Source organism: Rhizobium sp. 0TCS1.26 (assembly GCF_050455525.1).
In the GTDB taxonomy this organism is placed as follows: Bacteria; Pseudomonadota; Alphaproteobacteria; order Rhizobiales; family Rhizobiaceae; genus Neorhizobium.
Genome location: NZ_JBCIYV010000001.1, coordinates 222,161 through 277,826, shown reverse-complemented (window position 1 = coordinate 277,826; position 55,666 = coordinate 222,161). Strand labels below are relative to the sequence as shown.

At 64.4% G+C, this 55,666-nt stretch carries 50 protein-coding genes and 1 tRNA gene (2 of these 51 cut by a window edge); 31 read left to right on the top strand and 20 right to left on the bottom strand.

Annotated features, from left to right (window positions below; translation table 11 throughout):
- The 3 genes in view from AAIH46_RS01385 to AAIH46_RS01375 are tightly spaced (at most 14 nt apart) and all read right to left on the bottom strand, a layout consistent with a single transcriptional unit that may run on beyond the window.
- Positions 1–1,036 carry the 5' portion of an ABC transporter permease gene (locus AAIH46_RS01385; protein ID WP_430303718.1) on the bottom strand. It extends 167 nt beyond the left edge of the window, so the window shows 1,036 of its 1,203 coding nt (coding positions 1–1,036); its start codon is at positions 1,034–1,036; its stop codon lies off the left edge, out of view.
- Positions 1,026–1,742: an ABC transporter ATP-binding protein gene (locus tag AAIH46_RS01380; RefSeq protein ID WP_430303717.1), complete on the bottom strand. Its 717-nt coding sequence runs from the start codon at positions 1,740–1,742 to the stop codon at positions 1,026–1,028. Before AAIH46_RS01380 ends, AAIH46_RS01385 begins: the two co-directional genes overlap by 11 nt.
- Before the next feature lie 14 nt (positions 1,743–1,756).
- The gene (locus AAIH46_RS01375) at positions 1,757–3,070 is read right to left on the bottom strand and encodes an efflux RND transporter periplasmic adaptor subunit (RefSeq protein WP_430303716.1); all 1,314 of its coding nucleotides are present in this window, start codon (positions 3,068–3,070) and stop codon (positions 1,757–1,759) included.
- Between the two features lie 233 nt (positions 3,071–3,303).
- Here AAIH46_RS01375 and AAIH46_RS01370 point away from each other — a divergent pair, with 233 nt between their 5' ends.
- The 8 genes from AAIH46_RS01370 to AAIH46_RS01335 all read left to right on the top strand — a co-directional run bounded on the left by AAIH46_RS01370 (position 3,304) and on the right by AAIH46_RS01335 (position 8,580).
- Entirely contained in the window at positions 3,304–3,564 is a 261-nt protein-coding gene (locus tag AAIH46_RS01370; RefSeq protein ID WP_430303715.1) for a DUF2171 domain-containing protein, read from the top strand.
- A gap of 171 nt (positions 3,565–3,735) precedes the next feature.
- A tRNA-Lys gene (locus AAIH46_RS01365) sits at positions 3,736–3,811 on the top strand.
- A gap of 505 nt (positions 3,812–4,316) precedes the next feature.
- Entirely contained in the window at positions 4,317–4,745 is a 429-nt protein-coding gene (locus AAIH46_RS01360) for a WYL domain-containing protein (protein ID WP_430303714.1), read from the top strand.
- 195 nt (positions 4,746–4,940) lie between these two features.
- Entirely contained in the window at positions 4,941–5,663 is a 723-nt protein-coding gene (locus AAIH46_RS01355; protein WP_430303713.1) for a hypothetical protein, read from the top strand.
- Between the two features lie 327 nt (positions 5,664–5,990).
- On the top strand, positions 5,991–6,143 hold the full coding sequence (locus AAIH46_RS01350; protein ID WP_430303712.1) for a hypothetical protein: 153 nt from the start codon (positions 5,991–5,993) through the stop codon (positions 6,141–6,143).
- A 123-nt stretch (positions 6,144–6,266) separates the two neighbouring features.
- Positions 6,267–6,536, top strand: coding sequence for a hypothetical protein (locus AAIH46_RS01345; protein ID WP_430303711.1), 270 nt, complete (start codon positions 6,267–6,269; stop codon positions 6,534–6,536).
- Between the two features lie 252 nt (positions 6,537–6,788).
- Positions 6,789–7,547, top strand: coding sequence for a cytochrome c biogenesis CcdA family protein (locus AAIH46_RS01340; protein WP_430303710.1), 759 nt, complete (start codon positions 6,789–6,791; stop codon positions 7,545–7,547).
- A 70-nt stretch (positions 7,548–7,617) separates the two neighbouring features.
- Positions 7,618–8,580, top strand: coding sequence for an AEC family transporter (locus tag AAIH46_RS01335; protein WP_430303709.1), 963 nt, complete (start codon positions 7,618–7,620; stop codon positions 8,578–8,580).
- Here the strand turns inward: AAIH46_RS01335 and AAIH46_RS01330 are convergent.
- On the bottom strand, positions 8,545–9,759 hold the full coding sequence (locus AAIH46_RS01330) for a UbiH/UbiF family hydroxylase (protein WP_430303708.1): 1,215 nt from the start codon (positions 9,757–9,759) through the stop codon (positions 8,545–8,547). The genes AAIH46_RS01335 and AAIH46_RS01330 overlap by 36 nt on opposite strands.
- 153 nt (positions 9,760–9,912) lie before the next feature.
- On the opposite strand from AAIH46_RS01330, the gene pcsA reads away from it, so the two are divergent.
- The 9 genes from pcsA (at position 9,913) to AAIH46_RS01285 (ending at position 21,363) form a co-directional block, all read left to right on the top strand.
- Positions 9,913–10,647, top strand: a complete 735-nt coding sequence (pcsA, locus tag AAIH46_RS01325; protein ID WP_430303707.1) for a phosphatidylcholine synthase — start codon at positions 9,913–9,915, stop codon at positions 10,645–10,647.
- A gap of 150 nt (positions 10,648–10,797) precedes the next feature.
- A complete protein-coding gene (locus tag AAIH46_RS01320) occupies positions 10,798–12,372 on the top strand; it encodes an ABC transporter ATP-binding protein (protein ID WP_430303706.1) in 1,575 nt (524 codons plus the stop codon).
- The gene (locus AAIH46_RS01315) at positions 12,362–13,453 is read left to right on the top strand and encodes an ABC transporter permease (protein WP_430303705.1); all 1,092 of its coding nucleotides are present in this window, start codon (positions 12,362–12,364) and stop codon (positions 13,451–13,453) included. Before AAIH46_RS01320 ends, AAIH46_RS01315 begins: the two co-directional genes overlap by 11 nt.
- Positions 13,450–14,370: an ABC transporter permease gene (locus tag AAIH46_RS01310; protein WP_430304955.1), complete on the top strand. Its 921-nt coding sequence runs from the start codon at positions 13,450–13,452 to the stop codon at positions 14,368–14,370. The genes AAIH46_RS01315 and AAIH46_RS01310 overlap by 4 nt, the downstream gene beginning before the upstream one ends.
- A 46-nt stretch (positions 14,371–14,416) precedes the next feature.
- The gene (locus AAIH46_RS01305; protein WP_430303704.1) at positions 14,417–15,490 is read left to right on the top strand and encodes a BMP family ABC transporter substrate-binding protein; all 1,074 of its coding nucleotides are present in this window, start codon (positions 14,417–14,419) and stop codon (positions 15,488–15,490) included.
- A gap of 150 nt (positions 15,491–15,640) precedes the next feature.
- Positions 15,641–17,002, top strand: a complete 1,362-nt coding sequence (gene glmU, locus AAIH46_RS01300) for a bifunctional UDP-N-acetylglucosamine diphosphorylase/glucosamine-1-phosphate N-acetyltransferase GlmU (protein ID WP_430303703.1) — start codon at positions 15,641–15,643, stop codon at positions 17,000–17,002.
- Between the two features lie 106 nt (positions 17,003–17,108).
- A complete protein-coding gene (gene glmS, locus AAIH46_RS01295; protein WP_430303702.1) occupies positions 17,109–18,935 on the top strand; it encodes a glutamine--fructose-6-phosphate transaminase (isomerizing) in 1,827 nt (608 codons plus the stop codon).
- Between the two features lie 143 nt (positions 18,936–19,078).
- Complete coding sequence (locus AAIH46_RS01290) at positions 19,079–19,741, top strand: DUF502 domain-containing protein (RefSeq protein ID WP_430303701.1); 663 nt, start codon at positions 19,079–19,081, stop codon at positions 19,739–19,741.
- A 143-nt stretch (positions 19,742–19,884) separates the two neighbouring features.
- Positions 19,885–21,363 (top strand): esterase-like activity of phytase family protein, encoded by a 1,479-nt coding sequence (locus AAIH46_RS01285; RefSeq protein WP_430303700.1) that lies wholly within the window; start codon positions 19,885–19,887, stop codon positions 21,361–21,363.
- Between the two features lie 71 nt (positions 21,364–21,434).
- On the opposite strand, the gene AAIH46_RS01280 is transcribed toward AAIH46_RS01285, so the two are convergent.
- Together AAIH46_RS01280 and recG are read right to left on the bottom strand one after the other, a co-directional pair.
- Entirely contained in the window at positions 21,435–23,732 is a 2,298-nt protein-coding gene (locus tag AAIH46_RS01280; RefSeq protein ID WP_430303699.1) for an FdhF/YdeP family oxidoreductase, read from the bottom strand.
- A 144-nt stretch (positions 23,733–23,876) separates the two neighbouring features.
- Positions 23,877–25,982 carry an ATP-dependent DNA helicase RecG gene (gene recG / locus AAIH46_RS01275; protein ID WP_430303697.1) on the bottom strand — a complete coding sequence of 702 codons (2,106 nt, stop codon included), beginning with the start codon at positions 25,980–25,982 and terminating at the stop codon, positions 23,877–23,879.
- A gap of 92 nt (positions 25,983–26,074) precedes the next feature.
- Between recG and AAIH46_RS01270 the strand changes: the two genes are divergently transcribed.
- Together AAIH46_RS01270 and mfd are read left to right on the top strand one after the other, a co-directional pair.
- Positions 26,075–26,404: a succinate dehydrogenase assembly factor 2 gene (locus tag AAIH46_RS01270; RefSeq protein ID WP_430303696.1), complete on the top strand. Its 330-nt coding sequence runs from the start codon at positions 26,075–26,077 to the stop codon at positions 26,402–26,404.
- Entirely contained in the window at positions 26,401–29,916 is a 3,516-nt protein-coding gene (gene mfd / locus AAIH46_RS01265) for a transcription-repair coupling factor (RefSeq protein WP_430303695.1), read from the top strand. The genes AAIH46_RS01270 and mfd overlap by 4 nt, the downstream gene beginning before the upstream one ends.
- Positions 29,917–29,919: 3 nt before the next feature.
- On the opposite strand, the gene AAIH46_RS01260 is transcribed toward mfd, so the two are convergent.
- From AAIH46_RS01260 to AAIH46_RS01250, 3 genes are all read right to left on the bottom strand, one after another.
- Positions 29,920–30,855 carry a DMT family transporter gene (locus AAIH46_RS01260; protein ID WP_430303694.1) on the bottom strand — a complete coding sequence of 312 codons (936 nt, stop codon included), beginning with the start codon at positions 30,853–30,855 and terminating at the stop codon, positions 29,920–29,922.
- A 93-nt stretch (positions 30,856–30,948) separates the two neighbouring features.
- Positions 30,949–31,620, bottom strand: a complete 672-nt coding sequence (locus AAIH46_RS01255; protein ID WP_430303693.1) for a DsbA family oxidoreductase — start codon at positions 31,618–31,620, stop codon at positions 30,949–30,951.
- 31 nt (positions 31,621–31,651) lie between these two features.
- On the bottom strand, positions 31,652–33,460 hold the full coding sequence (locus tag AAIH46_RS01250; RefSeq protein ID WP_430303692.1) for an extracellular solute-binding protein: 1,809 nt from the start codon (positions 33,458–33,460) through the stop codon (positions 31,652–31,654).
- Positions 33,461–33,726: 266 nt separating this feature from the next.
- On the opposite strand from AAIH46_RS01250, the gene AAIH46_RS01245 reads away from it, so the two are divergent.
- Entirely contained in the window at positions 33,727–34,383 is a 657-nt protein-coding gene (locus tag AAIH46_RS01245; RefSeq protein ID WP_430303691.1) for an invasion associated locus B family protein, read from the top strand.
- Positions 34,384–34,486: 103 nt separating this feature from the next.
- Here AAIH46_RS01245 and hspQ read toward each other — a convergent pair whose 3' ends face one another.
- From hspQ to AAIH46_RS01225, 4 genes are all read right to left on the bottom strand, one after another.
- On the bottom strand, positions 34,487–34,816 hold the full coding sequence (hspQ, locus tag AAIH46_RS01240; protein ID WP_430303690.1) for a heat shock protein HspQ: 330 nt from the start codon (positions 34,814–34,816) through the stop codon (positions 34,487–34,489).
- Between the two features lie 97 nt (positions 34,817–34,913).
- Positions 34,914–35,837 carry a DMT family transporter gene (locus AAIH46_RS01235; RefSeq protein ID WP_430303689.1) on the bottom strand — a complete coding sequence of 308 codons (924 nt, stop codon included), beginning with the start codon at positions 35,835–35,837 and terminating at the stop codon, positions 34,914–34,916.
- 146 nt (positions 35,838–35,983) lie between these two features.
- Positions 35,984–37,393 (bottom strand): type I glutamate--ammonia ligase, encoded by a 1,410-nt coding sequence (glnA, locus tag AAIH46_RS01230; protein ID WP_430303688.1) that lies wholly within the window; start codon positions 37,391–37,393, stop codon positions 35,984–35,986.
- A 64-nt stretch (positions 37,394–37,457) separates the two neighbouring features.
- On the bottom strand, positions 37,458–37,796 hold the full coding sequence (locus tag AAIH46_RS01225) for a P-II family nitrogen regulator (protein ID WP_430303687.1): 339 nt from the start codon (positions 37,794–37,796) through the stop codon (positions 37,458–37,460).
- A 327-nt stretch (positions 37,797–38,123) separates the two neighbouring features.
- Here AAIH46_RS01225 and AAIH46_RS01220 point away from each other — a divergent pair, with 327 nt between their 5' ends.
- Positions 38,124–39,602 (top strand): NAD(P)H-hydrate dehydratase, encoded by a 1,479-nt coding sequence (locus AAIH46_RS01220; RefSeq protein WP_430304954.1) that lies wholly within the window; start codon positions 38,124–38,126, stop codon positions 39,600–39,602.
- On the opposite strand, the gene AAIH46_RS01215 is transcribed toward AAIH46_RS01220, so the two are convergent.
- Positions 39,599–40,405 (bottom strand): DUF72 domain-containing protein, encoded by an 807-nt coding sequence (locus AAIH46_RS01215; RefSeq protein WP_430303686.1) that lies wholly within the window; start codon positions 40,403–40,405, stop codon positions 39,599–39,601. The genes AAIH46_RS01220 and AAIH46_RS01215 overlap by 4 nt on opposite strands.
- Before the next feature lie 66 nt (positions 40,406–40,471).
- Between AAIH46_RS01215 and AAIH46_RS01210 the strand changes: the two genes are divergently transcribed.
- Positions 40,472–40,753: a type II toxin-antitoxin system Phd/YefM family antitoxin gene (locus AAIH46_RS01210; protein WP_430303685.1), complete on the top strand. Its 282-nt coding sequence runs from the start codon at positions 40,472–40,474 to the stop codon at positions 40,751–40,753.
- The gene (locus AAIH46_RS01205) at positions 40,750–41,136 is read left to right on the top strand and encodes a type II toxin-antitoxin system VapC family toxin (protein WP_430303684.1); all 387 of its coding nucleotides are present in this window, start codon (positions 40,750–40,752) and stop codon (positions 41,134–41,136) included. The genes AAIH46_RS01210 and AAIH46_RS01205 overlap by 4 nt, the downstream gene beginning before the upstream one ends.
- A gap of 7 nt (positions 41,137–41,143) precedes the next feature.
- Here the strand turns inward: AAIH46_RS01205 and uvrA are convergent, their stop codons facing one another.
- Positions 41,144–44,065, bottom strand: coding sequence for an excinuclease ABC subunit UvrA (gene uvrA, locus AAIH46_RS01200; RefSeq protein WP_430303683.1), 2,922 nt, complete (start codon positions 44,063–44,065; stop codon positions 41,144–41,146).
- Between the two features lie 266 nt (positions 44,066–44,331).
- Between uvrA and AAIH46_RS01195 the strand changes: the two genes are divergently transcribed.
- Positions 44,332–44,883 (top strand): single-stranded DNA-binding protein, encoded by a 552-nt coding sequence (locus AAIH46_RS01195; RefSeq protein WP_430303682.1) that lies wholly within the window; start codon positions 44,332–44,334, stop codon positions 44,881–44,883.
- A 112-nt stretch (positions 44,884–44,995) separates the two neighbouring features.
- Here the strand turns inward: AAIH46_RS01195 and AAIH46_RS01190 are convergent, their stop codons facing one another.
- Both AAIH46_RS01190 and AAIH46_RS01185 read right to left on the bottom strand, forming a co-directional pair.
- A complete protein-coding gene (locus AAIH46_RS01190; protein ID WP_430303681.1) occupies positions 44,996–46,222 on the bottom strand; it encodes an HPP family protein in 1,227 nt (408 codons plus the stop codon).
- Between the two features lie 50 nt (positions 46,223–46,272).
- Positions 46,273–46,902 carry a MarC family protein gene (locus tag AAIH46_RS01185; RefSeq protein ID WP_430303680.1) on the bottom strand — a complete coding sequence of 210 codons (630 nt, stop codon included), beginning with the start codon at positions 46,900–46,902 and terminating at the stop codon, positions 46,273–46,275.
- A gap of 213 nt (positions 46,903–47,115) precedes the next feature.
- Between AAIH46_RS01185 and gyrA the strand changes: the two genes are divergently transcribed.
- Complete coding sequence (gene gyrA / locus AAIH46_RS01180) at positions 47,116–49,998, top strand: DNA gyrase subunit A (protein WP_430303679.1); 2,883 nt, start codon at positions 47,116–47,118, stop codon at positions 49,996–49,998.
- A 108-nt stretch (positions 49,999–50,106) separates the two neighbouring features.
- Here gyrA and AAIH46_RS01175 read toward each other — a convergent pair whose 3' ends face one another.
- Both AAIH46_RS01175 and AAIH46_RS01170 read right to left on the bottom strand, forming a co-directional pair.
- On the bottom strand, positions 50,107–50,241 hold the full coding sequence (locus AAIH46_RS01175; RefSeq protein WP_430303678.1) for a hypothetical protein: 135 nt from the start codon (positions 50,239–50,241) through the stop codon (positions 50,107–50,109).
- A 34-nt stretch (positions 50,242–50,275) separates the two neighbouring features.
- On the bottom strand, positions 50,276–50,431 hold the full coding sequence (locus AAIH46_RS01170; RefSeq protein WP_430303676.1) for a hypothetical protein: 156 nt from the start codon (positions 50,429–50,431) through the stop codon (positions 50,276–50,278).
- A gap of 448 nt (positions 50,432–50,879) precedes the next feature.
- On the opposite strand from AAIH46_RS01170, the gene coaD reads away from it, so the two are divergent.
- From coaD to tgt, 5 genes are all read left to right on the top strand, one after another.
- Positions 50,880–51,386, top strand: a complete 507-nt coding sequence (gene coaD / locus AAIH46_RS01165; RefSeq protein ID WP_430303675.1) for a pantetheine-phosphate adenylyltransferase — start codon at positions 50,880–50,882, stop codon at positions 51,384–51,386.
- Positions 51,387–51,412: 26 nt separating this feature from the next.
- Positions 51,413–51,979, top strand: a complete 567-nt coding sequence (locus AAIH46_RS01160) for a peptidylprolyl isomerase (protein ID WP_430303674.1) — start codon at positions 51,413–51,415, stop codon at positions 51,977–51,979.
- Positions 51,980–52,062: 83 nt separating this feature from the next.
- On the top strand, positions 52,063–52,569 hold the full coding sequence (locus tag AAIH46_RS01155) for a peptidylprolyl isomerase (protein ID WP_430303673.1): 507 nt from the start codon (positions 52,063–52,065) through the stop codon (positions 52,567–52,569).
- A 131-nt stretch (positions 52,570–52,700) separates the two neighbouring features.
- On the top strand, positions 52,701–53,789 hold the full coding sequence (gene queA / locus AAIH46_RS01150) for a tRNA preQ1(34) S-adenosylmethionine ribosyltransferase-isomerase QueA (RefSeq protein ID WP_430303672.1): 1,089 nt from the start codon (positions 52,701–52,703) through the stop codon (positions 53,787–53,789).
- Positions 53,786–54,907 (top strand): tRNA guanosine(34) transglycosylase Tgt, encoded by a 1,122-nt coding sequence (gene tgt, locus AAIH46_RS01145; RefSeq protein ID WP_430303671.1) that lies wholly within the window; start codon positions 53,786–53,788, stop codon positions 54,905–54,907. Before queA ends, tgt begins: the two co-directional genes overlap by 4 nt.
- A 30-nt stretch (positions 54,908–54,937) precedes the next feature.
- Here tgt and AAIH46_RS01140 read toward each other — a convergent pair whose 3' ends face one another.
- Positions 54,938–55,399, bottom strand: coding sequence for a DUF4864 domain-containing protein (locus AAIH46_RS01140; protein WP_430303670.1), 462 nt, complete (start codon positions 55,397–55,399; stop codon positions 54,938–54,940).
- 216 nt (positions 55,400–55,615) lie between these two features.
- Here AAIH46_RS01140 and AAIH46_RS01135 point away from each other — a divergent pair, with 216 nt between their 5' ends.
- Positions 55,616–55,666: the 5' end (the start) of an MFS transporter gene (locus AAIH46_RS01135; RefSeq protein WP_430303668.1), read on the top strand. It continues 1,203 nt past the right edge of the window; 51 of the gene's 1,254 nt are visible here — the first part of the coding sequence; it begins with the start codon at positions 55,616–55,618; its stop codon lies beyond the right edge, outside the window.

Here is a 55,666-nt window from a genome sequence, read left to right as displayed (position 1 = left end):
CGAGCCCGGCAAGAATGCCGGTCACGCCACCGAACACCGACAGCAGCACCGCCTCGACCAGGAACTGCGTCAGCACCTGGCCTTCGAGCGCGCCGATCGCCAGCCGGATGCCGATCTCGCGGGTGCGCTCCGTTACCGACACCAGCATGATGTTCATGATGCCGATGCCGCCGACGAGCAGGCTGACGGCGGCGACGGCACCGAGGAGGCCGGTGAGCAGCGTCGTCGTACCCGTCAGCGCCGAGGCGATCTGCGTCATGTCGTTGACGGAAAAGTCGTCGTCCTTGCCGATGGCGATGCGGCGGCGCTCGCGCAGCAGGCTTTCGACATCCGCCTGGACCTTGGCGGTCGATGCGCCTTCCTCGGCCGACAGGAGGATGCTGGAGATCGTCGTGGTGCCGCCGATGCGGCGCTGGTGCAGCTTGAGCGGCATGATGACGGTGTCGTCCTGATCGTCGCCCATGCCGGACTGCCCCTTGGCCTGCAGCACGCCGACGACCGGGCAGGCGATGTTGCTGACGCGCAGCGTCAACCCGACCGGATCGGCATCGCCGAACAGTTCGCGACGCACGGTCTGGCCGATGATGCAGGCGGCGGTGCCGCGTTCTTCCGAGGGCAGAAATTCGCGGCCGAGAGACAGATCCCAGTCCTGCGCCACCAGATAGTCGTTGGTGGTGCCGATGACGCTCGTCGAGCGGTTCTGGCCGCCGGAGATGACGGTCGCCGTCCCGCGGTTGATCGGGGCGACGGCGCGCAGCCCGCCGACCTGATCGCGGATCGCGGTCACGTCGGCATCGGCAAAACGTTTGGCTTCGGTGCTGGCGCGGCCGGGTCCCCACTGGCCGGGACGGACGAACAGCGTGTTGGTGCCGAGCCGCGACAGTTCCTGGCGGACCTGCGCGGTCGTGCCATTGCCGACGGTGACCATGGCGATGACGGCGGCGACGCCGATGACCACGCCGAGCACGGTGAGGAACGAGCGCAGGAGGTTGCGGCTGATGGCGCGCCAGGCAAGCCGGATCGTCTCAAACAGCATGATGCATGTCCTCCGTCGCCAGACTGTCCGCGGCAAGCCGGCCGTCGACAAAGCGCAGCTGGCGGCTGGCATAGGCGGCGATGTCTTCTTCATGGGTGACCATGATGACGGTGATGCCGCGCTCCCGGTTGAGCCCGGTGATCAGCTGCATGATCTCGACGCTGGTCTTCGTATCCAGATTGCCGGTCGGTTCATCGGCAAGCAGGACGGCGGGGCTGGTGACGATGGCGCGGGCGATGGCGACGCGCTGCTGCTGGCCGCCGGAGAGTTCCTGGGTGGTGTGGTGTTCGCGGCCCTTGAGGCCCACCTGCTCGAGCGCCAGCAGTGCCAGCTTGCGCCGTTCGCGCGGTTCCATGCCGCGGTAGACGAGCGGCAGCTCGACATTCTCTACCGCCGAGGTTCGGGCGAGCAGGTTGAAGCCCTGGAAGACGAAGCCCAGCATGTGGCGGCGCAGAAGCGTCAATTGCTGGCGGTCGAAGCCGGCGGTCGGGATGCCCTGAAACAGGTATTCGCCGGAGGAGGGCACGTCGAGGCAGCCGAGGATGTTCATCGCCGTCGACTTGCCCGATCCCGACGGACCCATGATCGACACGAACTGGCCGGCCTCGATCGTCAGGTCGACGCCGTCGAGCGCCCGGATCGTTGCTTCGCCGCGTCCATAGGTTTTTCCGACGGAACGGAATTCAATGAGGGGGCGGTCGGTCATCGGCGCTTGCCTCGTCAGTTGCGGCGCGGCGCGGCGGCGGTGACCAGCGGATCGTCGGCGTTGAGCGCGTCGGAGGTGACGATGGTGAACTGTCCGTCGGTGGCACCGGTCTCGACGAGCACGCGCTGGGGCGCGCCGTTGCGCAGGACGTAGACCGGCCGGCGGGAGCGGTCCGCCTGGGTTTCCGGCGCGTTGTTGCGGCCACGTCCGGCGCCCGGCGGCCGCGGCGTACGGAACAGCCGGCCCAGAATGCTTCCGCCGCGCGCCGAGGCTTCGGCCGGCGGCGAGAAGCGCAGTGCGGCGTTCGGCACCAGCAGCGCATCCTTCACCGACTGCACGGTAACGTCGGCGGTCGCCGTCATGCCGGGGCGCAGCAGCAGATCCTTGTTGTCGACGGAGAGGATCGCCTTGTAGGTGACGACGTTGGAGACGGTTTCCGAGGCGAAGCGGACGGTCTCGATGCGGGCCGGGAAACTGCGGTCCGGATAGGCGTCGACGGAGAAGGTGGCGCTCTGCCCCTGCTGCACCTGGCCGACATCCGCCTCGTCGACGGACACCTGCAGCTCCATGCGCTTCAAGTCGCCGGCAATGGTGAACAGGATCGGTGCCGACAGCGACGAGGCAACCGTCTGGCCCGGATCGACGTCGCGGGTGAGCACGACGCCCTCGATCGGCGAGACGATCTTGGCCTTGGCAAGGTTGACCTCCGCCAGCCGCAGGTCCGCCTCGGAGGAGAGCACCGTGCTCTGGTTGATCTCGCGGGTGGCGGCCGCCGAATCATAGGCATATTGCGCCGTATCCAGCTCCTGCTGGCTGGAGATGCGGTTGGTGACCAGCGATTTCAGCCGGTCGAGTTGGCTGCGGGCGGAGCCCAGTTCGGCTTCTGCCTTCACCACATTGGCGCGTGCCGAGGCAAGCTTGGCGCGGGCGCTCTGGACATCGGCCTGCAGCTTGTTGGTATCGAGTTCCGCCAGCACCTCGCCGGCCTTCACCGGGCTGTTGTAGCTGACATTGACCTTGCGGACCGTGCCGGACAGCTCGCTCGAAATATCCACCTGGTCGGTCGGCTGCACGGAGCCGGTGGCGGTGACGATCACCGACAGATCACCGCGCTTGGCCGGCTGGGTCGTATAGGTGTAGGCCGGGCCTTCCTGGCTGGAATAGAGATAGGCGCCGCCGCCGATTGCGACCGCCAGCAGCAGCACGACCGGCCAGAAGACCCACCGCGACCGGCGACGTTTTCCGCGTGAGCCGGCGAGAATGGCGGCGAGATCCGGCGCCGGGCCGGCGCCGTCTTTGCGGGTGTCATCGGGGGATCGGTCGGCCATGGTCTTGCGGTCTTCTCGGATCTGCGTTCGGTGTCTTCGGCCCGGTGGCGCCTAACATCAGCGTGCCTGCCGGATCCTGCACATGCCATGGTTGGCCCGGCCAACCTAATGAAAAAACCGTAACCTCGCGCCGGGCTCGGACGGCGCGCGAGGCCGACGATATCGCACGCTGCGCATGCATCCTTTTGCGGCCGCTGGCGTTTCCCTGTCGCAACAAAGCCAAGGAGACAATCATGGTCGATGCAGCAAGCATTCAGGAACATGCCGAAGTCATCGGTGCGGATGGCGTCCACGTCGGCACGGTCGATCGCGTCGAGGGCAGCCGCATCAAGCTGACCAAGAAGGACAGCGGCGAGGGCAGCCACGAAGGCCATCACCACTTCATCCCGCTGTCGCTGGTGGCGGACATCGAAGGCGGCAAGGTGCGCCTGTCGGCCAATGCCGATACGGCCGTGACCTTCGAGGAAGAAGAAGGCGGTCGCCAGACCCATTGACGGCCGCCCGCCACCGGTCGATGACCAGTTTCGGACGGTCATCGGTCGGGTTCGGCCCGTCTATGAACAAGTTTGGAAAGAGCCCAGATTTTCGCCTTTCGCGGGTTGACCGCGAAAGGCCATCTGCCTATGTTCCGCGCACTTTCGAAGGGCGCACCCAGCGCATCTCGGGAGAGCGTAGCTCAGCCGGTAGAGCAACTGACTTTTAATCAGTAGGTCCAGGGTTCGAACCCCTGCGCTCTCACCACTTTACAGACTTCCGACTTCCGACGTTTATGTCCTGACGAAAGTCGGAAAAGCTTGGAAGGCTTTTTACCCCACCTCCGTCGCCTGAGGCGACGGGGCAGGGACAAACCTATCGCCCTTGCAGGTCTCGCAGTCCTCGTAGCAGTCACCATCATAGATGACCTTGCCCTTTCCTGCGCACTCTCGGCAGAGCGAGAGTTTCCCTACTACATTTCGCCTCGGGCGGTGGGGCATCAAGATAACGAGGGCGCAGTTATTCGACGCTTTTGCAAAGATGTAAATTCCACTTTAAGGCTATGCGTTCGGCTGCTTCCTGCACTTCGTCGTAGCGGAGCTTGTAGGAGTGTGGCGTGGTGGCCAGCCCAATATCCTGTTGAGAAGGCGGATGGATCGGAGGCCGTCATAGGTCGCCCGCTGGCTCGTGGTGCCATGATCGGCGGGACTGGACTCTCGGCCCGACTCGTTCTCTTCTGCGGTGCAGGAAGGGGAGGAGTTGAATGTGGTGGTTGAGCTGGCTGATCATTGCGCTGTTGGTGTGGCTGTCCTTTCGGAGTCTGTGGAGGCGGAACGACAGGCCTCCCCCAAACCTCCATCAACCTTGGCTTGCCAAACCCAAGCCCCTTTACGATGACGAAGAGAGCCGGCCCGACAATGTACGCTTCCCGACTTGGGACGAGGCTTTCAATCGGCAAGTTACCGACGAAATCCGTTTCCGCATTGAGTATGCCGATAACGATGGTGTGGTTTCCGAGCGGGAGATCACGCCTCTCAGCATTCACCTCAGGAGGGGTCAACCAGACGTCTACATCACGGCCTATTGCTATATGCGCGCTGAGGAGCGGACGTTTCGAAGCGACAGGATCCAGTTCACGATGAACCTGAAGACCAAGCGCGTGATCAATGACCTGGGCCAATACCTGAGGGCACGTTACTAAGGCCGATAAAGCCCGGACGGGTCGTGCCGGTAGTGGATGTCGTCAGGCGGTGGGTTGCGCGTCGGCGCCGTGCTGGTGGACCTCCGCGCCGGCTAGAAGAGAGAATAAGCGGTGAAGGCATCCTGCAGATCCATAGTATACAGGCTAAAGGGCTATAAATCCGCCACTCAATGCCAGCACTGAGGCTACAAACTGATGCCGAAGACGACAGTTAATCGCGAAGTTCGATGGTCGAGATTTCTTGACGCAGGGATCTTAAAACGGATTGAAGAGTTGCTGAGCCCAATAAACCCGGAAAAATTCCGCATCCATGTGACCTTCTCGAACAAGTACAAAGTCGAGTGTGCGAGTATTGACGAGGTGATGCGGCTGCCCGCATCAGGCGGGCATTCGATTAAGCGCCTCTGGTTTCGGGTAGTAGAAGCTAGCGCTTCAGTGGAAGACAAGTCCCATCCAACTATTGCTATGGTCACTGTGCAGACCGATTTTACGTGGACGCGCTTCGAGTGGGATATCGACGGAGAATATGATCGATGCACCAGTTTAGATAAGCAGATGTCGGAGATTGCAACATCCAGCTGGCGGCCGCTCCGATCATTCGCTTATGCCCCCTACTTCATTACAGACATCGTAGTTGTCGGCGTTCTTCCTCCGCTCCTCGAGCCTCATATTCTAAGTCAATTTCAAGTGGGGATCTCCAAGGAAGCGTTCTTCCTATACCAGATCACTATCGCCCTGATCTACATCGGGCTGAAGGCGGTGCTATTCCCGCGAGTGGAAATCGGGATCGGCTACAATGGAAAGTTTGATAACGTGCGCCGGAGGTTTGTTGGCTGGATATTCAGCATTCTGGTGGTCGCTGGGATCTCGGCCATCGTAGGAGAATACTGGATCCAAAGCTACTTCGGTCCACGGTGAGTGAGGCGCGCCCGCGCCCGGCGCGGGCGCAGCAGGCTCGTCACTGCCCGCGAGCCGACAGCCTTGAGCAACTCGATGGATGCTTCCTTCAGGGTTTCGCGTGATGTCTCGATGTCGCTTCGTGGCCGTCGTACCGGGCGATCATCTTGACTATTCACTGTCGGCCATGACCTGGTTGAGGGCGAAGTGATGTTTGGGAATGGCGTTTGCTCGCTGGCTGTGACTGTCGGCCGACCGGCCATGCCAAGCTCACCGGAAAGCTCGCCTGGAACTCCCGGAGCCTTGCAACGGTTCGGCGGGTTCGTTCGGCACAGGATTGGAGACGCCATGGAAAACCGGAGCACCACCCGCAACAGCGAGCGACGCACGCGAAAGTTCGGCGCCGGCACCATGATCCTCATCGGCGGCTGCGTGGCCGTTGCGATCCTCGGCATCTTCGTCGGGGTGATCGTGATCTACGGCGGGATCCAGGCGCAGTAGGCGTCTCGACTTCGCGTCCTCCCGGTCGGCAGCGCGATCATCGACCCTTACCGCCCGGCAGTTTTTCGGCGCCCGGCGCAACCATCCGATCGGCATGACGTTGCCCCCGATCGGAGAAAAACCATGATCCAAGCTTATACAGACAGGGAACGTGCCGATCTTCTCGAACGAGTAGCAGCGGTCGCCATCGCCAACCAGGCCATCCTCAAGTGCACCATCGCCGGCAGGCCGCTGACGATCGACAATGTCGTGACGTTCGTCGGCGAGTTTGCCGATGATCCGACGCACCCCGCCTTCCAGGGAGTGGCAGACCGGATCCTGATTGCCATCGAGGAGGTGCTGGCGTCCGGCCCGCCGATGGACGTGAACCGCGCGAGTGGGAGCCGTCACTGAGCGGCAGCGTCTGATCGCTGCGGCAAGCGGCGGCCTCGGTTCCCTCAGGGCGTGCGGATAGACTTGTCGGCTGGCAGAAGCGCTTGAGCAGACCGTCGTGGTTCGCGCCGGTTGTCACGGCACTTGGGCGGCGCCGGCCACGTGTCCGTTTTAATGGATGTCGACCCGGTTCGACCGACGCACATGAAAAGGTGATTGGCAGAGGGTGCCCCGTGCGCCTATGGAGAACTGTCTGCCAGCGGAGCATGCCCCTTGTCGATTGCCGAAATCTCGCTGTTCAGTGCGCTGCTCGCCGGAGCGCTGTCCTTCCTGTCGCCCTGCGTGTTGCCGCTCGTGCCGCCCTATCTCTGCTACATGGCAGGCATTTCGGTCGATCAGTTCCGTGAGGAACGGTCGGCGGCCGGACTGTCGGAGAATCGCGCGGCGCGGCGGGCGGTGCTGCTGTCGGCGCTGTTCTTCACGCTCGGCTTCTCGACCGTCTTCATCGCGCTCGGTGCCGGGGCAACGACCATCGGCGTCGTGCTTCGCCAGCACATCGACCTCCTGTCGAAGATCGGCGGCGTGATCATCATCATCATGGGGCTGAACTTCCTCGGCCTGTTCCGCATCGGGCTTCTGTCGCGCGAGGCGCGCTTCCAGTCGGGCGGCAAGCCGGCGACCGTGACCGGCGCGTATGTCATGGGGCTTGCCTTCGCCTTCGGCTGGACGCCGTGCATCGGGCCGGTTCTCGGCGCCATCCTCGGGGTTGCCGCATCGCGCCAGACGGTCGGCGATGGAGCGCTGCTGCTGGCCATCTATTCGCTGGGACTTGCCGTGCCGTTCTGGATCGCCGCCGGGTTTTCCGGCGCCTTCATGCGGTTCCTGACGCGGTTCCGCCGCCATCTGGGGCTGGTGGAAAAGATTATGGGGGCGCTGCTGGTGGGAACCGGGCTCGCCTTCATCTTCGGTTTCGTCAGCGATATGGCAATCTGGTTCCAGCAGAGCTTTCCAATCCTGATGCAAATCGGCTAGAGCCAAGGGCAGACCAGATCCGTCAGAGGCGCCGAACCCGCTCGGGCCCGCCAGGAGCGAAGCAAGGTTCATGGCTGCCATCCTCGCACTGCTGCTTCCGTTCTTCGGCCTCATCCTGATCGGCGTCGTCGCGGCAAAGGCCAGCCGGCAGGGCGCCGAGGCGCTTGGCTGGATGAATACCTTCATCGTCTATGCGGCGCTGCCGGCGCTGTTCTTCAAGCTCGTCTCGCGCACCCCGATCAAGGATCTGACGCGGATCGATTTCATCCTCACCCAGCTCGCGGCGGTCTATCTCGTCTTCGGGCTGCTGTTTGCCGGCGCCTTCTTCCTGCGGCGTGCGAACCTTGCAGACAGCACGATTCAGGCCTTCGGCGGGGCTTACGGCAATATCGGCTACATGGGGCCGGGACTGGCGATACTGGTGCTCGGCGACGCCGCCGCGGTTCCGGTGGCGCTCATCGTCTGCTTCGAGAATGCCGCGCATTTCGTCGTTGCGCCGGCGATGATGGCGCTGGCGGGCGGCGACCGCCGGCCGGCCGGCGAGGTGGCGATCGAGGTGCTGCGCCGCGTCGCACTCCACCCGTTCATCCTGTCCACGGCGGCCGGGTTCGCGGTGGCGACCTCCGGCTGGCAGCCGCCGGTCGCAGCCATGCGGCTCGTCGACTACCTGGCGCAGGCCGCTGCCCCATGTGCGCTGTTTGCCATGGGCGTGACGCTGGCGCTCAGACCCCTCAGACGGGTGCCGGTGGAGATTGGCGCGATCGCGGCGGTCAAGCTTCTGGTTCTGCCGGCGGTCGTCTACGGGGCGCTACGCCTCGTCGGCGGCATGGACCAGACATGGGTGCATGCGGCCGTGCTGCTGGCGGCGCTGCCGACGGCTACCAACGTCTTCGTCATCAGCCAGCACTACGGTGCCTGGCAGGAGAGGGCATCGGCAACCGTGCTGATCACCACCGTCCTGTCGATCGCCACGCTGCCGCTGGTGCTCTACCTGATATCAGCCGGTCTTCTGCCGGTCGAAGGGATGCCGTAGCACGCCGATGAGGTCGCGCAGGCTGCGGCCGGGTTCGATGCCTTCGCGCATCAGGATGTTGCGCAGCGGGCCGACCGAGGTCAGCAGATGCAGGCCTGCCGCGCGGGCGACCTGAACCGGCAGGAAATCCGACAGCAGCGAGCGGTTGAGGAGATCGACGCCGGCGGTTCGGGTCATGATGTCCGGACGCCGCTTGCGGTTGAAGCGGTCTCCTGCATCAGCGGCGATCGGCTGGCCGCCGCTGGTCTGCAACAGGTCAGCGAGCTCCATCACGTCGCGCAGGGAGAGGTTCAGCCCTTGCGCGCCGATCGGCGGGAAGGCATGCGCGGCCTCGCCGACCAGAGCGACGCGACCCTTGCCGAAGCGTTCCGCCATCAGGCTCGACAGCGGCCAGCTTTCCGGCCCGTCCTCCACCGTCACCTTTCCGAGCATCGACTGCAGCCGCGTCTCGACGGCACGTGACAGGCCGGCCGTATCCAGCGACAGCAGCCGCGAGGCCTCTTCCGGAGACACGACCCAGACGAGGCTGGAGCGCATGCCGGGCAGCGGCACCTGCGTCGCCGGACCGGTCTCGGTGTGGAACTCGGTGGATACGTTGCCGTGCGGCTGGCTGTGGGAGAAATTGAGGACGACGGCCGTCTGCGGGTAGGACCAGCGGCGAAGGCCGATGCCGGCCTGCTCGCGGATGCGGGAATTGCGGCCATCGGCGCCGACGACGAAATCCGCCGTCAGGGTTTCTCCCGTGGCAAGAATGAGGTTCGGACGATCGCCGGAGAGATCAAGCCGCTCGACCGATCCTTCGATGCGGCTGATATTGGCTTCGCCCGAGATCGCCTCGGACAGCACGCTCAGCAGTGCCCTGTTGGGAATGTTGTAGCCGAAGGCGGTCAGGCCGACATCGGCGGCGCGGAACTGGGCCGGTGGGGCGCGGAAGAGCCGGCTCGTGCCATCGAGGATCTGCATGGTGGAGAGCGCGGCAGAAGCCGGCGCGATCTTGTCCCAGATCCCCAGGCTGTCGACGAAGCGGATGGACTGGTCCATCAATGCGGTCGTCCGCTCGTCCCGGCGCGGCTGGTTCGGAGCGACGAGCGCCACTTTTCGACCCGCCCGCGCCAGCGCCAGCGCGGCGATCGAACCGGCCAGACCTTCTCCCACAACCGCGATCTCGATGTCGTGCATGTGCGTCTTCTTCTTTCATCCGTCGTCCAGACTATGTAGGCAAACTTGCGACAGTTATCCATGGGCTTGCATGGCAGAGCGCCGAAGGCGTTGCAAAGCGCGCCGAATGGCCGCATATCCTGCCAGTTCAACGTAGGACATCCGGAGCAGGGCGTGATCAGGCGAATCTTCAACTACCGTAAAGTGCCCTATGCCGAGATCCGCGCATTCTCCGTGCACGTGCTGACGGCGTCCGGCTCTTTCCTCGCCTTCCTCGGCGTCGTGGCCGCCGCCGAGCATCGGTTTGTCGACATGTGGTGGTGGCTGGGGCTGGCGCTGCTGATCGACGGCATCGACGGGCCGATCGCCCGCAAGGTGCGCGTCAAGGAAGTCCTGCCGAACTGGTCGGGCGATACGCTCGACAACATCATCGACTACGTGACCTATGTTCTGCTGCCGGCCTTTGCGCTCTACCAGAGCGGCATGATCGGCGAGACCTGGTCGTTTGTCGCGGCCGGCATGATCGTCGTGTCGAGCGCCATCTACTATGCCGACATGGGCATGAAGACCGACGAGTACTTCTTCTCCGGCTTCCCGGTCGTCTGGAACATGCTGATCCTCACCTTCTTCGTCATCAAGCCGACCGAGACGACGGCGATGCTGCTGGTGGTGCTGGCGGTGTTCCTCACCTTCCTGCCGATCAACTTCCTGCATCCGGTGCGCGTCAGGCGGCTGCGGACGCTCAATCTGGGCATTTTCCTGCTCTGGTGCGCGCTCTGCGCCTACTCGCTGCTGCTGCACTTCGATTCGCCGGCATGGCTGGTGTGGAGCGTCGTCGTCACGGGACTGTACCTGTTTTGCATCGGCGGTGTGCTGCAGCTGTTTCCGAGCCTTGGGAAAAGCCGTTAAAGCGCGGCCACGGCTCGTCTTTTCTGTTGTGCGCAGCAGCAAAAGGAGTATCAATTCCTGGCCGTGCCGGCGTGTGCCGGCCAACACACGGCACATCGTCGCCAGACAAGCCTCGGAGAAGGCAGGCACGAGGTGAATGAGGGGATTTGAGTGACTGACGCGCAGCATCCGGAAGCCGCGCCGCTTCTTCAGGTTCGGGGCCTGACCAAGTATTTCGGCTCGTTCGCCGCCTGCAGCGGTATCGACCTGTCGATTGCCGGGGGCGAGATCCATGCGCTGCTCGGGGAAAACGGCGCCGGCAAATCGACGCTCGTCAAGATGCTGTTCGGGGTTCTGCAGCCGAGCGCCGGCGAGATCGTCTGGTCCGGCAATCCAGTTTCCATCGCTTCGCCGGGTGCGGCACGCGAGCTCGGCATCGGCATGGTGTTCCAGCATTTCTCGCTGTTCGAAGCGCTGACGGTGGCGGAAAACATCGCCCTGTCGCTCGACCCGAAGATCCCGCTGGCAAAGATCGCCGAACAGGCCGCCAGCCTGTCTGCCGCCTACGGCCTGCCGCTCGATCCTTACGCGCATGTCGCCGATCTGTCGGTCGGCGAGCGCCAGCGCATCGAGATCGTCCGGGCACTGCTGCAGAACCCGAAACTGATCATCCTCGACGAACCGACCTCGGTGCTGACGCCGCAGGAGGCCGACCGGCTGTTCGAGACGCTGTTCAAGCTGAAGGCCGAAGGTCGGTCGGTGCTCTACATCAGCCATCGGCTGGAAGAGGTGCAGCGGATCTGCGACCGGGCCACCGTGCTGCGCCACGGCAAGGTTACCGGCGCCTGCGATCCGAAGCGCGAGACGCCGGCATCGCTGGCGCGGATGATGGTCGGTTCCGACGTCGCCGGCGTGACGCGGGCGACGCTGCCAGAGGGCGGCGCGGCTCTGATCGAGGTCAGCGGCCTCACGGTTCCGGCCCGCACGCCCTTCGCCATCAACCTCCGCGACATTTCCATCAGCGTCCGGGCCGGCGAGATCCTCGCCATTGCGGGCGTCGCCGGCAACGGCCAGGGCGAACTCTTCGATGCCCTGTCCGGTGAATATCCGGTCGCCGAGGACGCAGCGATCCGCATCCGCGGGCAGGCCGTCGGCCGCGCCGGGATCAACGGCCGCCGGCTGCTGGGCGCCGGCTTCGTGCCGGAGGAACGGCATGGCCATGCGGCGGTGTCCGACATGCCGCTCTCCGACAACCTGCTCCTGTCGCGCTGTCGCTCCGATTCGCGAGCCTTCCTGTCGGGCGGCTTTGCCTCGGTGATCCGCCACGAGGCGATCCGCAGCGCCGCCCGGCGCATCTGCGCGGTCATGGATGTGCGCAAGAGCGGCGACGATCCTGCCGCCGGCTCGCTTTCCGGCGGCAATCTGCAGAAATTCATCATCGGCCGCGAGCTCGACCGCCAGCCGTCGGTGCTGGTCGTCAACCAGCCGACCTGGGGCGTCGATGCGGGCGCCGCCAGCCGCATCCGCCAGGCGCTCATCGATCTTGCCGCCGCCGGCTCGGCGGTCGTCGTCATCAGCCAGGATCTTGACGAGATCTTCGAGGTGGCAACGACGATCGCAGTCATCTCGGAGGGCCGCCTGTCGCAGCCTTATCCGGCCGGCAGCCTGTCGCTGGAACGGATCGGCCTGATGATGGGCGGTATCCACGATTCGACCGGCCAGGCGGAGGTCGCCCATGCGCATTGAGCTCGAGCGGCGCGCCAGCGCTTCCGGCCTTTTCTCGATCGTCTCGCCGCTTCTGGCGCTTTTCCTGACGCTCGCCTTCGGCGCGCTGATGTTCTGGATGCTCGGCAAGGATCCGCTGTCGGCCCTCTACAGCTTCTTCATCGATCCGCTGCTGGAAGTCTGGTCGCTGCACGAGCTGGCAATCAAGGCCGGGCCGCTGATCCTGATCGCCGTCGGGCTTTCCGTCTGCTACCGGTCCAACAACTGGAATATCGGCGCCGAGGGGCAGTTCACCATCGGTGCGATCACCGGCTCGATCCTGCCGGTGCTGATGCCGCAATGGCATTCGCCGCTGGTGCTGCCGCTGATGCTGGTGATGGGAGCGATCGGCGGGGCGCTGTTTGCCGCCATCCCGGCGCTGCTGAAGACGCGCTTCAACACCAACGAAATCCTCGTCAGCCTGATGCTCGTCTATATCGCTCAGTTCTTCCTCGACTGGCTGGTGCGTGGACCCTGGCGCGATCCGAAGGGCTTCAACTTCCCGCGCACGCTCAGCTTCTCGCCCGAGGCGGTACTGCCTGAACTGCTCGAATCGGGACGCGCCCACTGGTCGATCGTGTTCGCCATCGTCGCCGCCGTCGGCGTCTGGTTCATGATGCGCTTCATGCTGAAGGGCTTTGAAGTCTCGGTGCTCGGCCGCTCGGAACGGGCAGGGCGGTTTGCCGGCTTTTCCGCGCGCCGGATGGTGTGGTTCTCGCTGATGCTGTCGGGTGCGCTGGCCGGTCTCGCAGGCATCTCGGAAGTGTCCGGTTCGATCGGCCACCTGCAGCCGAGCATCTCGCCGGGCTACGGCTTCACGGCGATCATCGTCGCCTTTCTCGGACGGCTGAACCCGCTCGGCATCATCGCCTCCGGCTTCGTGCTGGCGCTCACCTATCTCGGCGGCGAGGCGGCACAGCTGTCGATCGGCATCTCGGAGAAGGTTACCCGCGTCTTCCAGGGGCTGCTGCTGTTCTTCGTGCTCTCCTGCGACACGCTGATCCTCTACCGCGTGCGCTTCATTTCCGGCCGCGGCCGCGTGCCGTCCGAGGCGAGGAGCTGACCATGCTGGAAGCCATCCTGCTGACGATCATCACCGCCGCCACGCCGCTTGTCATTGCCGCCATCGGCGAACTGGTGACGGAGCGCGCCGGCGTGCTCAACCTCGGCGTCGAGGGGATGATGATCATGGGCGCCGTCTGCGCCTTCGCCGGCTCCTACCTGACCGGCGTGCCGCTGATCGGCGTTGCCTGCGGCATTCTCGGCGGCGCGCTGTTTTCGCTGCTGTTCGGCTTCCTGACGCTGACGCTGGTGACCAACCAGGTGGCGACGGGGCTGGCGCTGACCATCCTCGGGCTTGGCCTTTCCGGCCAGCTGGGCGAAAGTTTTGTCGGCATTCCGGGCGTCAAGCTGCAGCCGATCGTCGTGCCGCTGCTCTCCGACATCCCGTTCGTCGGGCGCCTGCTGTTTCGCCAGGACATCACCTTCTACCTGTCGATCGCGCTGATCGTCGGCGTCAACTGGTTCCTGTTCAAGAGCCGCACCGGGCTGAAGATGCGAGCGATCGGCGACAATCACGCCTCCGCCCATGCGCTGGGCATCCATGTGGTGCGCACCCGCTATCTGGCGGTGATGTTCGGGGGTGCCTGTGCGGGACTGGCCGGAGCCCAGCTGTCGCTCGTCTACACGCCGCAATGGGTGGAGAACATGTCTGCCGGCCGCGGCTGGATCGCGCTGGCGCTGGTGGTGTTCGCCTCCTGGCGGCCGTGGCGGGTGCTGGCCGGCGGCTACATCTTCGGCGCCGTCGGCATCCTGCAACTGCATGCGCAGGCCTTCGGCATCGGCATCCCGTCGCAGTTCCTGTCGATGCTGCCTTACGCCGTTACTATTGTCGTTCTCATCATCATCTCGCATAATCGCCGCACGACGCTCATCAACACGCCGGCCGCGCTCGGGAAACCGTTCGTGCCCGACCGCTAATGCGGCATCCACCATCACCAAGCTTCATGCCAAACAGGGGTACACAATGAAGAAGCTGATCATCGCACTTGCCGCCACGGCTGCCGCCATCAGCGGCTTTTCGGGCAGCGCACAGGCTCAGGAAAAGACCAAGGTCTGCTTCGTCTATGTCGGGACACGCACCGACGGCGGCTGGACACAGGCGCACGAACTCGGTCGCCAGCAGGTCGACAAGACGTTTGGCGAAAAGGTGGAGACGCCGTTCCTCGAAAGCGTTCCGGAAGGTCCGGATGCCGAACGCGCCATCGAGCGCATGGCCCGCTCCGGCTGCGCGCTGATCTACACCACCTCGTTCGGCTTCATGGACGCGACGGTGAAGGTGGCGGAAAAGTTCCCGAAGGTGAAGTTCGAGCATGCGACCGGCTTCAAGGCGGCCGAAAACCTCTCCACCTACAATGCGCGCTTCTACGAAGGCCGCTACATCCAGGGCCAGATCGCCGCGAAGATGTCGAAGAAGGGCATTGCCGGCTACATCGCATCGTTCCCGATCCCGGAAGTGGTGATGGGCATCAACGCGTTCGAGCTCGGCGCGAAGTCCATCAACCCGGAATTCAAGCTGAAGGTCGTCTGGGCCAACACCTGGTTTGACCCGGGCAAGGAAGCTGATGCCGCCAAGGCGCTGATCGACCAGGGCGTCGACATCCTGACGCAGCACACCGACACGACCGCTCCGATGCAGGTTGCCGCCGAGCGCGGCATCCTCGCCTTCGGCCAGGCTTCCGACATGATCGCTGCCGGTCCGAAGACGCAGCTGACGGCGATCGTCGACACCTGGGGCGCGTATTACGTCAAGCGCACCAAGGCGCTGCTCGACGGCAACTGGAAGTCGGAGCAGATCTGGGACGGCCTGAAGGACGGCATCCTGACGATGGCGCCCTACACCAACATGCCGGACGACGTGAAGGCGATGGCCGAGGAAACCGAAGCCAAGATCAAGTCGGGCGAGCTGCATCCCTTCACCGGCCCGATCAACAAGCAGGACGGTTCCGCCTGGCTGAAGGCCGGCGAGAAGGCCGAGGACGGCACGCTGCTCGGCATGAACTTCTACGTCGAAGGCGTCGACGACAAGCTGCCGCAGTAAGCCGGCCGGTCTGTCCATCAAGCGAAGGGCGCCCGTGTGGCGCCCTTTTGCGTTCGGTGGCCGATGCGAATGGTGAAGACCGCTCACGGGCGCTTGGCGCAGGCCCGGGACTGCTGATAAGAAGCGGCCGAAGACTGGATGGAGAACCGCATGACCCGCACCTGCCTCGCCGTGATCCTCGCCGCCGGCGACAGCACCCGGATGAAGTCGTCGATGTCGAAAGTGCTGCACCCGATCGCCGGCCTGCCGATGATCGCTCATGTGATGCAGGCCGTGCGCGGCGCCGAGATGAGCGATGCGGTGCTGGTTGTCGGGCGCGACGCCGAGCGGGTGACGCAGGCGGGTTCGGTGGATGGCATGGCGGTTTCGTCCGTGCTGCAGACCGAGCGGCGCGGCACCGGCCATGCGGTGCTGATGGCGCGCGAGGCGATTGCCCGCGGCTACGACGACCTGCTGGTGACCTATGGCGACGTGCCGCTGGTGAGGCCGGAGACCTTCCTCGCCGCCCGGGCGAAGCTCGCCGAGGGCGCCGACATCGTCGTCATCGGCTTTCGCACCGCAAATCCGACCGGCTATGGACGGCTGCTGGTCGAGAACGGCGAGCTGGTGGCGATCCGCGAGGAAAAGGAAGCCAGCGACGAGGAGCGCAAGGTCACCTGGTGCAACAGCGGGCTGATGGCGATCAGCGGGGCGCGCGCCCTGGAATGGCTGGAGAAGATCGACAACAAGAACGCCAAGGGCGAGTACTACCTGACCGATCTCGTCGAGATCGCCCGCGCGGCGGGCGGCAGGGTGGTTGCCGTCGATGCGCCGGAGGCGGAACTGGCCGGCTGCAACACGCGCGCCGAACTGGCGCTGCTGGAGGCAAGCTGGCAGCAGCGGCAGCGGCATGAGCTGATGCTCGCAGGCGTTTCGATGATCGCGCCGGAAACCGTGTTCCTCGCCCACGACACGGTGCTCGAACAGGACGTACTGGTTGAGTCGAATGTCGTCTTCGGACCGGGCGTCACGGTGGAAAGCGGCGCCGTCATCCATGCCTTTTCGCATCTGGAAGGCGCGCATGTGGCGGCGGGCGCCACCGTCGGGCCGTTTGCCCGCCTGCGGCCCGGCGCCAATCTCGGCGAGGGGTCCAAGGTCGGCAATTTCTGCGAGGTGAAGAAGGCCGAGATCGGCGCCGGCGCCAAGGTCAACCATCTCACCTATATCGGCGATGCGGTCATCGGTGCCGGTTCCAACATCGGTGCCGGGACGATCACCTGCAATTACGACGGGGTGAACAAGCACGAGACGCGGATCGGCGAAAACGCCTTCATCGGCTCGAATTCCTCGCTCGTGGCCCCGGTCTCGATCGGCGACGGCGCCTATGTGGCATCGGGCAGCGTCATCACCACCGACGTGCCGGAGAATGCCCTGGCGTTCGGTCGTGCGCGCCAGGAGGTGAAGCCCGGGCGCGCCACTGCGATCCGCGAGCGGGCGCTGGCGGTGAAGGCTGCGAAGAAAGCCGGTCATTAACCCATCCGCATTACGATGCGACATTCAAATTGACCGCCGCCGATGTTGCACGGCGCGCCCGCTGCGCTACGAGTGCGCGCAGTGAAATCGACAGAAAGAGGATCCTATGTGCGGTATCGTTGGCATCGTCGGCAAGGCGCCGGTGGCGGAACGTCTGGTCGATGCGCTGCGGCGGCTCGAATATCGCGGATATGATTCGGCCGGCGTTGCCACCATTCATGACGGGTTGATGGAGCGTCGCCGGGCAGAGGGCAAGCTGTTCAACCTCGAACGGGTGCTGGCCGCCGAGCCGCTGCCGGGAACGATCGGCATCGCTCACACCCGTTGGGCAACGCATGGCGTGCCGAACGAGACCAACGCGCATCCGCACTTCGTCGACGGCGTCGCCATTGTCCACAACGGCATCATCGAGAACTTTTCCGAGCTGCGCGACGAGATGTCCGCTGAAGGCGCGATATTCGTTAGCCAGACGGATACCGAGGTGGTCGCACATCTGCTGGCCAAGTATCTGCGCGACGGCATGGACAACCACCAGGCGATGCTTGCCACGCTGAACCGCGTGACCGGCGCCTATGCGCTGGTGGTGATGTTCAAGGACGATCCGGACACGCTGATGTGCGCGCGCTCAGGCCCGCCTTTGGCGATCGGTCACGGCCAGGGCGAGATGTTCCTGGGCTCGGACGCGATTGCGCTTGCACCCTTTACCAACCGGATCACCTATCTGGTGGACGGCGACTGCGCGGTGATGACATCGCGTGGCGTCGAGATCACCGACTTTTCCGGCAAGCCTGTCTCCCGTCAGATGCAGATTTCGCAGGCGGCGGCGCTGATGGTCGACAAGGGCAACCATCGCCATTTCATGGAGAAGGAGATCTACGAGCAGCCGGAGATCATCTCGCATGCGCTCAGCCACTACGTGGATTTTTCGACAGGCACGGTGAAGGTGCAGGGCGAGGCGATCGATTTTTCCAAGGTCACGAGCCTGGCGATCTCCGCCTGCGGCACGGCCTATCTCTCCGGCCTCGTCGGCAAATACTGGTTCGAGCGCTACGCGCGGCTGCCGGTCGAGATCGATGTGGCGTCGGAATTCCGCTACCGCGAAATGCCGCTCTCGAAGACCCAGGCGGCGCTGTTCATCTCGCAGTCCGGCGAGACGGCCGATACGCTTGCCTCGCTGCGCTACTGCAAGCAGGAAGGCCTGCCGATCGGCGCCGTCGTCAACGTGCGCGAATCGACGATTGCCCGCGAGGCCGACGCGGTGTTTCCGATCCTTGCCGGTCCGGAAATCGGCGTCGCCTCGACCAAGGCCTTCACCTGCCAGCTGGCGGTGCTGGCGGCACTCGCCATCCAGGCGGGCCGGGCGCGGGGGACGCTGAGTGCCGAGCAGGAAAAGGAGATGGTCTGCCACCTCATCGAGATGCCGCGCATCATGAGCAGCGTGCTCAACCTCGTCCAGCCGCAGGTGGAAAGCCTGTCTCGCGAGCTGTCACGGTTCAAGGACGTGCTTTATCTCGGCCGTGGCACCAGCTATCCGCTGGCCCTGGAAGGCGCGCTGAAGCTCAAGGAAATCTCCTATATCCATGCCGAAGGCTATGCGGCGGGCGAGCTGAAGCATGGGCCGATCGCGCTGATCGACGAGAACATGCCGGTGATCGTCATTGCCCCGCATGATCGGTTCTTCGAAAAGACGGTCTCCAACATGCAGGAAGTGGCGGCCCGCGGCGGCAGGATCATCTTCATCACCGACGAGAAGGGTGCGGCCGCCTCCAGGCTCGAGACCATGGCGACGATCGTCCTGCCAAATGTCGACGAGGTCATCTCGCCGATGATCTACGCGCTGCCGATCCAGTTGCTCGCCTACCATACGGCAGTGTTCATGGGCACCGACGTCGACCAGCCGCGCAATCTGGCGAAATCGGTGACGGTGGAATGATGGGGGCCAGCGGCACGCCGATCGTGCGCCGCTGGTCTGTCTCACTATTTCCCGTTGGCGCACTTGCGAGGCGGAAAGGCCTGCGGCATTGTCCGCATTCACCGGCCTTCGACGGCAATGCAGCATGAGAATGACGGACGGGCATGACGGATAAACCGGAACGAATAACGGTGGCCGGCCGGTTGCGGAACAATTTTCTGACCGGTCTGATCATCTGCGCACCGATCGCCATCACCGTATGGCTGACCTTCGCCTTCATCGACTGGGCCGACAGCTGGGTCACGCCCTATATTCCGCAGCGCTACAATCCCCAGTACTATTTCGACATCGCCATCCCCGGCACGGGGCTGGTGATCGCCGTCGTGTTCATCACGGCTATCGGCTTTCTCGGCAAGAACCTGATCGGCCGCTCGGTCGTCGGCTTCGGCGAATCGATCGTCCACCGCACGCCGCTGGTGCGGACGCTCTACAGGAGCATCAAGCAGATCTTCGAGACGGTGCTGAAGGACCAGTCGACCTCGTTCAAGAAGGTCGGCATGATCGAGTTTCCCGGTCCCGGCACGTGGGCGCTGGTGTTCATCGCGACCGAAGCGCAGGGCGAGCTTGCGGCCCGCTTCAACGAGCTTGGCCAGGAGATGATGGCCGTCTTCCTGCCGCCGACGCCGGTGCCGACTGCCGGCTTCCTGATCTTCGTGCCGAAGGACAAGATCATGATGCTCGACATGACCCCCGAGGAAGCGGCCAAGCTGCTGATCTCCGGCGGCCTGATCTCGCCCGACTGGAAGCCGAGACTGCCGGTCGCCTGAGCCCCGCGACGTTCATGTAGCCGTCATGTTGGGCGCCTAGAGACATCGCCAGGGACAATCACCGCCGGCCACGCCACGTCTGTTCGAAGACGTTGTGTCGGGCGCTGGCGGTGACCTTTCGGTTTGATCAAAGGACAACCATCATGACGCACCCGCGCCGCATATTTGCGCTTTCCGCAGCCCTGGCTGCTTCGGTCTTCCTGTCGCCGCTCGCAGCCATGGCTGATGCCACGGTATCGGCGGGCAGCGTCACCATCGCCAACAAGGGCCTCGTCGCCGTCGGCCGCATTCCCGCCAGCCAGCGCGACAAATTCGGCGAAACCTTCGGCTCCGGTTCGGGCATGGCAATCGATCCGACGAGCTGGAAGAAGGATGGCGACGCCTATGCCGGTTCGCTGTGGCTGCTGCCCGACCGCGGCTACAATGTCGAGGGTACCACCGACTACAACGATCGCCTGAACCGCATCGACCTGCGCCTGACGCCGGCGGCCGGCGACCTGTCCACCGAGGCGCAGCAAAAGGGTCTCGAGGCGAAGCTCGCCGAGACCATCCTGCTGACCGACGGTGAGGGCAAGAACATGACCGGGCTCGATCCGGAAGCCGGCACCCGTCCGGCATCGGGCAAGCTGCCCGTCCTGCCGCAGGCCCGCACCGGCAAGGTGGCGCTCGACCCGGAAGCGATCGTCCGTCTCGCCGACGGCTCGTTCCTGATCAGCGACGAGTACGGTCCCTACATCTACCGCTTTACGGCCAATGGCCGGCTTGTCTCGGCGACCCAGCCGCCGAAGGCACTGCTGCCGATGCGCAACGGCGAGACCAACTTCTCGTCCAACAACGTCGATGCCGAGGGCAAGAAGCCGGAGCCGAAGGATCCCGAAACCGGGCGCCAGAACAACCAGGGCCTCGAAGGCATGTCGATGACGCCGGACGGCAAGTTCGTCATCGCCGTCCTGCAATCGGCAGCGCGCCAGGATGGCGGCGATTCTGGTTCGACCCGGATGAACACCCGGGCGCTCGTCTACGATGCGACGAATATCGACGCGCTGAAGCTCGTTCACGAATATGTCGTGCCGCTGCCGACCTTCGACAACAAGGGCAAGGTGGCCGTTGCCGCGCAGAGCGAGATCCTGGTGCTGTCGGACACGGCGTTCCTGATGCTCGCCCGCGACAGCAACAACGGCCAGGGACTGAAGGGCGACACCTCCGTCTACCGGAAGATCGAACTCGTCGACCTGTCCGGCGCCACGGATATCGCCAGTGGCGACTTCGATGCGATGAAGCCGGTGGCGCCCAAGGGCGTCGTCGATGCAGCGGTGAAGCCTGCGACGCTGAAGAGCTTCATCGACCTCAACGACAGCAAGGAGCTCTCTCGCTTCGGCCTGCACAACGGCGCGCCGAACGACCGCAACAACCTGTCTGAAAAGTGGGAAGCGATGTCGATCGCCAGCGTTCTCGATCCGGCAGCCCCGAACGACTACTTCCTGTTTGTCGCCAATGACAACGATTTCCTGACGCAGGACGGCTTCCAGGTGGGTGCAGCCTACAAGGCCGAGGGCGGCGCCGACGTCGACACCATGTTCCAGGTGTTCCGCGTCACGCTGCCGGGCATGGCCGCCAAGTAACTCCCGTTCTTCAACCAAAAGGGCCCGGCGGATCACTCCGCCGGGCCCTTTCTCATGTCAGCTTGTCGTCATCAGGCCGCGGCAGATCCGACGACACGGACGGGGACGCCCTTGTAGGCCGGGGTGCCGGAGCGCACGTCGTGGTCGCCAAGCGCGATGACCGCGTTCATTTCGGGATAATAGCCGGCGATGGTGCCCTTGGGGATGTCGTAGGCGATGGCGGTGAAACCCTCGACGCCGCGCTGGCGCCCGTCGCCCGTCCACAGCGACTGGATGTCGATCCGATCACCTTCCGCAAGGCCGCGAGCGGCCAGATCCTCGGCGTTCATGAATATCACGTCGCGCCGGCCGAAGACGCCACGGTAGCGGTCGTCCATGCCGTAGATGGTGGTGTTGTACTGGTCGTGGGCGCGCAGTGTCGTCAGAACCAGGGCATCGCCGGCAGTCTGCCTTGCGTCCTCCTCCACGCCGCGGGCGACGAGGAACATCGCCTTGCCGGTCGTCGTGTTCCAGATCCGGTCCGATGCGCCGACGGTGAGGCGGAAGCCGCCCTTGACGCGGACGCGGCGGTTGTAATCGGCAAAGTCGGGGAAGACGATTTCGATCTTGTCGCGGATGCGGTCATAGTCGGCAAGCATGCCGTCCCAGTCGATGCCGTAGCGGTCGCCGAGCGTCGCCTTGGCCATGCCGACGACGATCGCCGGCTCGGAGCGCAGCTGCTCGCCGGGCGGGTTGAGGAAGCCGCGCGAGGCGTGCACCATCGACATGGAATCCTCGACCGTGACCGATTGCGGGCCAGAGGCCTGAACATCGAGGTCGGTGCGCCCGAAGCAGGGCAGGACGATGGTCGTCTTTCCCGTCAGCAGATGCGAGCGGTTGAGCTTGGTGGCGATGTGGACCGAGAGGTCGAGCTTGCGCATGGCGGCGAAACAGGTCTCGGTGTCCGGCATGGCGACCGGCAGATTGCCGCCGAGGCAGATGAGCGCCTTCGAGCGGCCGTCCATCATCGCCTCGATGGTTTCCACGGCATTGTGACCCTTCTCCGCCGGCGGACGGAAGCCGAAGGCGCGCTGCATGCCGTCGAGCAGCGCGTCCGTCGGGATCTCGGTGATGCCAACCGTGCGGTCGCCCTGGACGTTCGAGTGACCGCGCAGCGGGCAGATGCCGGCGCCCTCGCGGCCCATATTGCCGCGCAGGAGCAGGAAGTTGGCAAGCTGCTGGACGTTGTCGGTGCCATGCGCATGCTGTGTGATGCCCATGCCATAGCAGGCTATGACCTTCTTGGCGTTGATGTAGACATCGGCGGCACTGCGCAGGGCGGCCTGAGTCAGGCCGGACGCAGTAACGATGGTTTCCCAGGAGGTTGCGTCGATATCCTCGCGCAGCGTCTCAAGTCCCAGCGTGTGCTCGGCGATGAAGGCCCGGTCGAGAACGCCCTTGCCGTCGGCGGCGAGGCTCTCGTCGTCGCGCTCGAAGACCGCCTTCATCAGCCCCTTCAGGGCCGCCAGGTCGCCGCCGGCCTTCACCTGGTGATAGGCGGACGCGATCGGCGTCGACGACATGGTGGCCATCTCCACCGGGTTCTGCGGCGAGGCGAATTTCTGCAGCGCCCGTTCCTTCAGCGGATTGAAAACGATGATCGGCACGCCACGGCGGGCGGCGTCGTGCAGCGTCGCCATCATCCGCGGATGATTGGTGCCGGGATTGTGGCCGAAGCTGAAGATCGCGTCGCAATGGTCGAAATCTTCGAGCAGCACCGTGCCCTTGCCGACGCCGATCGATTTCGGCAGTCCGACGCTGGTCGCCTCGTGGCACATGTTCGAGCAGTCGGGAAAGTTGTTGGTGCCATAGGCACGCACCAGCAGCTGGAAGAGGAAGGCGGCCTCGTTGGAAGCGCGGCCGGAGGTGTAGAACTCCGCCTGGTGCGGGCTGTCCAGCGCGTTCAGACCCTGACCGATCAGCGCGAATGCCTCGTCCCAGCCAATCGTCTGATAGCGGTCGGTCTCGCGATCGTAGATCATCGGATGGGTGAGGCGACCCTGATCCTCCAGCTGGTGATCGGTCCAGCCCCAGAGTTCGCTCACCGAGTGCAGCTGGAAGAATTCCGGGCCGACACGCTTGGCGGTCGATTCCCAGGTGATCGCCTTGGCGCCGTTCTCGCAGAACTCGAAGGAAGAGGCATGCCGCGGATCGGGCCAGGCGCAGCCGGGACAATCGAAGCCGTCCGGCTGGTTGGCCTTCATCAGCGTTGCGCTGCCCTGGGCGACGATCTGCTGCTGCGCAAGCGTTTTGGCGACTGCGCGCAAGGCGCCCCATCCGCCGGCCGGCGCATCATATTCCTTGATCCCATATGGTCGTTTGGCTGCCATGATGTTCTCCGTCAATGTCGAGGCAGGTCATACCCCGAATGTGCAAAACTTGACATCTGTCACTTGGACCATCCAGCCATCGATGTCTTGGCAAAACGACGTACGCTTTTGAACAATCGGCTCTTGCGCGGACCGAGCACGCGGTCAGCCGGCGCGCAGGAAGCGGATCGCCTCGTCGCGGCGGTGCAGGTAAAGAAGGACGCGCAGCGCCTGACCGCGCTCACCGGTCAGATCCGGATCCTTTTCCAGCAGATAGGTGGCATCCTTGCGGGCCGTCTCCAGAAGATCCGCGTGGGCTTCCAGGCTGGCGATCCGGAAGCCCGGCGTGCCCGACTGGCGGGTGCCCAGCAGCTCGCCTTCGCCGCGCAGTTTCAGGTCCTCCTCGGCGATCAGGAAGCCGTCCTCGCTGTCACGCAGGATCGACAGCCGGGCGCGACCGGTCTCGCTGAGCGGTCCCTTGTAGAGGAGGATGCAGGTGGATGCCTCATCGCCGCGACCGACTCGGCCGCGCAACTGGTGAAGCTGGGCCAGGCCGAAACGTTCGGCATGCTCGATGACCATGATCGTCGCGTCCGGCACGTCGACGCCGACCTCGACGACGGTGGTGGCGACCAGCAGGCGAAGCTCGCCGGACTTGAAGGCGGCCATGACGGCATCCTTTTCCGGCCCGGTCATGCGGCCGTGGACGAGGCCGACCTTCGGGCCGAGCAGCTTTGCCAGACCGGCATGCCGCTCCTCCGCCGACATCAGGTCGGACACATCCGACTCCTCGACGAGCGGGCAGATCCAGTAGGCCTTCTTGCCTTCGGCAAGCGCCGACCGGAGCCGTGCGACGATCTCGTCGACCCGCTCCGTCGGGACGGTGACGGTCTGGATCGGCTTGCGGCCGGCTGGTTTCTCGGTGAGCTTCGAGACATCCATGTCGCCGAAGGCGGCAAGCACCAGCGTGCGCGGAATGGGCGTCGCGGTCATCACCAGCATGTGCGGCGACAGGCCCTTGGCGGTCAGCCGAAGCCGCTGGTGGACGCCGAAACGGTGCTGCTCGTCGACGACGGCCAGCATCAGGTCCTTGTAGACGATGGCATCCTGGAACAGTGCGTGGGTGCCGATGATGATCTGCGCTTCGCCGGACGCAATGCGGGCCAGCACCTCGTCGCGCTCGCGGCCCTTCACCCGGCCGGTCAGCACCTCGACCTTCAGGCCGACGGCAGCGGCGAACCGGCTGATTGTTGCAAAATGCTGGCGGGCGAGGATTTCGGTGGGCGCCATCAGCACTGCCTGGCCGCCGGCCTCCATGGCATCGGCCATCGCCATCAGCGCCACCAGCGTCTTGCCGGCGCCGACATCGCCCTGCAGCAGGCGCAGCATCCGCTCGTCCTTGGCCATGTCCGAGCGGACATCGGCGATGGCCGCCTGCTGGCTGGCGGTCAGCGAGAACGGCAGCGACGCACCGATCTCCGCGCCGATCCGGCCATCGACCCGGATCGGCCGGCCGGCAACCTTGCGCAGCCGTTGGCGCACCAGCGCCAGCGACACCTGGCCGGCGAGGAACTCGTCATAGGCCAGCCTGCGGCGGGCCGGCGTCTGGGGGTCGAGATCCTGCGCATCGCGCGGATCGTGCAGTGCCCGGAAAGCATCGGCGACCGACGGCAGCCCCTGCTTTTGCTGGAAATGCAGGTCCATCCATTCGGGCAGGTCCGGCAGGCGGGCAAGCGAGCCTTCGACGGCCCGCCGGATGACCTTCGGCACGAGGCCTGCGGTCATCGGATAGACGGGCTCGACCAGCGGCATGTCGCCGGCTTCGGAAACCTTCATCATCAGGTCGGGATGCACCATCGAGGCGCGGCCGTTGAACCAGTCGACCTTGCCGCTGACCAGAACCTGTTCGTCGATCGGCAGGGTCTTTTCCAGCCAGTTTCCCTTGGCCCGGAAGAAGGTCAGCGCCAGTTCGCCGGTCTCGTCGTGCAGGATCACACGGTAGGGCATGTTCGACTTGCCGGGCGGCGGCGGCAGGTGGCGGTCCACCCGGCCTTCGATGGTGACGATGGCGCCTTGCGGGGCAAGCGCGATGCCGGGCCGGTTGCGACGATCGATGATCGACGACGGCGCGTGGAAGAGGACGTCGACCACCCGGCAGTCGTCGGCATCCTCGCGGCTGGTGACGCGGGCGATCAGATCGGCGAGTTTCGGGCCGATGCCTGGCAGGCTTGCGACGGAGGCGAAGAGAGGGTCGAGGAGGGCAGGACGCATGGCCGGCAAAATGCGCCGGATAATGGCTGCTTGGCAAGGCTGACAAGGTGAAGATTTCGTCCTATATCAGCCCCGCAACGAAGGTTTACGCCATGACAGGACTGTCGCGCAGCAGCGCCGATCTCGACCCCCGCCGCCGGAGGATCCTCTACCGCTGCTGGCATCGCGGCATTCGAGAGATGGATCTGGTCTTCGGCCAGTTCGCTGAAAACGAGATCGCTTCCCTGTCCGAGGCGGAACTCGACGCGCTGGAGACGGTGATGGCGGAAGAAGACCAGGACCTCAACAGCTGGATCACCGGTGCCGAGCCGCTGCCCGAACACATGCGCACCGAGATGTTCGCGCGGATTGCCGCCTACCGGCCCGACTTCGACATCGTGACGAAGGCCAGCCTCGCAGAAAAATACGGACAGGGCGAATGATCGCAGGTTTCGACGCGAAGACGATCGCTGCCTCGGCGGCGGGACTGACCATTGCCAATGTGCAGACGGGCATCGAGCCGCTGATCCTTGCCGAGATGGCGCGGGCCGGCCAGTCGGTCGCCTTCGTGATGTCCGACGGCCACCGGATGGCCGACCTGGAGCAGATGCTGTCCTTCGTCGCGCCGGAGATCCCCGTCCTGTCGCTGCCGGCCTGGGACTGCCTTCCCTACGACCGCGTCTCGCCGAGCACCGATGTCTCGGCGCGGAGGCTCGCGGCGCTCGCCGGTCTCATCGCCCACGCCAAGAAACCGCATCCGGCCATCGTGCTGGTGACGGTCAACGCGATGATGCAGAAGATCGCCCCGGCCGGCGTCATCGAGAACCTGGCGTTCTCGGCCAAGCCCGGCAATATCGTGCGGATGGACGACATTGCCGCGCGGCTGGAGCGCAATGGTTTCGACCGCGTCGCAACCGTGCGCGAAGTCGGCGAATTCGCCGTGCGCGGCGGCATTCTCGACGTCTTCGTGCCCGGCAGCGACGAGCCGGTGCGGCTGGATTTCTTCGGCGACACGCTGGAAACCATCCGCAGCTTCGATCCGGCAAGCCAGCGGACGACCGGCCAGGCGCGGTCGCTGGATCTCAGCCCGATGAGCGAGGTGACGCTGACGCCGGAGACGATCAGTCACTTCCGCAGATCCTACCTTTCGACCTTCGGCGCGGCGACCCGCGACGATTCGCTCTACCAGGCGGTCTCGGAAGGACGGCGCTATGCGGGCATGGAGCACTGGCTGCCGCTGTTCTACGAGGGTCTCGACACCGCTTTCGATTACCTCAAGGGCTTCCGCATCGTCACCGACCACACGGCCCGCGAGGCGGCCGAGGAACGGTCGCGGCTGATCCTCGACTATTACGAGGCACGCAAGAATTCCGGCTCGACGTCAAAGGTCGGAGCCGCGCAGGCCGCGCCCTACAAGCCGCTGGCGCCGAACGACCTCTATCTCAGCGGCAAGGCTTTCGGCGCTGCGCTCGATGCGGTCTCGGCGGTGCGCCTGACGCCGTTCAACGAGCATGATGGGGAAGCGCGGCGCGTGGTGACGCTCGACGCCCGCTCCGGCCCGCGCTGGGCGAGGGCGCAAGCCGACGCCGAGCAGCAGAACCGCGACGAGCGGGTCAACGTCTTCGACCTCGTCGTCAAGCACATCGCCGACAAGCGTGCCGCCGGCGCCAAGGTGCTGGTCACCGGCTGGTCGGCCGGCTCGCTCGACCGGCTGCTGCAGGTGCTCGACGAGCACGGCCTGAAGCGCATCAAGCAGATCGACAGCCTCGACGAGATCCGCAAGCTCGACCAGGGCGAGGCGGCATCGGCCGTCCTCAGCCTCGAGGGCGGGTTCGAGACGGGCGATCTCGTCATCATCGGCGAGCAGGACATTCTCGGCGACCGCATGGTCCGCCGCTCCAAGCGCCGCAAGCGGGGCGCCGACTTCATCTCGGAAGTGGCGGGTCTCGACGAGGGATCGCTGGTCGTGCATGCCGAGCACGGCATCGGCCGCTTCGTCGGCCTGAAGACCATCGAGGCGGCCGGCGCGCCACGTGCCTGCCTGGAACTGCACTACGCCGATGAGGCAAAGCTGTTCCTGCCGGTGGAAAACATCGACCTGTTGTCGCGCTACGGTTCGGATGCGGCTGAAGCCCATCTGGACAAGCTCGGCGGCGGCGCCTGGCAGGCCCGCAAGGCCAAGCTGAAGAAGCGCCTGCTGGACATGGCCGACGGGCTGATCAAACTTGCCGCGACCCGCATCACCCGCCGGGCGCCGGTGCTGGAAACGCCGGAAGGGCTTTACGACGAATTTGCCGCGCGCTTCCCCTACGACGAGACGGAAGACCAGGCGAACGCCATCGATTCCGTCCGCGACGATCTGGCGGCCGGCCGTCCCATGGACCGCCTCGTGTGCGGTGACGTCGGCTTCGGCAAGACCGAGGTGGCGCTGAGGGCGGCGTTCTTCGCCGCCATGAACGGTGCCCAGGTGGCGGTCGTGGTGCCGACCACGCTGCTTGCCCGCCAGCATTTCAAGACGTTCCGCGACCGTTTCCGCGGGCTGCCGATCCGCGTCGAGCAGGCCTCACGTCTGGTCACCGCCAAGGAGCTGAACCAGACGAAGAAGGATCTTGCCGAAGGCAAGGTCGACATCGTCGTCGGCACGCACGCGCTGCTCGGCTCCAGCATCACGTTTGCCAATCTCGGACTGCTGATCATCGACGAGGAGCAGCACTTCGGCGTCAAGCACAAGGAGAAGCTGAAGGAGCTGAAGAGCGACGTGCACGTGTTGACGCTGTCTGCGACGCCGATCCCGCGCACGCTGCAGCTGGCGATGACCGGGGTGCGCGAGCTGTCGCTGATCACCACGCCGCCGGTCGACCGCATGGCGGTGCGCACCTTCATCTCGCCGTTCGACCCGCTGGTGATCCGCGAGACGTTGATGCGCGAGCACTATCGCGGCGGCCAGAGCTTCTTCGTCTGTCCGCGGCTGGCCGACCTGCCGGAGATCCAGGCCTTCCTGCAGTCCGATGTACCGGAGCTGCGGGTGGCCGTGGCACACGGGCAGATGCCGGCGAGCGAGCTGGAAGACATCATGAATGCATTCTACGACGGCAAGTACGACGTGCTGCTGTCGACGACGATCGTCGAATCGGGCCTCGACGTTCCGACCGCCAACACGCTGATCGTGCACCGCGCCGACATGTTTGGCCTGGCGCAGCTCTACCAGCTGCGCGGCCGCGTCGGTCGCTCGAAGGTGCGGGCGTTCGCGCTGTTCACCCTGCCGGTCAACAAGACGCTGACGACGACCGCCGAGCGCCGCCTCAAGGTGCTGCAGTCGCTCGACACGCTGGGTGCCGGCTTCCAGCTTGCCAGCCACGACCTCGACATCCGCGGCGCCGGCAACCTGCTCGGCGAGGAGCAGTCGGGCCACATCAAGGAAGTCGGCTTCGAGCTCTACCAGCAGATGTTGGAGGAGGCGGTGGCCGAGGTGAAGGGCGACGACGAGGTGCTGGACACCGGCTGGTCGCCGCAGATCTCCGTCGGCATCACGGTGATGATCCCGGAAACCTATGTTCCCGACCTGCACCTGCGCATGGGCCTCTACCGCCGCCTTGGCGAACTGACCGATCTGTCGGAGATCGACGGCTTCGGCGCCGAGATGATCGACCGCTTCGGCCCGATGCCGGTCGAGGTGCAGAACCTCTTGAAGGTGGTGTTCATCAAGTCGCTCTGCCGCACGGCGAATGTCGAAAAGGTCGATGCGGGCCCGAAGGGTATCGTGCTGCAGTTCCGCGATCGGCAGTTCCCCAACCCGGCGGCCCTGGTCGGCTACATCGCCAAGCAGGGTTCGATGGCAAAGATCCGCCCGGACCACAGCATCTTCCTGACCCGCGACCTGCCGACGCCCGAGAAGCGTCTGTCGGCGGCGGCGCAGGTGATGGTGCAGATGGCGGATCTCGCCAAGCAGGCGTAAGCGTCAGTTGCCGTTCTCGGGCTTTACCGCGATCGCCGTATCGCTGGCACCGGCGATTGGTGGCGGCAGCGGCGTCTGGCGCTTGCGCTCGCGGATCAGCGTCAGCAGACCCGAACCGACGATGAGCGCGATGCCGACCAGCATCCAGCCGTCGACGCCGTCGCCGAACAGCAGGTAGCCGAGCAGGATCGCCCACAGCATCTGGGTATACTGGATCGGCGTGACGATGGCGGCCGGCGCATAGAAGGTGGCGATCATCAGCAGCACGGTGCCGACGGCCGCCAGCAGGCCGAAGGAGGCCAGCAGCAGCAGGTCGGATACCGACGGCAGCACGAGGTTGGGCAGCATCGCCACCGAGCAGATCGACAGGCTGCCGAGGAGGCCTGCGCCGTACATCGAGATGTTCTTCTCGCTCGGCCCGAGCGCCCGGTAGATGATGACGGAAACGGCACCGGTAAAGCCGGCGGTCAATGCCGCCAGGTGGCCGTAGGACAGCTCGCGGAAACCAGGCCGCAGCACCACCAGCACGCCCAGAAATCCGACGCCAACCGCCGTCCAGCGTTTCAGGCCGACCTGCTCCTTGAGGAAGATCACCGACATGATGGTGGCGAACGATGGTAGCAGGAAGATCAGGCAGAAGGCTTCGGCCATCGACAGTTCGGTGAAGGCGATGATGCTGCAGACGGTGCTGACGGCGGCACAGACGAAGCGCAGCAGCCAGAGAGGCCGGTTTCGCGTGCGCACCATGTCCGTCCAGCGGTCGCCGGGCTTGATCAGGAAGGGGATGGCGAGGATGCCGACCAGCGTGCCGATGAAGCCCGCCTCGAATGGCGGCACGCGACCCTCGACCAGTTTCACCGAGGCGTCGCTGAAGGAATAGGCGGCAAAGCAGAGAAAGGCGAGGAAAGCGCCCTTCAAGGTGTTGTCTGAGGCGTTCACGCGAAATGTCCCGGCGGGAGGGATGATCCGTCCGGGATAGATCCCGCCCGGGCAGCCGTCAATTCGGAACTTCGCAGGCTCCAGCTGCCCTGGTCAGTTCAGCCCGGCCATCGCTTCGGCCTTCATCCGGGCGATATCGCGAAAGGCGTTGGCCAGCACGTCCGGGGTCTGGGCACCGCTCAGCGCATATTGCTGGTCGATGATGAAGAACGGCACGCCGTTGACGCCCATGTTCTGCGCCGCGTCGATCTCGGCGAGCATCGTGTCCTTGTCGGCATCCGAAGCAAGCAAGGCGCCGATGACCGCGCGGTCGAGCCCGGCCTGTTCGGCGATGTCGAGCAGCACCGCGTGATCGCCGACATTCCGACCTTCTTCGAAATTCGCCTTGAACAGCAGCGTCACCACCCGGTCCTGGATCTCGCGGCTTTCGGTCACCGCCCAGTGGATCAGCCGGTGCGCGTCCAGCGTATTCGGGCCGATGCGGATGGCATCGAAATCGAAGGCGATGCCGACTTCGCGACCAAGGCCGATCAGCATTTCGTGGCCACGGGCGACTGCCTCTGCGCCGCCGAGCTTGGCCTCCAGCGCCTGGCGCTGATCGACGCCTTCCGCCGGGTAATCCGGATTGAGGCGGTAGGGTCGCCAGTTGATGTCGATGCCGACCTCGTCCTGCACCTCGGCGATCGCCAGTTCCAGGCGCGCCTTGCCGAGATAGCACCAGGGGCAGACCACATCCGAGACGAGATCGATCGTCAGTCTTTGCATCACATCTTGTCCTTTGCTTCGGCGGGCGGGGTCACTGGACCCGCGCATCCCACCAGGTTGGCAGCTGGTAGCCGTAGAGCGGCACCACGTCCGGATGAACGATATGCTTCCAGCGCGCAATCCACTGATCCGGAATATGATAGAGCGGCACGACATAATGGCCGGCCATCAGCAGCCGGTCGTAGGCCCTAACGGCCGTCGTGAATTCCTCGCGGCTGCGTGCGGCCAGCATCGCCTGGATGATCCGGTCGACATCCGGGTCACCGAGGCCGGCGAAGTTGAAGCTGCCGGGACGATCGCGCGAATCGCTTCCCCAGCGGCCAACCTGCTCGATGCCGGGCGACAGCGACGAGGGGTAGGACTTCATGATCACGTCGTAGTCGAAGCTGCCGGACCGGCTCTGGTACTGCGCGTCGTCGACGGTGCGGATGCCAACCTCGACGCCGATCATCCGCAGCGTCCGCTGGTAGGCGATCGCCACCTTCTCCTGGTCGGCGTTCTGGGTCATGATCTCGAAGGCGAGCGGCCGGCCGGAGGCATTCGTCATCCGGCCGTTGCGGATCGTGTAGCCGCCGCGTTTCAGGATGTCGACGACATCGCGCAGCACCTTGCGATCGGCGCCTGAGCCATCGGACGGGACGATCGTCGACTTTCCGGCAAGGATGTCCTGCGGGATGCGATCCTTCGCGGCGCCGAGCAGCGCCAGTTCGGCTGCGTCCGCCGGATGACCGAGCGACGACAGGTCGGAGTTCTGCCAGTAGCTTTCGGTGCGGGTATAGGCGCCGTCGAACAGGTTGCGGTTCGCCCACTCGAAGTCGAAGGCGCGCACCAGCGCCTCGCGGACCTCGGCGTTCTGGAACGTTTGCCGGCGCAGGTTGAAGACGAAGCCAAGCATGCCGGTGGGCAGCTTGGGCTTGAAGACATCCTTGATGACATTGCCATCGGTGACCGCAGGGAAATTGTAGCCGCGCGCCCAGTGAGTGGGATTGCCTTCCAGGTAGATGTCGATGACGCCCTTCTTGAACGCCTCGAACAGGGTATTCTCCTGGAGGAAATACTCGATCGAGATCTCGTCGTAATTGTCGAAGCCGATCTTGGTCGGGATGTCCTTGCCCCAGTAGTCGAGGTTACGGCGGTAGACGATCTTCTGGCCGGGGCTGACGGACTGGATACGGTAGGGGCCGGAACCGACCGGAACCTGCAGGGTCGACTGGTCGAACGTCTTCGCGTCTATCGCATGCTTCGGCAGGATGGGCGTCGAGACGGCGAGAATCAGCGGGAATTCGCGATCGGCCTGGCTGTTGAAGGTGAAGCGGACGCTGTGCTCGCCGACCTTTTCCATCTTCTCGACCGGTTTCAGGCGGTTGTTGAACGGCGTCCTGCCCTTGTCGCGCAGCACCTCGAAGGAGAACATGACGTCTTCCGGGGTGACCGGCACGCCGTCTGACCACCGGGCCTTCGGATTGAGGTTGAACTGGATGAAGCTGCGGTCGTCGTCCGTCTCGACGCTTTCGGCGAGCAGCCCATAGAGCGTGAACGGCTCGTCGGACGAGCGCACCATCAGCGTCTCGTAGATCATGTTGCCGAAGATGTTGTCCCAGACACCGCGCGCCGTGGTGCGGATGCTCTTCAGGTTGAAGGGGTTGAGGCTATCGAAGGTGCCGACGACGCCATAGGCGATGCGGCCGCCTTTTCTGGCAGCCGGATCGGCATAGGGAAGATGCGAAAAATCGGCGGGCAGGGCAGGCGCGCCATGCATGGCAATGCCGTTGACCGGCGCAGCCGCGGCCACGCCCATCCACGACAGAAAGACCAGCGATAGGGCGGTCAGGCGGCGCATCGTCACCTCGTCTTGGAACGCTTCATGATTCGGCCGAACCTAACGCATAGGGCCGGCCAAGACCAATATAGTCGAACGAAACTTGAGCCGCAGCGCCGAAAATGCCAAACTAGTGCTGGCTATCGCGGACACCGCGATGTAACAGGTTGGCCGACAGGCGGGTCATTCAATTGCCTCATTTGAACGACAGGTGGTTCGACACGACCCCCGGTACGGAGCGGTAGATACCGCTTCTTCCCACCGCTTTCAGGAGACGGATTTTCGGTATGATGCTTACGGCAAACAAGGTTCTGCGGACGGCCCTGTCCGCCCTCGCACTCTCGATCGGCGCAGCGCCTGTGGCCGCTCTGGCACAGCAGCAGCAGCAGCCGCCGCAGGGTGCCGGCGCAACGCCTGGCGCACCGCCGCTCGGCTGGTTCAAGACCTGCGACAAGCAGGACGAAAGCGACGTCTGTGCTGTCCAGAACGTGCTTCTGTCGCAGAACGGCCAGCTGATCACGGCCGTCGGCCTGATCACCGTCGAGGGCAAGGTCAACCGCAAGATCATGCAGGTTTCCGTGCCTTCCGCACGGCTGATCCCGCCAGGCATCATGATGCAGATCGACGGCGGCAAGGGCCAGAAGCTCGACTACGTGCTTTGCATTCCGGATCGCTGCACGGCTGAATTGCCGCTCACCGACCCGATGATCGCCAGCCTCAAGAAGGGTGGCGAGGTGATCTTCACCTCCGTCAACTTCCGCCGCGCGCCGAACCCGATCAAGGTTTCGCTGAACGGCTTCACCGGCGTCTTCGACGGCCAGCCGATCTCGCAGTCGCAGCTCGCCGAAAGCCAGCGCAGCCTGCAGGAGAGCATGCAGAAGAAGGCTGAAGAGGCCCGCAAGAAGCTTGAAGACGCGCAGAACGCCGCCAAGGCCAATCCGTAATCGCTTCGTCTCTTTCGACGGAACTCATAAGAAAAGGACGCCGGCGACGGCGTCCTTTTTGATTCGGCGGTGGATCTTACGAAGACACTGGCGGCATGACGCCTCAGTGGGCGAGGATTGCCTTCGGCTTCAGCTGGCCCGAAGGCTGCTTGTCGAAGATCTGGAAGACGTGCGGGCTCTTCAGCGGCTCGCCGCTTTCGTCATGCACGAGGTTCTGCTCCGAGACGTAGGCGACATAGGAGGTGTCGTCGTTCTCGGCCAGCAGGTGGTAGAAGGGCTGATCCTTGCTGGGGCGGATTTCGGCCGGGATCGCGTTCCACCATTCCTCGGTATTGGCGAACTCGGGGTCCACGTCGAACACGATTCCCCGGAACGGAAAGACCTTGTGGCGGACGACTTCGCCGATCGTGAATTTTGCGTTTCGTTGTTTCATGGAGCGAACTTCCTTTCGCATTTCCATGTGGGAATTCATCAAACCGACATCAAGAGGCGATGGTTGCGTCCGGTCGGGACTGTCGCCTGAGCGCGCTTCAGGCCGTCTTTGCTGGCCGACGGACGGGCGCGGTGGCGAGCACCACCCCGCCGGTGACCAGCAGGATGCCGGCAGCGTGATAGGGCTCGAAGGTCTCGCCGAGGAAGACGACGGCAAGCACGATCGACACGGGCGGCATGAGATAGAGGGTGACGCCGGCCTTGGCCGGGCCGAAGACGCGCACCGCGTGCTGGAAGCAGTAGAACGCCGCCAGCGAGGCAAAGACGATGATCCCGGCAAGCTTCATCCAGTCGCTGGTGCTGTCGGGCAGCGGCGCACCGGCGAAGAACTCGATGACGGCCGGCGGAAACAGGACGATGGCGCCGGAGGCTGCCAGCAGTCCGAACAGCGACAGGGGTGCCAGATCCCTGGCCGCCGGATTGCGCAGCAGCAGGGAATAGAGCGCGAAGGCAATGGCGGCGATGAGGATGCCGAAATCGCCGATGCTGAAGGTGAGGTGACGCAACGCGTCCGGGTCGCCCTTCAGGACGATCGCCGTGACACCGGCGAACGCGACGAGCATGCCGAGGATTTCGCGCAGCACCAGCGAGCGCCCCTGGAACAGCCATTGGAAGAGGATGATGAACAGCGACGACGTGGTGTAGATCAGCGTCGCGTTGGAGGCGGTGGTGAGCGTCAGGGCCCAGTAGACGAAGCCGCCGCAGATGCCCATGCCGAGAATGCCGAGCGACAGCCAGAGGACCGGGTGATGGCGCACAAAGGCAAAGCAGGCGCGGCGATCACCCCAGATGAACGGCAGGATGATCAGCGTCGCGCCCGCCCAGCGCAGAAACGCCGTGATGAATGGGCCGATATCGCCTGTGATGCCGCGGCCGAAGACGAGGTTGGAGGAGAAGAACACCGGCGCGCCGAGGAAAAGCAGCCAGTCGAGCGGACGCGGAGCACCGGATTTGTCTGTCATGCAAGGAACCAACTGTGCGACCGGCCGCGGATGCGGCAGGTGGAGGCGAACGCTTGAACTGCGGCCATCGTGGACGCGAGCCCGGAACGAAAACACCGGCAGGACGAGCCTGCCGGTGCGAACTGATTGCTGTGCTGCGGACCTGATCAGGTCGAGTAGTACATGTCGAACTCGACCGGATGCGGGGTCATCTCGTAGCGCATGACTTCCTGCATCTTCAGTTCGATGTAGGCGTCGATCTGGTCGTCGTCGAACACGCCGCCGGCGGTCAGGAACTTCCGGTCGCGATCCAGATTTTCCAGCGCCTCGCGCAGCGAGCCGCAGACGGTCGGGATCTTCTTCAGCTCCTTCGGCGGCAGGTCGTAGAGATCCTTGTCCATGGCCTTGCCCGGATGGATCTTGTTCTTGATGCCGTCGAGGCCGGCCATCAGCATGGCAGCGAAGGCGAGGTAGGGATTCGCCGTCGGATCCGGGAAGCGGACTTCGACGCGCTTCGACTTCGGGCCGGTGCCGAACGGGATACGGCAGGAGGCAGACCGGTTGCGGGCCGAATAGGCGAGCAGCACGGGTGCTTCGTAGCCCGGAACGAGGCGCTTGTAGGAATTGGTCGTCGGGTTGGTGAAGGCGTTGATCGCCTTGGCATGCTTGATGATGCCGCCGATATAGTAGAGGCAGCTTTCCGACAGACCGGCATATTCGTCGCCGGCAAAGGTCGGCTTGCCGTCCTTCCAGATCGACTGGTGGACATGCATGCCCGAGCCGTTGTCGCCGTAGATCGGCTTCGGCATGAAGGTTGCCGTCTTGCCGTAGGCGTTGGCGACCTGGTGGACGACGTATTTGTAGATCTGGATCTTGTCGGCGTTGCGCACCAGCGTATCGAACTTGACGCCGAGTTCGTGCTGGGCCGAGGCCACTTCGTGATGATGCTTTTCGACGACGACGCCCATTTCGGTGAGCACGGTCAGCATTTCCGAGCGCATGTCCTGCAGGCTGTCGACCGGCGGAACCGGGAAATAGCCGCCCTTGACGCGCGGACGGTGGCCGAGATTGCCGGTCTCGTAATCGGTGTCGTCATTCGACGGCAGCTCGGACGAATCCAGCTTGAAGCCGGTGTTGTAGGGATCGGCCTTGTACTTGACGTCGTCGAAGACGAAGAATTCCGGCTCGGGGCCGACGAACACGGTGTCGCCGATACCGGATGCCTTCAGATAGGCTTCGGCCTTCTTGGCGGTGCCGCGCGGATCGCGGTTGTAGGCCTCGCCGGAGATCGGGTCGAGGATGTCGCACATGACGACCATGGTCGACTGGGCAAAGAACGGGTCCATGTGAACTGTTGCCGGATCCGGCATCAGCACCATGTCGGACTCGTTAATGGCCTTCCAGCCGCCGATCGACGAGCCATCGAACATGACGCCGTCGGCGAACATGTCTTCATCGACAGCCACGACGTCCATGGTGACGTGCTGGAGCTTGCCCTTGGGGTCGGTGAAGCGCAGATCGACGAACTTTACGTCGTTCTCCTTGATCTGTTTCATGATGTCGCTTGCGGTCGTCATGGGTTCTCCCTTGGTATTGAAACTGAGGTTTGGCGCCCGGTTCTATGCAGCCGGGCTTTGTTGGTCAGACGGCGTCTACGCCCGTCTCGCCGGTCCGGATGCGGACGACTTCCTCGACGTTCGATACGAATATCTTGCCGTCTCCGATGCGTCCAGTCTGGGCGGCATTGCGGATTGCGTCGATGACGGCATCGACGTTCTCGTCGGCGAGGACGACTTCGACCTTCACCTTCGGCAGGAAATCGACGACGTATTCGGCGCCGCGATAGAGTTCAGTGTGACCCTTCTGGCGACCGAAACCCTTGGCTTCGGTGACCGTGATACCCTGCAGTCCGACCTCTTGAAGCGCTTCCTTCACTTCGTCCAGCTTGAAAGGCTTGATGATCGCTTCGATCTTTTTCATGAGAAAATATTTCTCCGCTTCTCCCTTGGCAGCAGGCGTTTCGCCCGCTGGCCGTCATTATGCAGGTATCGTGCCAGACCCGGAAACGGTCCGGCCATCAACATTTCAGCGCGCCGACCGTCTTCGGACTTGATCCTCGCCCCGGATTGCAGGCTATGGTTTCCGCAGCCGGGTGGCAAGCAAAAGGACGGGGGTGGCGGAAGCTCCTCCGCATTTTTGTGAGCGGTTCGTGATGGGCACTTTATTTGAGCAGATGCCATATGCTTAGGCATTGATGTCGTTCTGCTTCTTCAAGTGGACGGCAGCTGTGAAGGGTGAATGAATTCCATGCCAGCAAATGCGACAATTCTGCTCACTCCGGACGAGATGGCTGCCGCCGACAAGGCTGCCGCAGCCTCCGGCCTTTCGTCGTCCGGACTGATGCTGCAGGCCGGTCAGGCAGTGGCGGCCAGCGCCCTTGCCCACTGGCCCGGGGCCATCCGCTATGCGGTGCTCTGCGGCCCGGGAAACAATGGCGGCGACGGGTACGTGGCCGCCCGGGCGCTTGTCGATGCCGGAGCAACGGTTGCCGTCTTTGCGCTCGGCGATCCGGCGGCGCTGAAGGGCGATGCACGGCAGGCGTTTGGTCTCTGCCCGGTCAATGTCCAGCCTATCGGAGACTACCAGCCGCAACCGGGAGACCTGGTCATCGACGGGCTGTTCGGCGCCGGACTGTCGCGGTCCGTGCCGCCGGTGGTGGCGGAGGTGATCGACACGGTTTCCAAGGCCGGCCTGCCGGTGCTCGCGATCGACCTGCCATCCGGCGTCTGCGGACGACGTGGGCAGGTTCTCGGGGCCGCGTTCCAGGCCAGCCGGACGATGACCTTCATGGCCCGCAAGCCCAGTCACCTGCTGATGCCGGGACGCACGCTCGCGGGCGATGTGGAGGTCTTCGACATCGGCATACCGGCACGCATCCTGACGGCCGCAGCCGGAGATATCCGGGTGAACGATCCGGCCATCTGGCAGCCGGCGCTCCCGGTTCTCGGCAGCGACACCCACAAATTCCGCCGCGGACATCTCGTCGTGTTCAGCGGCAGCGCCTCGCACACCGGTGCGGCGCGGCTGTCGGCGGCTGCGGGGCTCAGTGCCGGGGCCGGTCTGGTGACCGTTGCAGCGCCCGCCGATGCCATGCCGGTGCAGGCGGCAGCCCTGATGGCGGTGATGCTGCGGCAGGTGGACGACACAGGTCAGCTCGCCGGCTGGATGAGCGCCGGCAAGCTTTCGGCCTTCGTCATCGGCCCGGGCTTCGGCATCGGCGAGAAGGCGCGGCGCTATGTGGAGGCGGTGGCCGTCAAGCCGGTCGTCGTCGATGCCGATGCGATCACCTCATTTTCTGAGGCGCCCGAGGTGTTGTTTGGACTATTCACGCAAGGCCCGACGCGGCTGGTGCTCACGCCGCACGAAGGCGAGTTCGGGCGCCTGTTCCCGGACCTTGCCGGGGACGAGACGCTGGGCAAGGTGGAGAAGGCCGCGGCCGCGGCGAAACGCGCCCATGCGGCGGTCGTCTACAAGGGAGCAGACACGGTGATCGCGGCGCCGGACGGACGGGTGCTGATCAACGAGAACGCGCCGCCCTGGCTTGCGACCGCCGGGTCCGGCGACGTGCTGGCCGGCATCATCGGCGCGTTGCTGGCGCAGGGCGTGCCGGCCTTCGAGGCGGCGGCCGCCGGGGTCTATCTGCATGGTGCGGCGGCGGGGCGGGCAGGGATCGGCATGACGGCCGAGGATCTCGTCCGACACCTTGCGCCGCCGACGGCCCCCTAGCCGGCCAGCTTTGCCTTCAGCAGCCGCGCGCCGTTCGGTGCATTGACCTTGCCGCCATGGATGAAGAAGGCGAACACGTCGCGCGGCTTTGCCTCGACCTTGCGGTCGGGTGCATGGAGCGGCAGATCCTTCGGCGCACCGCCGGCCGCATAGGTCTCGAAGCGCTTCGACCAGGCCTCGATGTCGGCTTGCGGATAGCAGGTCGGCGTGTCGTCCGCGCCCTTCTGCAGCCGCGCGTAGACGAAATCCGACGTGACGTCGGCGAACATCGGATAATCGGGGTGATCGGCGCAGACGGCGGCGATGCCGCGCTTGGCCAGCATCTCGACGAAATCCGGTGTGCAGAAGCTTTCGTGGCGCGGCTCCACCACGTGGCGGAGCGGCTGGCCGTTTAGCGTCGTCGGCAACAGGTCGAGAAAGGCTTCGAAATCATCGGGCTCGAATTTCTTGGTGCCCATGAACTGCCAGAGGATCGGTCCGAGATGCGGCCCGAGTTCGGCAATGCCCTGGTCGAGAAACTTTTCGATCGACGGCCCGGCTTCGGCGAGGATCTTCCGGTTGGTGCAGTAGCGGCTGGCCTTCAGCGAAAAGACGAAATCCTCCGGCACCTCGGCCGCCCACTTGGCGAAGGTCGCCGGCTTCTGGCTGGAATAATAGGTGCCGTTGACCTCGATTGCCGTCAATTCGCGGCTGGCAAATTCCAGCTGGCGCCGCTTCGGCAGCTTGTCGGGATAGAACGAGCCTTCCCAGGCATCGAACGTCCAGCCGCCGATACCGGTGCGGATGGTGCCGGATTTGGTCATGAAAGCCTCCCGTTGAGATAAACCGATGAAATCTGTAGAGTGATCAGCAGAGCCGGAGCGCCGCCGATGACCGTGATCCGCATTCCCGAAGCCGATACCGAACTGTCCAAGCTTCTCGACCGGGTGGAAGCCGGCGAGGAGATCGTGCTTGTGCGCGGCGATGCGCCGGTTGCCAAGCTGGTGCCGGTCGAAACCGAACAGGCAACACCGGGCGACGTACGACGCCCCGGTGCTCTGGCGCATCTGCGGGACAAACTTCCACCCAATCTCTTTCTCGAGCCGATGTCGCAGGACGAGCTTGATGCCTGGGAAGGCAAGTATTCATTCCCCGGCGATAACGGCGAATGAAGCTGCTGCTCGACACGCACGCCCTCGTATGGTGGCTTTTCAACGATGGACGCCTCGGCTCGCGGAGCCGCGAGCTGATCGGTGACCGAGGCAACGAGGTTGCGGTCAGCACGATCTCCGCCTTTGAGATCGCTACCAAACACCGGATCGGCAAATGGCCCGAAGTCGAGGCCATCGCGAGTGACTTTGCGGCTTTGGTCGCTGCAGAAGATTTTCGTATCCTCCCGGTGGATCATGCGCACGCGCTCCTCGCCGGGCGGTTTCCGCTGAGCCACAAGGACCCTTTTGACCGGATCATCGCAGCACAGAGCCAACTCGAAGGTATGACCCTCGTCACCACAGACGCGGCTTTCCAGGGCTTTGATATCACTGTCGTCTGGTGACGGCGGATTACTCCGCCGCCTGAACCTTCTTCAGCGGCCGCCGCTCCAGCAGTTCCTTGAGGAACTGCCCGGTGTAGGACCGCTTCTCCTTGACCACCTGTTCCGGCGTTCCGGCCGCGACGATCTCGCCGCCGCCGGTACCGCCCTCGGGACCGATGTCGATGATGTAGTCGGCGGTCTTTATGACTTCGAGATTGTGCTCGATGACCACCACCGAATTGCCCTGGTTGACCAGTTCGTGCAGCATTTCCAACAGTTTGGCGACGTCGTGGAAGTGCAGGCCGGTGGTCGGCTCGTCGAGGATGTAGAGTGTCCGGCCCGTCGAGCGCTTCGACAGTTCCTTGGCAAGCTTGACGCGCTGCGCCTCGCCGCCCGACAGCGTGTTGGCCTGCTGGCCGACCTTGATGTAGCCGAGGCCGACCTCGAACAGCGCCTGGAGCTTATCGCGCACGGCCGGGACTGCCGAGAAGAACTCGACACCTTCCTCGACCGTCATGTCCAGAACGTCGGCGATCGACTTGCCCTTGAAGGTGACGTCGAGCGTCTCGCGGTTGTAGCGCTTGCCGTGACAGACGTCGCAGGTGACGTAGACGTCGGGCAGGAAGTGCATTTCGATCTTGATGACGCCGTCGCCCTGGCAGGCCTCGCAGCGGCCGCCCTTGACGTTGAACGAGAAGCGGCCCGGCTGGTAGCCGCGCGCTTTTGCCTCCGGCAGGCCCGAAAACCAGTCCCGGATCGGCGTGAAGGCGCCGGTATAGGTCGCCGGGTTGGAGCGCGGCGTGCGGCCGATCGGCGACTGGTCGATGTCGATGACCTTGTCGATGAACTCGAAGCCGTCGATGCGGTCGTGCGGGGCGGGCATCTCGCGCGCGCCCATGACGCGCCGGGCGGCCGCCTTGTAGAGCGTCTCGATCAGGAAGGTCGACTTGCCGCCGCCGGAGACGCCGGTCACGGCGGTAAAGACCCCGAGCGGTACCGCGGCGGTGACGTTGCGCAGGTTGTTGCCGCGGGCACCGACGACCTTGATCTCCTTGCCCTTCTGGGGCTTGCGCCGCTCGGCCGGAACGGCAACGCCCAGCTCGCCGGAGAGATACTTGCCGGTCAGCGATTTCGGGTTGGCCATGACCTGCTGCGGCGTGCCTTCGGCGATCACTTCACCGCCGTGGATGCCGGCGGCCGGCCCGATATCGACAACATAGTCGGCCGTCAGGATCGCATCCTCGTCATGCTCGACGACCAGCACCGTGTTGCCGATGTCGCGCAGATGCTTCAGCGTATCGAGCAGGCGGCCATTGTCGCGCTGGTGGAGGCCGATCGACGGCTCGTCGAGCACGTAGAGCACGCCCGTCAGGCCCGAGCCGATCTGCGAGGCCAGCCGGATGCGCTGGCTCTCGCCGCCGGACAGCGTGCCGGAGCTGCGCGACAGGCTGAGATAGTCGAGCCCGACATCGTTGAGGAACCGCAGCCGGTCGCGGATCTCCTTGAGGATCCGCACGGCGATCTCGTTCTGCTTGGCGTTCAGCCGCTCCGGCAGGTTTTCGAACCAGTCGCGCGCCATCCGGATCGACATCTCGGTGACGTTGCCGATGTGCAGCTTGTCGATCTTGACGGCGAGGGCTTCCGGCTTCAGGCGGTAGCCGTTGCAGGCAGGGCAGGGCGCTGCCGACATGTAGCGCTCGATTTCCTCGCGCGCCCAGGCGCTGTCGGTTTCCTTCCAGCGACGCTCGAGGTTCGGGACGATGCCTTCGAAGGTCTTCGTCGTCTTGTAGGAGCGCGCGCCGTCGGCGTAGTGGAACTCGATCTTGTCCTCGGTGCCATGCAGGATCGCGTCCTGCGCCGCCTTGGACAGTTTTGACCAGCGGTCGGTGAGCTTGAAGCCGTAGACCTTGCCGAGCCCGTCGAGCGTCTGGTTGTAGTAGGGCGAGGTGGATTTCGCCCAGGGCGCCAGCGCACCGTCCTTCAGCGTCCGCTCCGGTTCGGGAACGATCAGCGCCTGGTCAACCTTCTGCTGGGCGCCCAGACCATCGCAGGTCGGGCAGGCACCGAACGGGTTGTTGAAGGAGAACAGGCGCGGCTCGATCTCCGGAATGGTGAAGCCCGATACGGGGCAGGCGAACTTTTCCGAAAACAGCACCCGCTCGTGGGTTTCGTTCAGCGACTTGTTGGCCGAACCGCCGGCTGCGGTTTCTTCCGCCGGAAGCGGCTTGTCGGCGAACTCGGCGACCGCCAGTCCGTCGGCCAGCTTCAGGCACGTCTCCAGGCTGTCGGCAAGCCGGGCGCCGATATCCTCGCGGACCACGACGCGGTCGACCACCACGTCGATGTCGTGCTTGTACTTCTTGTCGAGCGCCGGCACCTCGGCGATTTCGTAGAACTGGCCGTCGACCTTGACCCGCTGAAAGCCCTTCTTCATCAGGTCGGCGAGTTCCTTCTTGTACTCGCCCTTGCGGCCACGCACCATCGGCGCGAGGATGTAGAGGCGGGTACCCTCGCCAAGCGCCAGCACCCGGTCGACCATCTGGCTGACCGTCTGGCTTTCGATCGGCAGGCCTGTGGCCGGCGAATAGGGAACGCCGACGCGGGCAAACAGCAGGCGCATGTAGTCGTAGATCTCGGTGACCGTGCCGACCGTCGAGCGCGGGTTCTTCGAGGTCGTCTTCTGCTCGATCGAGATTGCCGGCGACAGGCCGTCGATCTGGTCGACGTCCGGCTTCTGCATCATTTCCAGGAACTGCCGGGCATAGGCCGACAGGCTTTCCACGTAGCGACGCTGGCCCTCGGCATAGATCGTATCGAAGGCGAGCGACGATTTGCCGGAACCCGACAGCCCGGTCATGACGATCAGGCTGTTGCGGGGCAGGTCGAGGTCAATGCCTTTGAGGTTATGCTCGCGTGCGCCGCGAATGGAAATCGTCTTGAGTTCGCTCATCTGATAAAAGCTCTTCGGGAGGACAAGCCCCTTATGTAGTCATTCGACCGCCGCTGTCGAGGCGAAGCTTGAGGCTTCGTCCGGCAGCCGACTCACGGCCACGCACCGGGGTGTTGACAGGATCATAGGCGAACACTAGAACAAATAAAGAACAAATTTGCCTGTGGATTGTTCACGCTCCGCGACCTGACCGGGGCGCCAATGGTTTACTGTGGTGGGACACGGAAATTTCAGATGCCGCGTGCGGCGGCAGACAAGGTGAGACAATGGCTGGAAGCGTCAACAAGGTTATTCTGATCGGCAATCTCGGGGCAGATCCGGAAATCCGGCGCACCCAGGACGGCCGGCCGATCGCCAACCTTCGCATCGCAACGTCGGAAAGCTGGCGGGACAAGAACAGCGGCGAGCGCAAGGAAAAGACCGAGTGGCACACCGTCGTCATCTTTAACGAAGGCCTGTGCAAGGTCGCCGAACAGTACCTGAAGAAGGGGTCGACGGTTTACATCGAGGGCGCCTTGCAGACGCGCAAGTGGCAGGACCAGACCGGCAATGACCGCTACTCCACGGAGGTGGTGCTGCAGGGCTTCAACTCGACGCTGACCATGCTCGGCGGACGCGGCGACGGCCAGGGTGGCGGTGCCGGCTTCGGCGGCGGCGCGCGTGGCGGTGCCTCCTCCGGTGGCGATTTCGGCGGCGGCTACGGTGACGACTACGATCGTCCGCCGGCAGCATCTGGACGTGGCGGCGCTGGCCCGGCCGGCGGCGGCAATGCCGGTGGCGGTTTCTCGCGCGACCTGGACGACGACATCCCGTTCTGAGCCCGGCTCAGCAAACGATATATCGAACGGCCGGGCGCTCAGCGTCCGGCCGTCTGCATTTGAAGAGGTTGCCTCTCCGAGCCTTCGGGTCAGGAACGGCTAAGCGAAGCCCTCAAGGGCCGTCGTCGAGCACCGGCTGCGCGGTCTCCGTCTCCGGCCGGTCGGCCAGCATCGCCACGAGCGCATCCGACTGAGACAGGATGCCGGCCAGCCGCCCATCGGCATCGACGACAGGGAGATGGTGCAGTCCCTGTTCGGCAAAGACCACGATCGCGTCGCCGAGGGGCGTCTCCGGTCGCACCGTCCTGACCTGCGTCGTCATGATGTCGTTCACCGTGCCGCCGGCGGCGCCGGTGCCGGTGACAGCACGCTGAAGGCGCCCGAACAGGCCTGGTCTCGGGGTAGCGGCGATCCAGTCCGGGTGGTCGAGCAGATCGCTCTGGGTGACAATGCCGACGACTTTCGCCTGCTCGTCGGTGACCGGCATCGCATGGAACCGGTGATGGCGCATCAGCGCGTTCGCGGTGGTAATGCTTGTCCCGCGGGTGAGGGCCACCACGTCGCGCGACATGACGCTGGCGCAATCCAGATGCACCGCACGACGCCGGTAGGAGCGCAGTTCCGTGCGCCGCAGGATCGTCTCCAGATCCTCCCGGTCGATGTCGAACAGCATGTCGTAGTCCCGCAGCACCGCGTCGAGATCGGCAGAGGTGAAGCCGATCCGCTGCAGCGGCTTCGGATCGGCCGTCAGATGCTCGGGTCCCGGCGGCTTCACGGCCTTGGGATAGGGGTGACGCATCAGTCTGTGGAAGCAGATGGCAGACGCCAGCAGCAGGGCCGAGTTTCCGGCCACCGGCCAGAGCGCAAACCAGAAGCCCATATCGTGGATCGCCTGGCCGCCGAGCACCGCCGTCAGCGCGATCGCCCCGCCCGGAGGGTGGAGACAGCGGCAGGCCGACATGGCGGCGATCGCAAAGCCGATCGCCAAGGCCGCAGCCGTTACCGGATCCGCCACCAGCGACGCGACGATGACGCCGACGAGCGCGGAGACGGTATTGCCGCCGACCACCGACCAGGGACGCGCCAGCGGACTTGCTGGCACGGCAAACAACAGCACGGCGGAGGCACCCATCGGCGCGATCAGGGCGGGCACGGCGAGTTCTGCGTCCATGCGAGCCGCGAGAAACACGCCGGCAAGTCCGGTCAGCAGGATGCCGATCGCTGCACCAGACGGCGCGCGGACGCGCTCACGGAGGCTGAGCGGCATGGCGTTCGGCAGGATCTGCCTGAGCTTCTGCAGCAGTCGGGCAGTGGCGAGGCGGCGGTCGGGCGAGGGCATGAGGCGTCCGGAGAGCAGGTTGCAGGAGGTGGGAGGATAAAGGACTGGTGCTAGAGGCCGAAGGCCGAGCGCGTGCCGTCGATGACGAACTGGACGGAGAGGGCTGCCAGCAGCACGCCGAGCAGGCGCGTCAGCAGCGCACGGCCGGTGACGCCGAGAAACCGGTCCAGCCGGTCGGCGACCATCAGCGCCGCGAGAACGGTTGCCATGGCGCAGGCGAGCATGACGATCAGCAGCGCACGGTCGAAGGGTTCGGCGAACGAACCGGCGAGCAGCACGGTGGCCGAGATGGCGCCAGGCCCGGCGATCAGCGGCAGAGCCAGCGGGAAGACGGCGATGTTCTGGATGTGGTCGATGGTGATGGCGGCCTTCGACGTCTCCTCCTTCCGGTCGTTGCGCTTCTCGAAGATCATCTCGAAGGCGATCCAGAACAGCAGCAGCCCACCGGCGATGCGGAATGCGCCCATCGAGATGCCGAGCAGCGACAGGATGCCGGCGCCGAACAGGGCGAAGGCGGTGAGGATGCCGAAGGCGATCAGCGAGCCGCGCCAGGCGACCTGGCGGCGCGTCGCCCGGTCGAGACCGGCGGTCAGTCCGAGGAAGATCGGCGCCAGTCCCGGCGGGTCGAGCGTGACCAGCAGCGTGGTGAACGCGCTCATGATGATTTCGCCGGTCGCCATGCCCGATTGTCCTTCCAGTGTCTCCGCTTGCGGCGGCCCTGCAACATTGTTAGGACACACCGGCGGCCGAGAAAAGTTCCCAAACGGCAGCTTGTTTCATTTCGCCACCCGGCAAGACGTAAAAGCCTGTTCAAAACCCGCCGCAAAAATGGTGTTCGAACGGCTGTTCCGCTATACTGAAACAACTGATTCCGAACAGAGATCGTACCCGATTTGACTGAGCAGAGCACACCTGGCGGCGGAAAGCTGCCTCCCGGCATCGAACCTATTTCCATCATGGAGGAGATGCAGCGCTCCTATCTCGACTACGCGATGAGCGTAATCGTGAGCCGCGCGCTGCCCGATGTGCGCGATGGTTTGAAGCCGGTTCATCGTCGCATCCTTTACGGGATGAACGAACTCGGCCTGGACTGGAACAAGAAATACGTCAAGAGCGCCCGCGTTACCGGCGATGTGATGGGTAAGTACCATCCGCACGGCGACTCGGCGATCTACGACGCGCTTGCCCGCATGGCGCAGGACTGGTCGCTGCGCATGCCGCTGATCGACGGTCAGGGCAATTTCGGTTCGATCGACGGCGATCCGCCGGCAGCCCAGCGCTATACCGAGTGCCGGCTGCAGAAGGTGGCGCATTCGCTGCTCGACGACCTCGACAAGGAAACCGTCGATTTTCGCGACAACTACGACGGCACCATGTCGGAGCCCGTCGTCGTTCCGGCAAAATTCCCCAACCTGCTGGTCAATGGCGCAGGCGGCATCGCCGTCGGCATGGCGACCAACATCCCGCCCCACAACCTGGTCGAGGTCATCGACGGTTGCGTGGCGCTGATCGACAATCCGGCGATCGAGCTGCCGGAACTGATGCAGATCATTCCGGGTCCGGATTTTCCGACCGGCGCGCTGATCCTCGGCCGCTCGGGCATCCGCTCGGCCTACGAGACCGGCCGCGGTTCTGTCATCATGCGCGGTCGTGCCCGCGTCGAGCCGATGCGCGGCGACCGCGAGCAGATCATCATCGACGAAGTTCCCTACCAGGTGAACAAGGCGACGATGATCGAAAAGATCGCCGAGCTTGTGCGCGAAAAGCGCGTCGAGGGCATTTCCGACCTGCGCGACGAAAGCGACCGCCAGGGTTACCGGGTTGTCATCGAGCTGAAGCGCGATGCGAATGCCGACGTCATCCTCAACCAGCTCTACCGCTACACACCGCTGCAGACCTCGTTCGGCTGCAACATGGTGGCGCTCAACGGCGGCAAGCCGGAACAGCTGACGCTGCTCGACATGCTGCGCGCCTTCGTCTCGTTCCGCGAGGAAGTCGTCAGCCGTCGCACCAAGTACCTCCTGCGCAAGGCCCGCGACCGCGCGCATGTGCTGGTCGGCCTTGCCATCTCGGTTGCCAATATCGACGAAGTAATCGCGCTCATCCGCCGTGCGCCCGATCCGCAGACGGCGCGCGAGCAGCTGATGACCCGCCGCTGGCCGGCCATGGATGTCGAAGCGCTGATCCGCCTGATCGACGATCCGCGTCACCGCATCAACGAGGACGGCACCTACAACCTCTCGGAAGAGCAGGCGCGCGCCATCCTTGAACTGCGTCTGGCCCGCCTGACGGCGCTCGGACGCGATGAAATCGGCGACGAGCTGAACAAGATCGGCGCCGAGATCAGCGACTATCTGGACATCCTGTCGTCGCGTCTGCGCATCCAGACCATCGTCAAGGACGAGCTGATCGCGGTTCGCGACGAGTTCGGCACGCCGCGCCGCAGCGTCATCATGGACGGCGGCCCGGACATGGACGACGAGGACCTGATTGCCCGCGAGGACATGGTCGTCACCGTTTCGCATCTCGGCTACATCAAGCGCGTACCGCTGACCACCTACCGGGCGCAGCGTCGCGGCGGCAAGGGTCGCTCCGGCATGGCAACCCGCGACGAGGATTTCGTCGCGCGGCTGTTCGTCGCCAGCACCCATGCACCGGTGTTGTTCTTCTCCTCGCGCGGCATCGTCTACAAGGAAAAGGTCTGGCGCCTGCCGATCGGCACGCCGCAGTCGCGCGGCAAGGCACTGATCAACATGCTGCCGCTGGAGCCCGGCGAACGCATCACGACCATCATGCCGCTTCCCGAGGACGAGACGAGCTGGGCAAATCTCGACGTGATGTTCTGCACGACGCGCGGAACCGTGCGTCGCAACAAGCTCTCCGACTTCATCCAGGTGAACCGCAACGGCAAGATCGCCATGAAGCTCGAGGAAGAGGGTGACGAAATCCTCTCCGTCGAGACCTGCCAGCCGCCGAATGACGAGCTTGGCGTGCCGGGCGACGACGTGCTGATGACGACGGCGCTCGGTCAGGCGATCCGCTTCCCGGTCGATGACGTACGCGTCTTTGCCGGCCGCAACTCGATCGGCGTGCGCGGCATCACGCTGGCGGCCGGCGACCGGATCATCTCGATGACCATCCTCGGACACGTGGATGTCGAGCCTTGGCAGCGTGCAGCCTATCTCAAGCGCTCGGCTGTCGAACGTCGTGCCATGGGTGTCGACGAGGAGGATATCGCGCTGGTCGGCGAGGAGGTCACCGAGGAAGGCGATCTGCCGGAAGACGTCTACCAGATGATGAAGGAACACGAGCAGTTTGTGCTCACCGTCTCCCAGAAGGGGTATGGAAAGCGCTCCTCGTCCTACGACTTCCGGATTTCCGGACGCGGCGGCAAGGGTATCCGTGCCACCGACACGTCGAAGACGGCGGAGATCGGCGAACTCGTGGCGGCCTTCCCGTGCGAGGACAAGGATCAGCTGATGCTGGTGTCGAACGGCGGGCAGCTCATCCGCGTCCCGGTCGACGGTATCCGCATCGCCAGCCGCGCCACCAAGGGCGTGACGATCTTCTCGACCGCCAAGGACGAAAAGGTCGTGTCGGTTGAGCGCATCAGCGAGCCGGAAGGCGACGACGAGGATGGCGCACTTCCGGGCGAGATCGTCTCGGAAACCGGCGACCTGGGTGCTCCCGCACCGGAAGATGGCGGCGAAGCCCCGCGATCCGCAGAGGATACATCCGCAGAGGATACCTCCGGCGAAGAGGGTGCGAGCGAATAGGTCGCGCCTTCCCGTCAAAGTCACGCATAGAAAAAGCCGGGTCGATGCCCGGCTTTTTTATGTCTGTAATGTGATGATGAGGGGGTGAGAAAACCTGGGATGCGGCGCTCAGAATGCGCTGTGGCGGCGTGCGAAGTCGCGAAGGTTTTCCCGCTCGCGCCGCAGTTCCGTAATGGTCGACGCCACCGTCGCCACGAACATCGTGCTGATCAATCCAGCGAGCACAATCATCGTTACGTACATGGCGTCTTCCTTTCGAGGTTTCCTCGAACCGCCCCTAGTAGTAGGGCTGTCCGACGTATTGACCGGTCAACTGGGTATAGTTGAAGTTCGGTGTGTTGGACTTTCCTTCGTAGAGCGTGAAGGTCGCCGTCATCATCACGGCAATCACCGCGGTCCACACCAGATTGATCATCGTAATCGTATCCGGCATGACCGTTTTCCTCTTGGCGAACATCTCCAACTTCCTTTTCATTTGCCCAACGCGCTGGGTGCGCACGAGTTCCGCACGAGTATGAGAGAAACTTAACCTTCGGCCGGTGAAGCCATGCTGAAGGCGCCGTTCATCTGGCGTTCAGGTTTCGTTAATCTTTTGCCAAGGGAGCCGAATGGAGCGCATAGGCGTCTTGCACATGCTGTACGCCCACCTCGATGATGAGAGACAGGAGAGCTGCACCAAGCATGAGCACCACGAGCATTGTCGGTTCCCTCGAGCCGGCCGCGTGCCACGTCTTGTGCATCACCAACCGACGATGTGGATTAGAGCAGTCCACGCCTGAAACGGCCTTGAATGGAGCGTTCATCCGCCGTTCAGCGGGTGCTGCCGCTTGCGAAGCCCGCCGGTCCATGACAAAAGGCGGGAAATCGCCAGACGAGGTTCCATGACGATCGCCTTCTATCCGGGATCCTTCGATCCGATGACGAACGGCCACCTGGACGTCCTGATCCAGGCGCTGAACGTCGCCGACCGGGTCATGGTGGCGATCGGCATCCATCCTGGCAAAGTGCCGATGTTTTCCTTCGAGGAGCGGGCCGACCTGATCCGGGCCTCGCTGTCGGCCGCTCTGCCGGAGCGGTCCGATGCGGTGGAGGTGACTTCGTTCGACGGACTGGTGGTCGAAGCGGCGCGCAAGCATGGGGCACGGATCCTCATCCGCGGACTGCGCGACGGAACGGATCTCGATTACGAGATGCAGATGGCCGGCATGAACGGTGCCATGGCGCCCGATATCCAGACCGTGTTCCTGCCGGCCGGAACCGCATCGCGGCCCATTACCGCCACATTGGTTCGCCAGATCGCCATGATGGGCGGCAATGTCGAAGCCTTCGTGCCGCCTCCGGTCCTCGATGCGCTTCGCCTGAAGCTGCAGTCGACGCCGAAACGCTGACACGCCTTTCAACACGGAGCCTTTTGATGAAACTCGTTTCCCTCGCTCTCGCCGGCGTCATCGCCGCAGCCTCGTTCACCGCGCAGGCCTATGCTGCTGCAGACGACTTCCTGAAGATCCAGCTGAAGGACGGTCCCGTCGTCGTGCAGCTGATGCCGGAGGTGGCACCAAAGCACGTGGCGCAGGTGAAGAAGCTGGTCGCCGACGGCAAGTATGACAATGTCGCCTTCCACCGGGTGATCCAGGGCTTCATGGCGCAGACCGGCGACGTGCAGTATGGCAATACGACGAAGGGCTTTGATGCCCGCCGCGCCGGCACCGGCGCCTCGGACCTGCCGAACCTGCCGGCCGAATTTTCCAAGGTTCCGTTCGAACGCGGCACCGTCGGCATGGCGCGCTCGCAGGATCCGAACTCGGCGAACTCGCAGTTCTTCATCATGTTCGACCAGGGCTCCTTCCTCAACGGCCAGTACACGGTTATCGGCAAGGTGGTCTCCGGCATGGAGAACGTCGACAAGATCAAGCGCGGCAAGGGCGGCAACGGTGAGGTTGCCGATCCGGACCGGATGATCAAGGTTACCCTCGGGAAGTAATCCTCCCGGGATATCACCAGAAATTCAGGCGGGCTTCATGCACCGCGTCACGGGGCAACGCCCCAACATCCAAGGAGAAGAACATGGCCGAGATCAAAGATCCGGAAAACACCATCGTCATGGAAACCACCAAAGGCAAGGTTGTCATCGCCCTGATGCCTGATCTGGCTCCCGGCCACGTCGCGCGCATCAAGGAACTGGCCCGCGAAGGCGCCTATGACGGCGTTGTCTTCCACCGCGTCATTTCCGGTTTCATGGCGCAGACCGGCGACGTGAAGTTCGGCAAGCAGGGTGGCGGCCTCGACCGCGCCGGCATGGGCGGTTCCGACAAGCCGAACCTGAAGGCCGAATTCTCCGCCGTCAAGCATCTGCGCGGCGTCTGCTCCATGGCTCGCTCCAGCGATCCGAATTCTGCAAACTCGCAGTTCTTCATCGTCTTCGACGACGCCACCTTCCTGGACAAGCAGTACACCGTCTGGGGCCAGGTCGTAGAAGGCATGGAGAATGTCGATTCGATCACCAAGGGCGAACCGCCGAAGACGCCGGATTCGATCGTCTCGATGAAGGTCGCGGCCGACATCGCCGCCTGATCCGGGCCGCAGGCTTGTGACGACAAGCGCTCCGGTTCGTCCGGGGCGCTTTTCTTTTGCGTCTGCTGTCGCTATCTGCGGGCAGGAGAGCAACCTTTCATCCATCACCAGGCGCCAGACCGTTCGAACCTATGCGTGTAGACGACTTCGACTTCGATCTCCCGGACGACAACATCGCGCTGCGGCCGGCGAACCCGCGGGATGCGGCGCGCCTGCTGGTCGTGCGCCCGGATCAAGAGCCGCTGCTGGAAAACCGGATCGTCCGCGACCTGCCGTCGCTGCTGCGGGCCGGTGACGCTCTGGTGTTCAACGACACCAAGGTCATTCCGGCCCAGCTTGAGGGCGTTCGCTCGCGCGACGGCGCGCCGGATCTTGCGGTCTCGGCGACGCTGCATATGCGTGTGGCAGCCGATCGCTGGAAGGCCTTCGCCAGACCCGGCAAGCGGCTGAAGACCGGTGACCGCATCCGTTTCGGCCATTCCGGGGAAAGCTGCGCCATCGGCCAGCTGGACGCAGTTCTGGAGGCGAAAGGTGAGGGTGGCGAGGTGACGCTGCGCTTTGACCTGTCGGGGCCAGCACTCGACGAGGCGATCATGGCGGTCGGACATATTCCGCTGCCGCCCTATATTGCTGCCAAGCGTCCCGAAGACGCCCAGGACAGCAAGGACTACCAGACCATCTATGCGCGCGAGGATGGTGCCGTAGCGGCGCCGACCGCCGGCCTGCATTTCACGCCGGAGCTCTTTGCAGCGCTCGATGCGGCGGGTGTGGAACGGCATTTCGTCACCCTGCATGTCGGCGCCGGCACGTTCCTGCCGGTGAAGGTGGACGACACCGCCGACCACAAGATGCATTCCGAAATCGGCCATGTCAGTCGCGAGACGGCCGAGCGGCTGAATGCGGTGCGCGCCCGGGGAGGGCGCATCGTCTGCGTCGGCACGACCTCGCTGCGGCTGCTGGAGAGCGCCGCCGCCGAAGACGGAACGATCGAAGCCTGGTCGGGCGCCACCGACATCTTCATCACGCCCGGCTACCGGTTTCGCGCCGTCGACGTGCTGATGACCAACTTCCACCTGCCGCGCTCGACGCTGTTCATGCTCGTCTCGGCGTTCGCCGGTATCGAACCGATGCGCGCAGCCTACGACCACGCGATCGCCACCGGCTATCGTTTCTATTCCTACGGCGATTCCAGCCTGTTGTTCCGGACCACCGCACCATGACCGAAAACTTCCAGTTCACCCTGAAGACGACGGACGGAAACGCCCGCCTCGGCGAGATCTCCATGCCGCGCGGGACGATCCGTACGCCGGCCTTCATGCCGGTCGGCACCGTCGGAACTGTCAAGGCGATGTATCTCGACCAGGTCCGCGAGACCGGCGCCGACATCATTCTCGGCAACACCTATCACCTGATGCTGCGACCGGGCGCCGAACGCGTGGCGCGCCTTGGTGGCCTGCACGAACTGATCCGCTGGCCCTATCCGATCCTCACGGACTCGGGCGGGTTCCAGGTGATGTCGCTGTCGGGCTTGCGCAAGCTCGACGAACAGGGCGTCACCTTCAAGAGTCATATCGACGGCAGCCTGCACCACATGTCGCCGGAGCGGTCGATCGAGATCCAAGGGCTGCTGGACAGCGATATCCAGATGCAGCTCGACGAGTGCGTTGCGCTGCCGGCCGAGCCCAAGGAAATCGAGCGGGCGATGGAACTGTCGCTGCGCTGGGCGGAGCGCTGCCGGGTGGCGTTCGGCGAGCAGCCGGGCAAGGCGATGTTCGGCATCGTCCAGGGTGGCGACCAGCCGGATCTGCGCGTGCGTTCGGCGCAAGGCCTGACCCAGCTCGACCTGAAGGGCTATGCGGTGGGCGGCCTTGCAGTCGGCGAGCCGCAGGCGGTGATGCTGGAGATGCTCGGCATCACGCTACCGGTACTTCCGACGGAAAAGCCGCGCTACCTGATGGGCGTCGGCACGCCGGACGACATCATCAAGTCGGTCGCGCGCGGCATCGACATGTTCGACTGCGTCATGCCGACACGTGCCGGTCGCCACGGGCTCGCCTTCACCCGCAAGGGCAAGGTCAACATCCGCAATGCCAAGCACGCCGAAGACAAGCGGCCCCTCGACGACCAGTCGAGCTGCCCGGCGGCGCGGGACTATTCGCGCGCCTACCTGCACCACCTGGTGCGCGCCAACGAGGCGCTCGGCGGCATGCTGCTGACGTGGAACAACATTTCCTACTACCAGGACCTGATGCAGGGCATCCGCACGGCCATCGCCGAGGGCCGCTACGAGGACTTCATGGCCGAGACGCAGGAAGCCTGGGCACGCGGCGACGATTGATTTTCGAGGCAGGGATGTTTGACGAGGCGTTCAGATGCCGGTGCTGGCGGACTTTGCGAGCATCCGCACGCCGTTGATCTTGTAGCTTCCGTCGTCCTGCAGGCGCATGTCGTAGATCGCCGTCCAGTCCTTCGCGTCGCTGCCGGTGCCGGTCACCTCCTGCAGGACGATCTCGCCGCCACCGACCAGTTTCGAGCGGCCGAAGGCATAGCGGTCGGCACGCGACAACGGCGCGTAGCGCTTCTTCACCATGTCGAGAAAGGTCGTCTGATCGGGAAACAGGCTGCGGATGTCCGGCGAGGCAAAACCGTAGGCCGCCGCAGCGTCGCCGCTGCGCAGCGCATCGATCTGCCGGGTGATGATGGCCTGCGCGTCCTCAACCGGATCCTCGGCGTGTGCCAAGGGCGCCGGCATCACGAAGATGATGCCTGACAAGACGAACAAGAGATGAGCCGCCAGACGGCGAGCGGCAAAGGCGAATCGGGCGGGCATTCGCATTCTCCTCTTTGAGACGGCAGGATAGCGCATATCCGCCGCCGGTGAAGCGCCTCGAAACGGAGCGGCCGCAGACGGCAGGTCCTCGAGTGTTTCCTGTCTGCCACTACGCGCGATTTCGGAATGCCGATCACCGCGCACCGGCGGCATGCGCCCTTGTTCTTGTTGCAGTGCAATGCGAGGAGAAGGCGCACCAGTTCCCGGACAATCCCGATGCCCATCCTCGCACCGCCTGCGTTGCTGTTCTTCTGCAACGCGCTGCTT

What these genes read in the sequence shown, in the direction of transcription:
- AAIH46_RS01380 (WP_430303717.1), bottom strand. Translation starts at nt 1,742, where the DNA reads ATGACCGACCGCCCCCTCATTGAATTCCGTTCCGTCGGAAAAACCTAT.
- hspQ (WP_430303690.1), bottom strand. Translation starts at nt 34,816, where the DNA reads ATGAAACAACGAAACGCAAAATTCACGATCGGCGAAGTCGTCCGCCAC.
- AAIH46_RS01270 (WP_430303696.1), top strand. Translation starts at nt 26,075, where the DNA reads ATGACAGGACTGTCGCGCAGCAGCGCCGATCTCGACCCCCGCCGCCGG.
- AAIH46_RS01170 (WP_430303676.1), bottom strand. Translation starts at nt 50,431, where the DNA reads ATGCCGGATACGATTACGATGATCAATCTGGTGTGGACCGCGGTGATT.
- AAIH46_RS01205 (WP_430303684.1), top strand. Translation starts at nt 40,750, where the DNA reads ATGAAGCTGCTGCTCGACACGCACGCCCTCGTATGGTGGCTTTTCAAC.
- AAIH46_RS01235 (WP_430303689.1), bottom strand. Translation starts at nt 35,837, where the DNA reads ATGACAGACAAATCCGGTGCTCCGCGTCCGCTCGACTGGCTGCTTTTC.
- AAIH46_RS01140 (WP_430303670.1), bottom strand. Translation starts at nt 55,399, where the DNA reads ATGCCCGCCCGATTCGCCTTTGCCGCTCGCCGTCTGGCGGCTCATCTC.
- glnA (WP_430303688.1), bottom strand. Translation starts at nt 37,393, where the DNA reads ATGACGACCGCAAGCGACATCATGAAACAGATCAAGGAGAACGACGTA.
- AAIH46_RS01290 (WP_430303701.1), top strand. Translation starts at nt 19,079, where the DNA reads ATGACGGATAAACCGGAACGAATAACGGTGGCCGGCCGGTTGCGGAAC.
- AAIH46_RS01175 (WP_430303678.1), bottom strand. Translation starts at nt 50,241, where the DNA reads ATGTACGTAACGATGATTGTGCTCGCTGGATTGATCAGCACGATGTTC.
- recG (WP_430303697.1), bottom strand. Translation starts at nt 25,982, where the DNA reads ATGCGTCCTGCCCTCCTCGACCCTCTCTTCGCCTCCGTCGCAAGCCTG.
- AAIH46_RS01215 (WP_430303686.1), bottom strand. Translation starts at nt 40,405, where the DNA reads ATGACCAAATCCGGCACCATCCGCACCGGTATCGGCGGCTGGACGTTC.
- mfd (WP_430303695.1), top strand. Translation starts at nt 26,401, where the DNA reads ATGATCGCAGGTTTCGACGCGAAGACGATCGCTGCCTCGGCGGCGGGA.
- AAIH46_RS01375 (WP_430303716.1), bottom strand. Translation starts at nt 3,070, where the DNA reads ATGGCCGACCGATCCCCCGATGACACCCGCAAAGACGGCGCCGGCCCG.
- queA (WP_430303672.1), top strand. Translation starts at nt 52,701, where the DNA reads ATGCGTGTAGACGACTTCGACTTCGATCTCCCGGACGACAACATCGCG.
- tgt (WP_430303671.1), top strand. Translation starts at nt 53,786, where the DNA reads ATGACCGAAAACTTCCAGTTCACCCTGAAGACGACGGACGGAAACGCC.
- AAIH46_RS01190 (WP_430303681.1), bottom strand. Translation starts at nt 46,222, where the DNA reads ATGCCCTCGCCCGACCGCCGCCTCGCCACTGCCCGACTGCTGCAGAAG.
- AAIH46_RS01280 (WP_430303699.1), bottom strand. Translation starts at nt 23,732, where the DNA reads ATGGCAGCCAAACGACCATATGGGATCAAGGAATATGATGCGCCGGCC.
- AAIH46_RS01225 (WP_430303687.1), bottom strand. Translation starts at nt 37,796, where the DNA reads ATGAAAAAGATCGAAGCGATCATCAAGCCTTTCAAGCTGGACGAAGTG.
- AAIH46_RS01185 (WP_430303680.1), bottom strand. Translation starts at nt 46,902, where the DNA reads ATGGCGACCGGCGAAATCATCATGAGCGCGTTCACCACGCTGCTGGTC.
- AAIH46_RS01345 (WP_430303711.1), top strand. Translation starts at nt 6,267, where the DNA reads ATGATCCAAGCTTATACAGACAGGGAACGTGCCGATCTTCTCGAACGA.
- AAIH46_RS01370 (WP_430303715.1), top strand. Translation starts at nt 3,304, where the DNA reads ATGGTCGATGCAGCAAGCATTCAGGAACATGCCGAAGTCATCGGTGCG.
- AAIH46_RS01210 (WP_430303685.1), top strand. Translation starts at nt 40,472, where the DNA reads ATGACCGTGATCCGCATTCCCGAAGCCGATACCGAACTGTCCAAGCTT.
- AAIH46_RS01285 (WP_430303700.1), top strand. Translation starts at nt 19,885, where the DNA reads ATGACGCACCCGCGCCGCATATTTGCGCTTTCCGCAGCCCTGGCTGCT.
- AAIH46_RS01245 (WP_430303691.1), top strand. Translation starts at nt 33,727, where the DNA reads ATGATGCTTACGGCAAACAAGGTTCTGCGGACGGCCCTGTCCGCCCTC.
- AAIH46_RS01220 (WP_430304954.1), top strand. Translation starts at nt 38,124, where the DNA reads ATGCCAGCAAATGCGACAATTCTGCTCACTCCGGACGAGATGGCTGCC.
- AAIH46_RS01250 (WP_430303692.1), bottom strand. Translation starts at nt 33,460, where the DNA reads ATGCGCCGCCTGACCGCCCTATCGCTGGTCTTTCTGTCGTGGATGGGC.
- AAIH46_RS01355 (WP_430303713.1), top strand. Translation starts at nt 4,941, where the DNA reads ATGCCGAAGACGACAGTTAATCGCGAAGTTCGATGGTCGAGATTTCTT.
- coaD (WP_430303675.1), top strand. Translation starts at nt 50,880, where the DNA reads ATGACGATCGCCTTCTATCCGGGATCCTTCGATCCGATGACGAACGGC.
- AAIH46_RS01160 (WP_430303674.1), top strand. Translation starts at nt 51,413, where the DNA reads ATGAAACTCGTTTCCCTCGCTCTCGCCGGCGTCATCGCCGCAGCCTCG.
- AAIH46_RS01195 (WP_430303682.1), top strand. Translation starts at nt 44,332, where the DNA reads ATGGCTGGAAGCGTCAACAAGGTTATTCTGATCGGCAATCTCGGGGCA.
- AAIH46_RS01335 (WP_430303709.1), top strand. Translation starts at nt 7,618, where the DNA reads ATGGCTGCCATCCTCGCACTGCTGCTTCCGTTCTTCGGCCTCATCCTG.
- AAIH46_RS01155 (WP_430303673.1), top strand. Translation starts at nt 52,063, where the DNA reads ATGGCCGAGATCAAAGATCCGGAAAACACCATCGTCATGGAAACCACC.
- AAIH46_RS01330 (WP_430303708.1), bottom strand. Translation starts at nt 9,759, where the DNA reads ATGCACGACATCGAGATCGCGGTTGTGGGAGAAGGTCTGGCCGGTTCG.
- AAIH46_RS01305 (WP_430303704.1), top strand. Translation starts at nt 14,417, where the DNA reads ATGAAGAAGCTGATCATCGCACTTGCCGCCACGGCTGCCGCCATCAGC.
- AAIH46_RS01350 (WP_430303712.1), top strand. Translation starts at nt 5,991, where the DNA reads ATGGAAAACCGGAGCACCACCCGCAACAGCGAGCGACGCACGCGAAAG.
- glmS (WP_430303702.1), top strand. Translation starts at nt 17,109, where the DNA reads ATGTGCGGTATCGTTGGCATCGTCGGCAAGGCGCCGGTGGCGGAACGT.
- uvrA (WP_430303683.1), bottom strand. Translation starts at nt 44,065, where the DNA reads ATGAGCGAACTCAAGACGATTTCCATTCGCGGCGCACGCGAGCATAAC.
- AAIH46_RS01255 (WP_430303693.1), bottom strand. Translation starts at nt 31,620, where the DNA reads ATGCAAAGACTGACGATCGATCTCGTCTCGGATGTGGTCTGCCCCTGG.
- glmU (WP_430303703.1), top strand. Translation starts at nt 15,641, where the DNA reads ATGACCCGCACCTGCCTCGCCGTGATCCTCGCCGCCGGCGACAGCACC.
- AAIH46_RS01315 (WP_430303705.1), top strand. Translation starts at nt 12,362, where the DNA reads ATGCGCATTGAGCTCGAGCGGCGCGCCAGCGCTTCCGGCCTTTTCTCG.